Consider the following 57,671-nt stretch of genomic DNA (forward strand, 5'->3'; position numbering starts at 1 on the left):
CGCCGCGAACTGCCTGGCGTGCTACACGCTATCGCGGCGTTATCGACCGAGTACGAGCTGCGCGTGGCCAATGTCTTTCACGCCGGCGACGGCAACATGCACCCGCTGATCCTGTTCGATGCCAATCAACCGGGCGAACTCGACCGCGCCGAAGCCCTGGGCGGCAAGATCCTCGAATTGTGCGTGAAGGTCGGCGGCAGCATCACCGGAGAACATGGTGTGGGCCGCGAGAAGATCAATCAGATGTGCGCGCAGTTCAATAGTGATGAGCTGAGCGTGTTCCACGCCGTCAAAGCCGCATTCGACCCAGGCGGATTGCTCAACCCAGGCAAGAACATCCCGACGTTGCACCGCTGCGCCGAGTTTGGCGCCATGCATGTTCATCTGGGTCAGATGCCCTTCCCCGAGCTGGAGCGATTCTGATGCACAGCGAACACGCTATCGACGCCAGCGCAGCGCTGCTGGAGCAGGTCAACCAGGCGCTGGCCAACGCCACGCCGCTGCGGATCCAGGGTGCCAACAGCAAGGCGTTCCTTGGACGCGCAGTCACCGGTGAAGTCCTCGACACCCGCGCCCACCGAGGCATCGTCAGCTACGACCCGACTGAACTGGTGATCACCGCCCGTTGCGGCACGCCATTGGCGGAGTTGGCAGAAGTGCTGGACGCCTCGCAACAGATGCTGCCGTGCGAACCGCCCGCCTTCGGTGAACACGCCACCGTCGGCGGCATGATTGCCTGCGGACTCTCGGGGCCACGGCGTCCCTGGTCAGGGTCGGTCCGCGATTTCATCCTCGGAACACGGCTGATCACCGGCCAGGGCAAGCATTTGCGCTTCGGCGGCGAGGTCATGAAGAACGTCGCCGGCTACGATCTGTCGCGCTTGATGGCCGGCAGTTACGGCGCGCTTGGGGTGGTGACCGAAGTGTCTCTCAAGGTCCTGCCCAAACCACGGCAAACCTTGAGTATCAGCCTGGCGATGGACGCCGACCGTGCCTTGCTGCGCCTGGCGGAATGGGGGCAGCAACCGCTGCCGATCAGCGCTGCGTGTCACGATGGCCAGCGCCTGCACCTGCGACTCGAAGGGGGCGAAGGCTCGGTGGCGGCGGCCCATGACCGCTTGGGCGGCGAGTGGCTGGACGCTGCCTACTGGCAAGACCTGAACGAACATCGGTTGAGTTTCTTCGCTGAGGATCAGCCTCTTTGGCGCCTGTCCCTGCCGCATAACACGCCCCGATTGTCGCTGCCAGGTACGCAATTGATCGACTGGGGTGGCGCCCAGCGCTGGCTCAAATCCGATGCCGACGCGAGCGTCATTCGCTCGGTGGTCGAAAAAGCCGGCGGGCATGCGACCTGCTACCACCCGGGCCTGATCGACAGTCCCTTCCAACCGCTGCCCGACACGTTGATGCGCTACCACCGGAATCTGAAGCAGCAACTCGATCCACGGGGCATCTTCAACCCCGGTCGCCTGTACGCGGAGCTTTGAACCATGCAGACCACCTTGAGCGAAGACGCCCGCCGACTGCCTCGCGCCGAAGAGGCCGAACGCATCCTGCGCAGTTGCGTGCACTGCGGTTTTTGCAATGCCACCTGCCCGACCTATCAACTGCTGGGCGATGAGTTGGATGGCCCGAGGGGACGCATCTACCTGATCAAGCAGGTGCTCGAAGGCAATGAAGTCACGCGCAAGACCCAGGAACACCTGGACCGTTGCCTGTCTTGCCGTAACTGCGAAAGCACCTGCCCCTCCGGCGTCGACTATCACACCTTGCTCGACATCGGCCGGGCGGTGGTCGACGCGGCAGTGCCGCGCCCCCTCGGCCAGCGTTTGCTGCGCGAGGGGTTGCGTAGCGTCGTCCCCAATCCCGCGCTGTTCAACGTGCTGATCGGCAGCGGCCAGCTATTGCGGGCGTTGTTGCCCAATACCTTGCAGGCCAAGTTGCCGCGCCGCGTCTACCCGGTCAAACCGCGCCCGACCATGCGCCACGCCCGTCAGGTCTTGATGCTTGAGGGCTGTGTGCAGCCGAGCCTGTCACCCAATACCAATGCAGCCACGGCGCGGGTGCTGGATCGACTGGGGATCAGCGTCATACCGACCCGCGAGGCAGGCTGCTGCGGTGCGGTGGATTATCACCTCGACGCTCAGGCGGCCGGCCTTGAGCGTGCCCGCCGCAACATCGATGCATGGTGGCCGAGCATTGAAAGCGGTGCCGAGGCCATTGTGCAAACCGCCAGCGGCTGCGGGGCCTTTATCAAGGATTATGGCCACCTGCTCAGCACCGACCCGGCGTATGCCGACAAGGCGAAAAGGGTCAGTGCCCTGGCCAGGGACCTGGTTGAAGTGCTGCGCGGCGAACCGCTGGATAAGCTCGGCGTACACGGCGATCAGCGCCTGGCATTCCACTGCCCGTGCACGTTGCAGCACGCGCAAAAACTCGGCGGTGCCGTTGAAGCCATGCTGACGAGCCTGGGATTCAACCTGACCACTGTTCCCGACAGCCACCTGTGCTGCGGCTCGGCGGGCACGTATTCGCTGACCCAGCCCGAATTGTCGCGACAACTGCGCGATAACAAACTCACTGCGTTGGAAAGCGCACACCCCGACGTCATCGTCACCGCCAATATTGGCTGCCAGTCCCACCTCGACGGAGCGGGACGCACCCCTGTCAGGCACTGGATCGAACTGGTCGAGGCCGCACTGCCCTCACCCAGTACTGGAGAATCCCCATGAAAACCAAAGCCGTACTGTGCCAGACCGAAGTCAGCCAAATCCTCGCGGCTGCACGCACCGAAGCGCACAGCAATCAATGGGCCGTGACCATCGTGATTGTCGATGACGGCGGCCATCCCCTGGCCCTTGAACGCCTTGACGGCTGCGCCCCGGTCAGTGCCTACATCGCCATCGAAAAGGCCCGCACCGCGGCGCTGGGTCGGCGTGAGTCCAAAGGGTATGAGGAGATGGTCAATGGCGGGCGCTACGCGTTTTTGTCAGCGCCCTTGCTGACCTCCCTCGAAGGCGGCGTGCCGATCATCGTCGACGGCCAGGTAATCGGTGCCGTCGGTGTGTCCGGGGTCAAGTCCGGCCAGGATGCACAGGTGGCCAAAGCCGGGGCGCAATGCCTGAATTGAATCGGGCGTTATCGGCACGCTCCCACACTGCTGCCTGATGCCGTTCCGTTAAGGGAGAACACCGTACCTGTGGCGAGCGGGCTTGCCCCGCGTTGGGGTGCGTAGCAGCCCCTGATGAAGACGAATGCGGTGTATCAGGCACGCCTCTGCGCCTGGTTTTGGGGCTGCTACGCACCCCAACGCGGGACAAGCCCGCTCGCCACAACAAGCCCGCTCGCCACAGGTTTCTTTGCGCTCTCCCGGACAGGGTTCAGCCACGGCGGCCTTAAGCAAGCGTCAGGAACAGCGCCGAGGTCCAGACCCGAGACTGGTCGCGTTGGCGTGCGCAGATGAACAACGGATGCTCGCGCCCCGGTTGCAGATTGAGTGGTGCCAGCTCGATCTTGCCCTGCAACTCGCGAGGCAGCGGTTCGGCGGTGGTCCTTTCCAGGGAGACTTTCAGCTCAGCCCCTGGCAACTCTTCGATCACCTGGGACTGCGCCAGCAGTTCCTCGCCGGACAGTTCCATCAGCACCGTCGGCGCATGCACGTAGGGCTGCGGTTCGGACGGATCGCCGACCTTGATGTAGTTGTCGATGCGGCTGCGGACCTGCAACGTCGCGCCGGCCAATTGCGACAGGTCGATTTCGATACTGTCGGTGTCACCGTTGGTGTCGGTGCGAAAGGCCAGGGTCGTGGCGTCCTTGCGCCATACGGTTTGCTCCGGGTGATCGAGGCCCAAGGCGCGAAAGCCGTTGATGACCGCTCCCGTCACGCGAACCTCGCCGGTCCAGTAGGCGCCGCGATAGCGGTCCTTGATGCGCGCGCCCCCGAGGCGCAGCCGGATGCGTTGGGCGGAAAAACCCAGCTCCTGGTGCAGATTGCGCGACCAGATCAGCTTATCGCCATCGAACAGGTCCACCTGCTCCCAGCCCGCCTCGCCCAGCAATCGATAGTCCAGCGTCGCATTAGAATCGGCGGTGAAGACCTCACCCATGAAGTGCTGGCCTTGGCGCAGGCTGGCAAATGCACGCTCGCCCGTCGTGGCAAAGGTGCGACGCGCGCGAAGAGCCTTGCCCACACTCGCTCGGTCGAAAGCGTCGGCAACCACACCGGTCAACCCACCGCGAGAGCCAAACACGGCCGTGGCCGGTACACCGCCGCCGCAACGGCCCTGATGCTCATCGCTGTTCGCCGCGGCGCCGACCCGATAGCCACGCTGAAGGGCTTCGGCGTAGACCCAATGGAACTGGCCCCAGGCCGAGCCGACTTCGATCAAGCGTTCCAGCTCCGGGTGGTGCCAGTCGAGGTTGCACCGGCGCCCGCCAACATGGGGCATCATCAGGTGGCCTTCCGGGTCTTTCGCATAGGCCGCGTACAACTCGTCCACCGGCCAGGCGCCCGGTTTGATGGTGCCGGCAGTGAACTCGTTCCACTCAAAGGAGCGCACCAAGCGCCCTTGGTTGTCGAACGGAAACTCGGGCTTGCGATCATGCAGGAACACCACGTTGCGGTCGCCGCCCGCGCAGGAGTTGCCGCACCACTCGGTGCCGGGGTAGCAGACGAAGCGGCCGGGCTCGTTGAGTTCGTGAATCAGCTTCACCGCCTGATCCCAGCGTTGCTCGGTGATATTGAAGTCGTTGGCGGTGTAGCCGAGCACATCGAGGCCGGCGACATCGCGGCCGTAGCTCAGGTTGTAGAGCGTGTCGTTGGTGCCCACGGTGTCATCGGAGTGCACATGCAGGTCGGCGTACAGCGGGCGCAATGCGCTGCCGGCCGGGTCGACCGTGACAAAAACCTGGGCGCCACGCACGCCAGGCGCGTGCACCTCGGCGGACAAACGCCACTCGCCCACCGCCCCGAGGTCAAACCCCTCGAGCCGCACCGTCGCCCACCCTTCACTCGCCAGGGTAAACGCTTGTTGGCGCGCACCGCCTTCAGGGTCAACCAGGGTCAGCACACCGTTGAGCGGCAGGTTGCGGCACGTGTTGCCCCAGGCATCGTCCACCCGCAGCAGCACGTCGAACGCCTCACCGGCGCTGACCAGGCGCGGCACAATCAACTGCACACTCTGCGCCGGTCCCGGCACGATGTTCAGCAACGGATCGCCTGGCACCTCGGCAAATTTCGAGCTGCCCAGGGGGTCGATAAACAGCCGGAAACGGAAGTCTTTCTCGACGAAACTCTGCACCCGCGTGCCCGCGCCGCCCTGGCGACGGTCGCCCAAACGGATGGTGATTGTGTCGCCGGGATTCAGGTAGCCATCGATGATGTCGATGATGATCGCTTTCTGGAACGGCCGTTCGTGGCCCTTCTGGTCGAAGCGCACTTTCAAGTGCTGCACGGTGGCCTGGCTCTGCCCGGGGACCAGCTCGCCCGCCTGATACTCGGCGCTGACGTAGTTGGGACCGGCCGGATTCGAGGTCTGGAACAGTGCCCAATCGGAGTAGAACTTGAACGCCAGTTTCAACCAGGCGCCATCCGCCAGGCCGCTGCCGCCGACCTCGTAGACCAGGGTGATTTCATCCCATTGCCCGGCAATCAGCGTGTCTCGGTCACAGTCGATGCTACCGAGGAACGGGCGTTTCTTGTTGCGTTCGTAGAGGCCTTGGGGGGCGATGTAATGCCCGGCTTCGCGGGGATCGAAAACGTTACTCACATGACACCTCGTGCAGTGGTCCACTGAAGGTTTGAAGGCAACAGGCGGTGCTTATTGCACGCGCCATTTTTGGTAGTGGCGCTCGATGCGCCGGAACACAAAACTCTCCATCAGCCAGGCAATCAGGCCGATCAGCACGATGCCCAGCAGCACCTGGCTGCTGTTGCCGATCTGCCCGCCGGTAGAGACCATCCAGCCGATGCCCTGGGAGGCGCCGATCATTTCTGCGGCGACCAGTGCCCGCCAGCCCTGGCTGAACCCGATGCGCAAGGCCGCCGTCACGAAGGGCAATGAGGCTGGCAGGTAAACGTGGGCCAGCAATTGCCAGGGATTGGCGCCCAAGGTGCGTGCCGCACGGACTTCGCCGCCGCGAATGCCCTGCACACCCTCCTGGATGGTCACCGCCATGGGGAACATCGCGGCAATGAAAATCACCAGCACAATCGAGACATAACCCAGGCCGAAAATGATCATGATCAGCGGCGCCCAGGCAATCGGTGGGATCGCCATGAACAGGCTGTTGAGCGGCGAGATGAAATCGCGAAAGCGAGAAGACAAGCCACCGGCGGTGCCCAGCACAATCGCGACAACCACCGCCGCGCAGAAACCGCCGACCTCCTCCAGGACGCTCGCCCTGAGGTGCTGCCACAGCGAACTGTCGCTGAGCCAACGCACGGCTTCGCGCGCCACATCCCAGGGCTGCGGCAGGATGTAGGTGGGAAAGCGGCTGGCCAGGGCCATCCAGATCAACAGCAGGAATGGCAGCGAAGCCCATCCCCAATTCGGTTTTGGCAAGGACATGACAGGCTCAGACTCAGCGCGAGGCTTTTTCCAGGTAGGCGGTATCCACGATCTGCTCGGTCTTGAGCGTGGTGTCGATAAAGCCCAGGTCGTGGGAATAATTCATCAGGCGCTGGATGAATTGGATGTCCGCAGGCTGCAAGTCCGCCGACCAGCCCAACCGCGTGCGCGCCTGGGCGACGATGGCCTCCGGGGCAATGGTCTTGCCGTCGGGCCCTTGTACCGCTTCAAGCTTAAACGCCTCGGCGATGATGCGATTCGACTCGTCGGGATGCTCGTTGAGGAACGCGATGGCCTTGCGGTGCGCACGCAGCAACTTGACCACGTCGTCCGGGCGTTCCTGCAAGGTTTTGGGCAGCGCGATCACCACGTACCACGGGTAGTTCGGCAGCGCCTGGTTGACGTCAAGCAGAATCCGGCTCGACCCGCGCAGCAACGATTGGCTGACAAAGGGTTCCCAGGAAAACGCCGCGTCGACGATGCCGCGCTCCAGCGCCGCGTTCATGTTGCCGGGTGGCATGTCGATGATGTCCAGGTCCTTGTCCGGGTTGAGCCCGGCGTTTTCTTTCAGCACATAGCCGCGCAACAGCACGTCCATGCCACTGCCCTTCTTGACCCCGGCGAGCTTTTTGCCCTTGAGCTGCTCCAGGTGGTTGATCGGACTCTTGGCATCGACAATCACCGCCGCCTGACCGTAATTGACCTTGGCCAGAATCCGGCTTTGCAAGCCGCGGGAGAACCATTGGTACACCGGCGGCGTGCCGACATAGGCCACGTCCAGCTCATTGGCGGCCAGCGCCTGCTGGATCACCGGGCCATCGCCCAAAGCCTTGAGGTCGACATTCAAGCCTTCCTCGCGGTAGTAACCCTGTTTGTCGGCGATCAGCGCCGGGGCGTTGGCCATGGCGAACACATACCCCACGCGCAGGGGTTTCTCTTCGGTGGCCACGGCACCTGTGCTGCTTGCCAAGGCGGCAACAGACAAGGAAAGAGCAAGCAGCGAACGTTTGATCATGCGGTTAACTCGGGTTGACGGGTGGGGTTAGCGATGGCTTCGGCCGCGCCCATGACGTGGGAAATGCGCTCCATCAGCTCATTGCGGTAATCGAGAAACGCCGGCAGGCGCCGGGTTTTCAGGTTGGAGCGCGGGCGCGGCAAATCAATATCCAGTTCGCTATGGATACCGCCGGGGGCGATGTTGAGCACGATGACCCGATCGGCCAGGAACACCGCTTCGTCGATGTCGTGGGTGATGAACAGCACGGTCTGCCCCAGCTCGGCCCAGATCCGCAGCGTCTCTTCATTCATGCTGTTGCGGCTGATCGCATCCAGCGCGGCGAAGGGTTCGTCCATCAGCAATACGCTGGGCTCCAACGCCAAGGTCCTAGCCAGGGAGACGCGCTGCTGCATGCCACCCGACAGTTGATGGGGCAAGCGTTGCGCCGCGCTCTCCAGACCGACCAGACGCAAGTACTGCAACGCCTGCGCGCGCTGTTGATCCTCGCTGAGCTGCGCCGTCATCCGCAGGCCGAAACGCACGTTCTCCAGCGCGCTCAACCAGGGAAACAGCTGCGGCGCCTGAAACACATACCCCAACTCCGAGCGCTCCGGGCGCACCGCGCTCTGGTTGATGCTGATCTGGCCGCTCTGGGGTTGCTGAAATCCCGACAACAGATTCAGCAGCGTGGTTTTTCCGCAGCCTGACGGCCCGAGGATCGCGACGAATTCGCCCGGCTTGGCGTTCAGGCTGAAAGCGTTGAACACCGGATGCCCGTTGGGGTAGCTGAAACTGATGGCATCGACCGTCAGGGCGTCGGCTTGCGGCGGTGCGTAAGGCAAGGAGTCGGGCATGGCAAGTATCGTCAGGTCGTTTACAATGGGAATGCCTGACATAATACGTATTAATACAAGTTGTCCCAATAACCTATTTTTATAACCTTAGAAGTGAAGGCGCACCGCCCCACTCCAAGGCCCCTGGAAACCGACCGTGCCCACGTCCATTCTTCGCGACAGCACCACCTCGCTCTATGAACAGATCGCCCATCGTTTGCTGGAAGAGATACAGCGCGGCGATTTCGAACCCACCGGCAAACTGCCGTCAGAAGCCGAACTGGGTGAGCGCTTTGGCGTGAGTCGCGTCACCGTGCGCCTGGCAGTGGGCAAGCTCAGCGACGACGGCGTGGTGGAGCGCAAGCAAGGCAAAGGCACGTTCGTCGCCGCGAAACAGGTGCGGCATGGCCTGGATGCGTTGCGCAGTTTCCATGAAGCGTTGTTATTGCAAGGGCTCAAACCGAGCATGCAGGTGATCAACCACACGCTGCAGCCCGTTCCGGAAGCCTTGAGGGGATTGTTTGAAGCAGCCCACGATTGCCTGCTGCTGGAGCGCCTGCATTTCGTGGATGACGAACCCATCGCCCTGGGCCGCAGCCATCTACCGGCCGAATTGGCCGGCGTGGTCTGGACGGACGTCGAGCATCAACCGATCTACTCGATCCTGGAATCGATCACCGGCCTGGCCGTCACCCGTGCCGACCTGGCCATTCGTGCGCAAACGGCCGATACCAGCCTGGCCAGCACCCTGCACGTCAAACGCGGCACCGCGCTGCTGGTGATGGAACGCACCTCTTACTTTGCCGACGGTCGCTGCTGCGACCGCACCACCTTCTTTATCCGCCCGGAACGCTATGCGTTTGTGCTCAGCGGCGTGTTCAAATCCGGCCCCGCCAAATAGAGAGAAGGTACGCGGCGCTGGGTTTCCTAGCGATAGCCCCGCGCCTGAACGTCGAACAGCTCGGCATAACGTCCCCCCGCAGCCATCAGTTGGGTATGGCTGCCCTCCTCCAGCATCTGCCCGCGTTCCAACACAATAATGTGATCGGCACTGCGCACACTGGAAAAACGGTGGGAAATCAGCAGGGTCATGCGGCCCCTGGCATGCTCACGGAAGTGCTCGAACACTGCCGCTTCAGCCCCGGCATCCAGCGCGGCAGTGGGTTCATCGAGGATCAGCAGATCGGCATCCTGACGCATATACGCCCGCGACAAGGCCACTTTCTGCCACTGCCCACCGGACAGTTCCTGGCCTGCAAACCAGCGTCCCAACTGGGTTGAATAGGTATGGCTCAAGCGCTCGATAAATTCGGCCGCCACACCTTGAGTGGCAGCGCTGCGCCAGCGTGCCTGGTCGTCCAGGGCGTCGACATCACCGACTCCCAGGTTCTCGCCGACGGTCATCTGGTAGCGGATGTAGTCCTGGAAAATAACGCCGATGCGCTGGCGCAGAGTGTGCTCGTCCCACTCCTGCAGGTCGCTGCCATCCAGCAGGATGCGGCCCTCATCCGGGGTATACAGGCGGGTCAGCAGTTTGATCAGGCTGGTCTTGCCGGAGCCGTTTTCACCCACCAGTGCCAGGCTTTTCCCCGGTGCCAGGTGCAGGCTGATATTGCGCAGCGCGGCAGATTCAGCGCCTGGGTAGGTGAACCCGACCTGCTCGCAGCGCAGGCCATCGCCAGGGCGCGCCCCCTGGGTGAGCCGGCCGTGCGGCGTGATCACGGGGGTTTCAAGGTATTCATACAGGTCCGAGAGGAACAAGCTGTCGTCGTACAGCCCGGCAATTGCGCTGAGGCTGGCGGTGATTGCAGCTTGCCCCTGCTTGAACAGCACGATGTACATGGTCATCTGGCCGAGGCTCGTCTGGCCACGCACGGTGTCGAGTACCACCCAGGCGTAGGCCAGGTAAAACGCTGCGGTGCCCAGCAGGCCCAATGCAAAGCCCCAGGCGTCGCGGCGCAGCGTCAATTCGCGGTCCTCCGTATACAAGCGCTGAGCGTTGTCGCGATAGCGCTGGAGGAACAGCGGTGCCAGGCCAAACAGCTTGACCTCCTTGGCATGGGACTCGTGGGAGAGCAAGGATTCCAGGTAGTTCTGCTGGCGCGTCTCCGGTGCGCGCCGGTGGAACAGGCGGAACGCGTTGCCAGAAAAATGCGTCTCGGCGAAGAACACCGGCAACGCACCGACCACCAGAATCAACAGGGCCCACGGCGAAAAGTGCACCAACAGGACAGCAAAGCTGACCAGCGAAATGAGGTTCTGCACCAATCCCAGTCCTTTCGTCACCAGGCTCAGCGGGCGCGTCGAAGCACCCTGGCGCACGCGCACCAGCTTGTCGTAGAACTCAGCGTCTTCAAATTGCAGCAGCGAAAGGGTCTGGGCTTTCTCCAGGACCATCAGATTGACCTTCACGCCCAACTTCACCCGCAACAGCGACTGCTGCATCGACAGCGCCCGTTGCGCAGCCGCCAACAACGCCAGCACGCCGGCCTCGGCCAACACGTAGCGCATCACTGGCCACACGGGTGCCTGGCTGCCGGCCGCATGAACCTGCATGGCGTGGACCACGGCATCCACAATGCGCTGACCAATCCAGGCGGCCAGGGCGGGCAGAAGCCCGGCGACAATCGTCGCCAGCAACAGCCCCATGAACAGTGGCCGTGAGGTTTCCCACACCAGTCCCAGTGCCCTGCGCGCCTGGATGGAAAACGCGCTCAATCGATTGAACAGCACCATGAATGGCACGGGCTCCTTGAGGTGGGTATGACGGCCAAGTCTCTCACATCTCCAGGTACTCCATGGCGCCCCTAAGCGCCATAGGTATCTAAACAACTTTGGCGTGGCCCTGAACCTGTGGCGAGGGAGCTTGCTCCCGTGACGGCTCGGGAGCCGACGACTCTCTAACTGATGCACCGCCCGCGTTGGGCTGCGAAGCAGCCCCAAAACCAGCCTCTACAGAGTGTCTGATACACCGCGTTCTTCTTTACTGGGGCTGCTACGCAGCCCAACGCGGGATAAGCCCGCTCGCCACAACAGCCCTATCTGCCGGGCGTTCAGCGTTGAGCCAAAGTTGTGTAGATACCTATGCCCTAAGCGCTGACAACCCGGTTGCGCCCATTCTGTTTGGCGCTATAGCTGGCCAGGTCGGCACGGCGCAGCAACTCTTCGGTGCTGAGGCCTGCCGCCCAAGTGGCGACACCGAAACTGGCGGTAACGCGGCCGGCGATGGCGATCTCGTGATTGGCCAAGGACTGGCACAATGCGTTGGCCAATTGTTCGGCGTTTTCCTGTGAGGTGAACGGACACAGGATGGCCAGCTCTTCACCGCCGACCCGGCAAAACACATCGCTGGCACGCAAGCGTTGGCGGATCACGGTGCAGGTTTGCTTGAGTACCGTATCACCCACCTCGTGGCCGAATCGGTCGTTGATGGATTTGAAGTGATCGAGGTCAAGCATGATCAATGAGAAACCGGCGGCGTAACGCTTGCCGGTGTCCACCAACTGCTCCAGCGAACTCATAAAGTGACGACGGTTATAGATACCGGTCAACTCGTCGGTGATGGCCTGCGTTCGCAGTTTTTCTTCGCGATCCTTGAGCTCGGTGATGTCACTGAACGAACCATACCAAACGCATGTCTCGTCCGCCTGGCGCTCGGCGTAGGCCTCTCCGCGCAACCAGCGCAGCCCTTTGACGGGCAGCAACACGCGAAAATCGCAGGTCCAGCCGCCGCCGGTTTCCACCGACGTGTCCGTGACCGCCCTGATCAATGGCAAGTCATCGGGGTGCAAGCGCTGGAACAGCGGGCTGCCCTTGAATTCGACACCGACGACCGCTTCAGGCTTGAGCTCGAACACATGTTCAAGGCTAGGGCTGCAAAACGAAAAGTAACCCTCACCCTTTGCGCTCATGTGGTACTGGTACAGCACGTTGGGGATGCGCTGGGTCAACAGCGCCAACAGGGCTTTGCTTTGCTGGATCCGCTCAAGTAACTCGAGACGCTCACTGACGTCGATGATCACGCTGACGTGTTCGACCTCGCCACTGCTCGCGTCGCTGAATCGGGCGTGGCGCAGCTCACCGGTGAACTGGCTACCGTCCTTGCGCTGATAACGCCACTCCACGGCTTTGCTGGAGCCCATGTCATCAAGGGCGAGCTGGCCGATCAGTTGTTTGTCGGTGAGGGTTTGAAACGCCGGGTCGGCGCAGGCGCGACGTTTATTGATGTATTCCTGAACATGGAGCACTTCGACGTTATTTCGCCCCTGCATCTCTGCGCGGCTGAAGCCGAACAAGGCCTGGGCACCGTCGCTGAACAGCTTTATCCGACCCTGGGGGTCAGTGGTGACGACCGCCACCTGGGTCGCGACATTGATCAGGTTGGTGATGCGGGCGTTCAAGAAACTGATCTGCTCGTTCTGTGCAATCAATTCGTCGAACTGCGCTTGCGACTGTTTCTGGAAGTAGCACGTGGAGGCACAGAGCACGCCCAGAAAAAGCGTTTGAGCAATCAGGATCAGTTCCACATAACCGTTGGCCGGGGTCTGGTCGGGAAGCCAGACCAGCATCAGCGTGGCACTCAGACTCAGCACCAGGCAGAACGACAACCCAAGCAAAAAACCACTGCTTTTGAGAGGTTTGATCGGGGGATTCATACGCACCTGTAAAATGACCTGGAGGCTGTTAGCGCAAGGCCTTGCTGGCGCTTCGGGAGCAAGTATCTCTGAGGCCACAGACGGATAGCCAGCAACTTAACCGTTTCAGCTCATCTATTTTATCGAGTAGGACGCCAATGAAACCCGCCGTTTTGCGGGCCCCGTCAGTTGCGCGGCAAGAGCGTATGAGGCGCAACACCAAACGCCTTGCGAAAAGCGTGGCTGAAGTGGGAGAAATCGGAAAACCCGAAGTCCAGTGCGGCTTGGGAAACGCTGCGCACCTGGCCGCACTCGATGGCCGCCCGGCTGGCGTTCAGCCGTTCTTTCCAGATCTCTGCGACCGGGCTTTTCTGGTGACGGGCGAATGCACGGGTCACTGTTCGGGTGGAGACGTGGTGGGCTTGGGCGATCAGTTCGATCGACAGTTCTCGTTCGCTCAAGTGGTGCTGGATGTAGGTCATTATCCGCGCGTAAAGATCCAGCTCCTGGTGAGTCGTCTGCAGGTCCTGGAGTTCCAGGCTGATCACGAGCAGGTCGATTATCGTGTTGGAGTAACGACTGCAAATGCCTTCGTCTTGCAGAAGCATCGGCGTGTTCGCCATCTGGCGCAGCATCTCGCGCAACGGGACCACACCTGGGCGGCGGTCATCCAGCACCATTGCGGTGCAATCCGCCACACGCGGCAGGCGTTGAGTCAACAACTGCCGAGGGATGCGCATCAAGTGGTTTTCGCTCCCCCCCAGGCTGAACCGGAACGGCCGGGTTGCGTCATAAAGGAACAAATTACCGGCCCCCAGTGTGGCCTTGCGCCCCTCTTGTTCAAGTTCGCCATACCCATTGAGCGTGAAGCCCAGCCACAGGTCTTCTGCGGGGCCACTGCGTAAATGCCGCTCGGAACGGACCCAATGGTGCAGTGGGGATGACAGCCTGGAGACATCCAGCGCGCCCATGGCGGTGACCTGCAGCGTTCCGTTGAAATCGCTCTGGGTCGAGGGTTTGCTGTCGGCCACAAGACAATGGCGACACACCACTTCTTTCCAGTAATCGAAGCGACGCGGTTGCGAAACGGCAAGGGTGGAATAGTGATTGTTCTGAGCCATGGCACTCACCTTGATGCAACGACTTGAAGCAGCGACACGCTGCCAGTCGAGCTTGGCAAGCAAAATTCAGACCACGCCCAATCAAGCCCATCGCCCCCTTCAGCGCTCCTGAGTCCTGGCGTCCGGCGCCTGTCTTTTCCAACCAAACGGTTGTCCTTGCGAACAAAGCGAGGCGGTTCGCACCTGCCTGACTATGACCTCACAGCCTGTCCAGCCTGCTTAGCCTGAACCTGAAAAAAACAAGGAGCCTCCCATGGAATCTGCGATCGACAAACACCTTAGATGCCCACGGACGTTGTCCCGCCGTGTGCCCGAAGACTACCAGCCGCCCTTCCCTATGTGGGTCGGCCGCGCCGACGAACAATTGAAGCAGGTGGCGATGGCCTACCTGGGCGTGCAGTTTCGCGGTGAGGCGCAGCGTGAGCGTGCCCTTAAGGCCATGCGCGACATCGTCAGCAGCTTCAGCCTGCCCGACGGCCCGCAGACCCATGATCTGACCCATCACACGGACAACAGTGGCTACGACAACCTGATGATCGTCGGCTACTGGAAGGACGCGGCGGCCTATTGCCGCTGGTTGCGATCAGCCCCCGTCAATGACTGGTGGGCGTCACCGGACCGCCTGCAAGACGGCCTGGGTTATTTCCGCGAAATCACCGCGCCGCGCGCCGAGCAATTCGAAACCCTGTATGCGTTCCAGGAGCAGTTGCCGGGTGTCGGCGCGATCATGGACAAGACCAGCGGCGAGATCGAAGAGCACGGTTACTGGGGCTCGATGCGCGATCGTTTCCCGACGTCCCAGACGGACTGGATGAGCCCCACCGGCGAACTGAATGTGGTGCTGGGAGACCCGGCCAAAGGTGGCCGCGTCGTCGTCATGGGCCATGACAACATCGCGCTGATTCGCTCCGGCCAGGATTGGGCTGACGCCGAGGCTGACGAGCGCTCACTGTACCTCGACGAAATCCTGCCGACGTTGCAGGACGGGATGGATTTTCTGCGCGACAACGGTGCGCCCCTGGGCTGCTACAGCAATCGATTCGTACGCAACATCGACCTCGACGGCAACTTCCTCGACATGAGCTACAACATCGGCCACTGGCGTTCGGTCGAGAAACTGGAACGCTGGGCGGAATCCCATCCCACCCACCTGCGCATCTTCGTCACCTTCTTCCGTGTGGCGGCCGGCCTGGTGAAGTTGCGGCTGTACCACGAAGTGTCGGTCTCGGACGCCAAGAGCCAGCTGTTTGAGTACATCAACTGCCATCCGCAGACCGGCATGTTGCGTGATGCAGGTGTCGCGCAAAGCTGACACTGCGTACCGCCCATTCGTCCCGATTATTTTTTGGCCCTCATCTCTAGCGCATGAGGTCGGGGCCACTTTTTGACAGGAATTTGATCATGAAGTTGAGTCGAGTCGTGCTCGTGCTGGGAATGCTGCCGTTTGTCAAAAGCCAAGCCATTGAGGTGGCACCGGGAGACTTCGAACCCCTGCCGGCGGGTGCCAATGCCCTGCTGTTTTACTACCAGCACGCTGAGCGCTCGCAGCTGTATCAGAACGGGCATAGAACCGCCGACAACGCCAAGCTCAGCTCGGACGTGGGCATCCTCCGTTACATCCACGCCATCGGCCTCTCGGACACTCTTGTCTGGGAACCGCAGGTACTGCTGCCGTTCGGCTACATGAACGCCTCGGGTGATGCGGGGGCGCTGGGCGACACCCACGGTGTGGGCGACCCCATCCTCACCGCCCCGCTTAAATGGACATTACCGACGGCAAACAAAGACGTTTTCGCCCTGGCTCCGTATCTGTACATCCCAGTCGGCAGCTACGACAAAAATGCCCCCCTGAACCTGGGTGAGAACCGCTGGCGCGCGACGTTACAAGCGGCCTACATCCACCACTTCTCAGCCCAATGGGCATTGGACACCGTTGCGGATGTGTCCTGGGTGTCGACCAACAACGACTACGGCAGGACCAGTGCGAAGCTTGAAGAAAACACCCGCTACGAATATCAGGCCGCCGTGCGCTACAACTGGACGCCAAGCACCACGTTCGCGGTCGGCGCCGGCTATGTAACGGGCGCTGCGACGCGCGTCGACGGCGTTGACCAGCACGACGGCCTTTCCACCTCCTACGGGCGCTTTACGCTCACTCACTTCATCGATCCGACGCTGCAGCTACAGGCGCAGCTGGGTCGGGACATCCAGGTTGAGCAAGGTTTCAAGGAAGGGGCACGCCTGAACCTGCGGGTGTTGAAAGTGTTCTGAGCGCGCCACCGGGCTGCGCTGTCCTGTTCAGCCAAACGAGTGTCCTGCTCAACCAAGCCGCAGTGGCAAAAGGGGCCTAATTTGTTCTGCATTGCTACCCGGAATGATCCGATCCCGAAGGTGCTGGAAGTGCCGGAACACCCTTACGCCTTGCTGCCGATCATCGATGAAATTAAGGAAAGTCATGGCCATTATTCGCCCCACGCTTGATCAACTGCAGGACCTCGCCAGCCAGTTGCACATGCAGCTGACGCCTGAGCAGGCAACGCAATACCTGGACCTGATGCAACCGAGTTTCGACGCCTACGACCTGGTCGACGAGCTGCCTGATTTCGTTCCGCCCATACGCTACGAGCGCAGTTCGGGCTATCGGCCCTCGGCCAAGGAAAACCCGCTGAACGCCTGGTACTACAGGGCTGAAGTGAACGGTGCCCGCGCGGGCCTGCTGGCCGGCAAAACCGTCGCACTGAAAGACAACATCTCCCTGGCAGGCGTGCCGATGATGAACGGCGCCGCGCCATTGGCAGGTTTCGTACCGTCATTCGATGCCACCGTCGTCACGCGTCTGCTGGATGCCGGGGTGACGATCCTGGGCAAGGCCACCTGCGAGCATTACTGCTTGTCAGGCGGCAGTCACACCTCTGATCCAGCCCCCGTACACAACCCCCATCGTCATGGTTATGCCGCCGGTGGGTCTTCCTCGGGCAGTGCGGCGCTGGTCGCCGCCGGTGAGGTGGACATGGCCGTGGGCGGCGATCAGGGCGGGTCGATCCGGATCCCGTCGTCGTTCTGCGGCACCTACGGTATGAAGCCGACCCACGGCCTGGTGCCCTACTCCGGGGTCATGGCGATTGAAGCCACGATCGACCATGTCGGCCCCATTACCGCCAACGTGCGCGACAACGCATTGATGCTGCAGGCCATGGCCGGCGCGGATGGGCTTGACCCGCGCCAAGCGGCGCCGCAGGTCGATGACTATCACAGCTACCTGGCGAAAGGCGTGCGCGGGCTCAGGATCGGCGTGCTGCAAGAGGGGTTTGCGCTTGCCAACCAAGATCCTCGCGTGGCCGAGAAAGTGCGTGACGCCATCGCCCGTCTCGAGGCGTTGGGCGCGCACGTCGAGCCGGTGTCCGTTCCCGAGCACAACCTGGCGGGGTCGTTGTGGCACCCCATCGGCTGCGAAGGCTTGACCGCGCAGATGATGCATGGCAACGGCGCGGGCTTTAACTGGAAAGGCCTTTACGATGTCGGCCTGCTGGACAAACAGGCCGGCTGGCGCGAACAGGCCGACCAATTATCCGCGTCGCTCAAGCTGTGCATGTTCGTCGGCCAATACGGAATTACCCACTACAACGGACGTTATTACGCCAAGGCGCAAAACCTCGCGCGCTTTGCCCGGCAGGGCTATGACAAGGCGCTGCACGCCTTCGACCTGCTGGTGATGCCGACCACGCCGATCATCGCCCAGCCACACCCACCGGCCGATTGCTCGATCACTGAGTACGTGGCGCGCGCGCTGGAAATGATCGGCAACACCGCACCACAAGACATCACCGGGCATCCCGCCATGTCGATTCCATGCGGGCGGGTAGACGGCCTGCCCGTCGGGCTGATGCTGGTCGCCAAACACTATGCCGAAGGCACTATTTACCAGGCCGCGGCGGCGTTTGAAGCCTCGGTGAACTGGCGCACGCTCTGAGCCTTTTACAGGCGTCGCCAGCACCCGACGAACAATAAGAAATTCAATGACTTTACAACCGCGTTGACTGATAGGAGTGACCCCATGAGTACATCTACTTCAACGCCCGGCGAAAGAGCCTGGGCATTGTTTCAAGTCCTCAAGAGCAAGGAACTCATCCCGCAGGGCTATGTCGAGCAGCTCACGCAATTGATGGAGCACGGCTGGAGCCCGGAGAACGGCGCCCGTGTGGTTGCCAAGGCATGGGTCGATCCGCAGTTCCGGGCGCTGTTGCTCAAGGACGGCACCGCTGCGTGCGCACAGTTCGGCTATACCGGCCCGCAAGGCGAATATATCGTCGCCCTGGAGGATACGCCGACGGTGAAGAACGTCATTGTCTGCAGCCTGTGCTCGTGCACCAACTGGCCGGTCCTCGGCCTGCCACCGGAGTGGTACAAGGGTTTTGAGTTCCGCGCACGCTTGGTCCGGGAGGGACGCACGGTCCTGCGCGAGCTGGGGACGGAGTTGCCCCGCGACATGGTCGTCAAGGTCTGGGATACCAGCGCCGAAAGCCGTTACCTGGTGCTGCCGGTCAGGCCTGAAGGCTCAGAACACATGACCGAAGAGCAGCTGCAAACGCTGGTGACCAAAGACGTGTTGATTGGCGTCGCCCTGCCCCGCGTTGGCTGAAAACAACACCTCATCATCGTTCACTCCCGGAGTTTTGATTATGGATGGCTTTCACGATCTCGGCGGTTTCCAAGGCTTTGGAAAAGTCCCCCACACCATCAATAGCCTGAGCTACAAACAGGTGTTCAAGCAGGACTGGGAGCATCTGGCCTACAGCTTGATGTTTATCGGTGCCGACCACTTGAAAAAATTCAGCGTGGACGAAGTGCGTCACGCCGTCGAACGCCTGGATGTTCGCCAACATGTCGGCACCCAGTACTACGAACGCTACGTCATCGCGACCGCCACCCTGCTGGTCGAAACCGGCGTGATCACCCAGGCGGAGCTGGACCAGGCCCTGGGCGCTCACTTCAAACTGGCGAACCCCGCGCATGCCGAAGGTCGCGCAGCGATCACCGGCCGGCCGCCCTTCGAGGTGGGTGACCGGGTTGTGGTGCGGGACGAGTATGTGGCCGGGCACATCCGCATGCCGGCCTACGTGCGCGGCAAGGAAGGCGTGGTCCTGCACCGCACCTCGGAAAAATGGCCGTTCCCGGACGCGATTGGCCATGGCGATGTGAGCGCCGCCCATCAACCCACCTACCATGTCGAGTTTCGCGTGAAAGACCTGTGGGGGGATGCGGCCGATGACGGTTTCGTGGTGGTCGACCTGTTCGAAAGCTACCTGGACAAGGCCGCCGGCCCGCGCGCGGTGAACCCGTGATGGACGGCGCCCAGGCAAGCCGACTGCCGGTGACGGTCCTTTCGGGCTTCCTCGGCGCCGGCAAAACCACCCTGCTCAACCATATCCTGCGCAATCGCGAAGGCCTGCGCGTGGCCGTCATCGTCAATGACATGAGCGAAGTCAACATCGATGCCGCAGAGGTGCAGCGCGATGTAGCGTTGCACCGTGGCCGCGATGAGTTGATCGAGATGAGCAACGGGTGTATCTGCTGCACGCTGCGCGCCGATTTGCTCGAGCAGATCAGTGCGCTGGCACGCCAGCAGCGTTTCGATTACCTGCTGATTGAATCCACGGGGATCTCCGAGCCGATGCCGGTCGCGGAGACGTTCGCCTTCCTTGATGCCGAGGGTTTCAGCCTCAGCGAACTGGCGCGGCTGGATACCTTGGTGACGGTGGTCGATGGCAGTCGTTTTCAGGAACTGCTCGAATCGCCGGACACCGTTGACCGCGACGACACAACGCAGGACGCGCCCAAGCGCCATTTGGCCGATCTGCTGATCGAACAGGTGGAGTACGCCAACGTCATTCTCGTCAACAAGCTGGACCTGATCGATGCGGCGCAGTACCAGGTCGTGCAAGCGATCCTCACGGGCCTCAACCCGACTGCGCGGATCATGCCGATGGCCCACGGTAACGTCGCGTTAGCCAGCCTCCTTGACACCCATCTGTTTGATTTACCCAGCCTTGCGGCGTCGCCGGGCTGGATGCAGAAAATGGACGCGGCAGACGCGCCGGCCTCCGAGTCGGACACCTATGGCGTGACGTCCTGGGTGTACCGTGAGCGCGCCCCTTTCCACCCGCAACGTTTGCTCGACTTTCTCGAGCGGCCCTGGCGCAACGGGCGCTTGCTGCGCAGCAAAGGTTACTTCTGGCTTGCCAGCCGCCACCTGGAAACCGGCCTGCTGGTGCAAAGCGGCCAGCGGTTCCAGTGGGACTATGTCGGGCGCTGGTGGAACTTCATCGAGCCGTCGCAATGGCCCCGGGATGAATATCGGCTGCAGAGCCTCATGGCCAAATGGGACAGCGTGGTCGGCGACTGCCGGCAGGAGTTGGTGTTTATCGGCCAGGGACTCGACACCGAAGCGTTACAGCGTGAACTCGACCACTGCCTGCTGAGTGCACAGGAAATCGCCGCCGGCCCAGTGGCCTGGCGGGCACTGCCGGGGGCGACAGCCTTGGACAACGGGGCCCTCTCAGTACAAACCCAACAATAAGAACCAGGTGTCGTTATGCGTGATTATCAATCTATGGCCACATCCTTCAATTACCAGCAGAGCGCCGAGCAGGCGTTGTATGGAAACCTCGCAGCCCTGAACGCCTGCGTCGAATGCTGTGACCGACACGCCCACGACGACGCCGTGGCGTTGTATTGCGAAGCGCAGGATGGCAGCGCCGCCCAATACACATTCAGCCAATTGCAGGCCCACGCTGCACGCTTCGGCAATTTTTTGCGCGAACAGGGTGTAAAACCGGGTGATCGGGTTGCCGGCCTGATGCCACGCACGGTTGAACTGCTGATTGCCATCTTGGGCACCTGGCGGGTGGGCGCGGTCTATCAACCGCTCTTCACCGCGTTTGGCCCCAAGGCGGTCGAGCAACGCTTGGGCTGCTCCAACGCGCGCTGGATCGTGACGGATGCGCAAAACCGTCCCAAGCTGGATGAGATTGCCAACTGCCCGAACGTCGTCGTCACCGGCGGCTGCCCGCAGAACCCGAGCGACTACGCGTTCTGGAGCACCCTCGATTGCCAGAGTGCCGAGTGCGAGCCGGTGCTGCTGGACGCCAGCGCGCCGTTCCTGCTGATGTGCACATCGGGCACCACGGGGCCGGCCAAACCGCTGGAAGTGCCGTTGCGCGCCATGCTGGCCTTCAAGGGTTATATGCGCGATTCGATTGGCCTGCGTGAGGACGACCGTTTCTGGAACCTGGCCGATCCCGGCTGGGCCTATGGCCTGTATTACGCGGTGACCGGCCCGCTGGCGTGTGGTCATGCCACGCTGTTCTACAACGGCCCGTTCACGGTGGAGAGTACTTGCCGAGTCATTGCCAAGTACGCAATCAGCAACCTGGCCGGCTCACCGACGGCTTATCGCTTGCTGATTGCCGAGGGCGCGGCGTTCGCCGGCGCCGTGCGCGGCTGCCTGCGTGCCGTCAGCAGTGCCGGCGAGCCGCTCAACCCACACGTCATCCGTTGGTTTGCCGAGCAACTCGGCGTGACCATTCACGATCATTACGGCCAGACGGAAATCGGCATGGTGCTGTGCAATCACCACGGTTTGCGTCACCCGGTCCGGGAGGGCTCGGCGGGTTATGCGGTGCCCGGCTACCGCATCGTCGTGCTGGACGAGGCGCATCGGGAATTGCCGGCGGGCCAGCCGGGCGTCCTGGCCGTGGATCGCGAGCGCTCGCCCCTGTGCTGGTTCGAAGGCTACTTGGGTATGCCCACTCGAGCCTTTGTAGGCCGCTATTACCTCAGCGGCGACAGTGTGGAGCTGAATGACGACGGCAGTATCAGCTTCGTCGGCCGTAACGACGATGTGATCACCACGTCCGGCTACCGCGTCGGGCCGTTCGACGTCGAGAGCGCGCTGATCGAACACCCGGCGGTGATCGAAGCGGCGGTGATCGGCAAGCCCGATCCACAGCGCACTGAGCTGATCAAAGCCTTTGTCGTACTGGGCAGCCAGTACCAGCCGAGTGCCGAGCTGGCCGAAGTACTGCGCCTGCATGTGCGGCAACGCCTGGCTGCGCATGCGTATCCCCGGGAAGTGGAGTTCGTCGACCAACTGCCCAAGACCCCCAGTGGCAAGTTGCAGCGCTTCATTCTGCGCAACCAGGAAATTGCCCGGCAGCAGGCGCTCGAGACATGACTCTACGCCGGACCCGGAACCGTCAGCGGCGCTGCTGCATGGATTGCAGAATCGCTGCCGAGATGTGTTCAAGGGGCAACTCGCGCTCCACCGCACCGAGCTTGAATGCCTCCTTGGGCATGCCGTACACCACGCAAGTCTCCTCGTCCTGGCCCAGGGTCCGGGCACCGTTGTCGTGCATTTCCTTCAGGCCCCGGGCGCCATCGTCGCCCATCCCCGTCATGATGATCCCCAGCGCGTTGCTGCCGGCGCTGCGGGCCACCGAGCGAAACAGCACATCAACCGAAGGTCGATGCCGGCTGACCGGAGGCCCGTCGACAATTTCCACCTGGTATTGGGCGCCGCTGCGCTTGAGCACCATGTGCCGGCCGCCGGGGGCGATCAGCGCGCAACCGGGGATAACCCGGTCACCGTTTTTCGCCTCCCTGACCTCGATCTCGCACAGTCGATTGAGGCGCTCGGCGAATGCAGCGGTGAAGTGTTCGGGCATGTGCTGCACGATCACAATTCCCGGACAGACCCTGGGCAAGGCGGTCAACACCAACTCCAGGGCTTGGGTGCCGCCCGTGGACGTACCGATGGCGACAATGTTCTCGGTGGTGCGCGCCATTGCCTGAGTGCCCGCCGGCAATATGACGTCGGCCGTCAGCCTTGCGGGAGCGCGCTCGCTGGATGGCACCATGCGCTTCATGTTGGCACGGGCGGCGGCCTTGACGGCCCCCGCCAATTCATCGGCACTGTCGGTCAGAAACTGGCGCAGGTTGAGTTGTGGTTTGGTCACAATGCTGACCGCGCCGGCCGCCAGTGCCTGCATGGTCGTGGCCGCGCCCTTCTCGGTCAGCGTGGAGCAGATGACCACGGGCGTGGGGCGTTCGGCCATCAACTTCTTGAGGAACGTAATGCCATCCATCCGTGGCATCTCGACGTCCAACACAATCACATCCGGCCATTGCTTGTTCATTTTGTCCATGGCAAACACCGGGTCTGCCGCCGCGCCGATAACCTCAATAGCGGGGTCTTGCCCCAGGGTCGCCGTCAGTACCTGACGTACCACGGCGGAATCATCAATGATCAGCACTTTAATAAGGCTCATGTCGCACGCTCTCCATGAGGGCTGCTGGGGGTTCACTTCAAGGCCAGGTAGTTGAGTTCAATTTCGCCGTTGGCCAGATCGAACACAATCGTTCGATAACCCACGCCTTCCACATGGAAGTGTTGACACCGCAACTGATGCAGATCGAGCAGGCGCATGGCCTGCTCGACGTTGCGCTGGCCGACGTAATCATTGTCCGAGCGCACAAGCCCCGGAAACATGTTCCCGCCGCCAAATACGCTGATCCTGAACTCCGTAGGCAGTGCCTTGATCGACTGTATTCGACCGAGCAGCAATTCCAGCGCCTCATTGCCGTAGCGGCCATCCAGGACACCCGGTTTGGCCACGCCGCGCTGCGGCACCAGGTAGTGACACATGCCCCCCAACAAGCGCCGGGGATGCCAGAACACCAATGCAACACACGACCCCAGCACCGTACGTAGCCGAATCGCACCCGAGCCGAAAAACCACTCGCCAGGGTTCAGGAACACCTCAGTGGACGTTCGGGTTTCAGGCATGTGGCCTCCGGTAGATGGAAGGCGTGACCAGTCGCAGCTGATCGGTGATGCCGTTGAGACTCTCCGAATGGCTGACCAGAAAGTACCCGCCCGGCTTCAGGTGGCTGATCAGTCGCTTGACCACTTGGACTTTGGTGTCGTTGTCAAAATAGATCATCACGTTGCGCAGGAAGATCACATCAAACATCCCCAGTTTCGGCAGCGGATTATTCAGGTTGATCGACTGGAAATCGATCTTGGCCGCCAGCGCCGGGTCGACCATGAAGCAACCGTGGTTGGCGCCGACGCCCTTGAGGCAATACTTGTTCAGCAGCGCCTCGGGGATGCCGCGCGTGCCTTCGAGGGGATAGCGCCCAAGGCGGGCCTTGTCCAACACCCGGCTGCTGATGTCCGACGCGACAATCTCCCAGGGCCGGCCGCCGAGATTGTCAGCCAGGACCATCGCCAGGGTGTACGGCTCTTCGCCGGTCGAACAGGCGCCGCTCCATATGCGCAACGGCCCGCTGCCGCGCAGTTCGGGCAACGCTACATCGCGCAGGAAATCAAAATGCTTGGGCTCGCGAAAAAAGTAGGTTTCGTTGGTCGTCAGCATGTCCACCGCCACCTGCAACTCCACGCTGTCCTTCATCAGTACCTTGTAGTAAGCGCCGTAGGTATTGAGCTTGAACACTTGCAGTCGCTTGGCCAGCCGCGCGCTCACCAACTGTTTTTTGGCATCGGACAGGCTGATGCCCGCGATTTGATAAATCAGGTCACGAAACTGCACGAACTCGGCGTCAGAGAGGATCACGTTCATAAGGACATTCCCACAGCACACTCAGGCGATCGAAGGTAGCGAAGACTCAAGGTTAGCCAGCGCATCGACCTGCTCCAGGGACAACACGCGACCGATGTCCAGCAACAGCACAAAACCGCTCTCCAGTTTGCCGATGCCCAGTAAAAAGTCGGCCCTTACATCGGTGCCGAAATTCAACGAGGGCTCGATGTCCTGATCGGCAATTTCCAGTACCTCGCTGACCGCATCGACAATGATGCCCACCGGTTTGCGCTGGGCATTGGCCTGTACCTCGATGATCACAAAGCAGGTCCTTGGGGTCTGCACCGTACGTTCGCCGCGAAAGCGCACCCCCAGGTCGAGCACGGGCACCGCCGCGCCACGCAGATTAATCACCCCGCGTATGCTGGGCGGCAGCAAGGGCACGCTGGTGATCGGTCCGTACTCAATGATTTCCCGGACGTTGAGCGTGCCCACGGCGAACATCTCCTCCCCCAGCACAAAGGTGAGGTACTGGCTCGGGCTCGAGACCGTCGCATTGCCTGGATTGTCGGTGGGTAGGGCCATGATTCACCTCGGGTCAAATACGTTTTCGTCTTCATCAGGGGCGCTTCGCACCCCAACGCGGGACAAGCCCGCTCGCCACAAAAGCCCTATCTGCCGGGGGTTCAGCGTTGAGCCAGTGTTGTGTAGATACCTATACAGACATCAGGCCGGCCATCTCATCGACACACAACACATGCTCGATCTGCAGGAGCGTGACGAACTCGCCTCGCACCTTGGTCATCCCCCGGATGAAGTCGGTGCGAATATGGTTGCCGAACGCCGGTGGGGGCTTGATATCGATGTCGAGTATCTCGATCACTTCGCTGACCGAGTCCACCACCACCCCCAGGACCTGGGATTCGCCCTCCTTCGCGGCCTCAAGGATGACGATGCAGGTACGACTGCCCAATACCGTCGTGCCCTTGCCAAAGCGTGCCTTGAGGTCCACGACCGGCACCACCGAACCGCGCAGATTGATGACCCCCCGCAGGAACGCCGGCATCATCGGTACGGTGGTCACCTGGTTGTATTCGATGATTTCACGAACACTCAGGGTATTGACCGCGTACATCTCCTGAGCCGCCAGGAAGGTCAGGTACTGCAGGGGTTCATCCACTGGCGGCGCAGGTTCGACAGCGCCCTGCCTGACCGCTGAAGTGCTCATCGGTCAGCTCCCGAAGCGGACGAAACCGCCGTCTGCCGAGCGACTGTCCTGGTCCTGCGTGGACATCGCACGGCTGATCTGGGGCATCGAGACATTGCGCCCGGCACGCTTGGTTTGCACGGTGAAAAACCCCATGAGTTCCTGCAACTGCTCGGCCTGGCCACTCATTTCCTCGGCCGTCGCCGCCAGTTCCTCGGAAGCCGACGCGTTTTGCTGAGTCAGCTGGCTCATCTGCGACATCGCACTGTTGATTTGCTCGGAACCGATGGATTGTTCTTCCGAGGCGGCGGCAATTTCCTGCACCAGGTCGGAGGTCTTGGCAATCGAGGGCACAATCTCGTCCAGCAAGTTGCCAGCGCGTTCAGCCAAGGCCACGCTGTTCTTGGCCACTTCACTGATTTCCTGTGCGGCAATCTGGCTGCGCTCCGCCAGTTTGCGCACTTCGGCCGCGACCACCGCAAAGCCTTTGCCGTGCTCACCGGCGCGCGCCGCTTCGATCGCCGCGTTGAGCGCGAGCAAATTGGTTTGGTAGGCGATGGAGTCGACGATGCCGATTTTTTCGGCGATGGTTTTCATGGCCGCCACGGTGTCCTTCACGGCACGACCGCCTTCCGACGCTTCCTTGTTGGCTTTGCCCGCCATGCCGTCGGTCACCTTGGCATTTTCGGTGTTCTGGGCAATGGACGCCGACATTTGCTCCATCGACGCCGACGTCTGTTCAACCGATGCTGCTTGCTCGGAAGCCGACTGGGCCATGCTTTGGGCGGTGGCCGAGATCTCTTCCGAGGCACTCGACAGCGAGTCCGCCGAGCCGCGCACTTCGCCGATGATTTCCGAGAGTTTTTCCACGGTGCCATTGACCGAGTGCTTCAGCTCCAGGAACTTGCCTTGGTAGTCGCCGGTAATGCTGCGGGTCAGGTCGCCGGCAGACATTGCCGACAGCACGTCCATGGCCTCGGTAATCGGCACGATGATCGCATCCAGGGAACCGTTGATCCCGACGATGATGCGGCGGAAATCGCCCTGATGCCGGGCCGCGTCAGGTCGGGTGTCCAGCTTGCCGATCAGCGCACTGTCACTGATCTGGCTGGTGTCCTCGACAAGGGCCAGGATATTGGCGCGCAGTTGTTCGATGTTTTCGTTGATAAAGGCTTTTTTGCCGGGGAACCGCTCCAAGGGCGCGGACAAATCGCCCTCGCCGAACGCGCGAATACAGGCCATGGCTTTTTTCTTCACGCTGATATGGCCGCTGACCATCTCATTGATACCCTGGCCGATATCACGGTAGGAACCTGCGAAGCGCTCGACGTCAATCATGACATCAATGTCACCTTTTTCGTGCTCGCTGGACATGTGCTGCATTTCGTTGATCAGCGCCAGGACGTTGGCGCGCAACAGCTCGATGTTTTCGTTGATAAAGGCTTTTTTGCCGGGGAATTGCTCCAGGGGCGCAGACAGATCACCGTTACCAAAGGAGCGTATGCAGGCCATGGCTTTTTTCTTCACGGCGATGTGGCCGTTGACCATATCGTTGATGCCCTGGGCCATGGAGCGGTAACTGCCATGAAAGCGGCCGGCATCGATCTGGGCGTCGATCTCGCCCTTGTCGTGTTCAGTGGACATACGGTTCATGTCCACCATCAGCTCATTCAGGCTCGTGCCCAACTGCTGCATGCTCGCCATCAGGCTGGTGGTGTCACCCGCTTTGAGCGTGACCTTTGCATTCAGCTCGCCCGCCGACAGACGTGCGGCATAGGCTTGCACCACGCCAGGTTCGGCACCGAGCCGGCGCATCAGGTTTCGCCCGAGCAAGGTGCCGACCAGGATGGTTGCGAACAGCGTCAGGCCGCTCACCAACAGGATGATGTAGCGCGCATTATTCTCGATGGCGGTGGCTTGCAATTGGCCTTTACGCCCCAGTTCCAGGTTGTATTCGCGCAAGTCACTGATGGCTGAAAGCACCGTGGTCTGCAACGCTTGGCTCGTCTCAATCAATGTGCGGGCCGAGGCAAGATCACCATCGTCGATAAGCTTGTCGAAACGCGCCTGCAAGGCAGTGAACTCAGCCAGGTGACCACGCAGTTTTTTCAACAGCGACGCGTCATGCTCGTCGGAGGTCAACTCGCCCTGATAGCGATCCAGGGTTTTGCCGATTGTGCTGAAGTTCTGTGCCACGCTGTCTGCGTAACTCGGCAGGCTATTTTTTTCCGGTTCATTCAAGCGTTGCCATTGCAAGGCGTGAAGGTCGGTGAAAGCCGCGGCGGCACGGTCGATTTCCAGCAGGCTGGGTACCGTGTTGACGTTGGCATAACTGGCGCTCGTATTGATTTCACCAGCCAGGTACAGGCTGGTGCCACCCAACACGAAGACGCCCAGCACAGCGGTGAAAACCAGCAGCATGATATTTCTGATAACAGTCATGGCGAGGAACTCCTGATGACGCTTCATTAAGTCGATAAAGGGCTCGGGATCGACCGGTGTGGGGCTTCCTTGGCTACTTGTCCTAACAAATTGGGAATATCCAGAATCAGGGCAACGGCCCCACTCCCGAGGATCGTGAATCCGCCCAGTCCATGGGCATCACCAAACACTTTGCCGAGTGGTTTGATCACGGTTTGAAACTCCCCCTGCAAGCGATCAACCACCAGGCCGGCACGCAGGCCTGCGTATTGCACAACGACAACGTTTTCGCGGTTACCTCCAGGCTCTTGCACATCAAACATGTCGCGTAGCCGCAGGATCGGCAGCACATCCCCCCTGAGGTCCAGGTAGCCGGTTCCGGCGCCCGCCTGAGGGGCCAGCTCGATGCACTCCTCGACCATGTTCAGCGGAATGACATAGGACGCCTTGCCCACGCCGATCAGGAAGCCGTCAATGATCGCCAGCGTCAGCGGCAGGCGGATGCGCACCGTCGTGCCCTGCCCCTCTTCGCTCTCGAGGCTGACGCTGCCGCGCAACGCCGTGATATTGCGCTTCACGACGTCCATGCCGACGCCACGACCGGACAGGTTGCTGACCTGGTCAGCGGTGGAGAACCCCGGCTCGAAAATCAAATTCAGAATGTCTTTGTCCGCCGGCTGTTGGCCCTCTCCCACCAAACCACGCTCACGGGCCTTGGCCAGGATCTTGTCCTTGGCCAGGCCGCCGCCGTCGTCGGACACCTCAATCACGATGCTGCCGGATTCGTGATAGGCGTTCAGGCGTACCGTGCCCTGGGCAGGCTTGCCGCGCTGGATGCGCGTCGACGCAGGCTCGATGCCGTGGTCCATGGCATTGCGCACCAAATGGGTCAGCGGGTCGCCGATGCGTTCGACGACGGTCTTGTCCAGCTCGGTCTCACCGCCGCCTATTTGCAGCACGATGTCCTTGCCCAACTCTTTGGAGACGTCCCGCACCACACGCTGGAAACGCGTAAAGGTCGCGCCGATCTGCACCATGCGCAGGGTCAGTGCCGAGTCGCGTACTTCCTCGACCAAGCGCGATAACAGGCTGGTGGCTTCGATCATCTCGCCGATGCCGCTGCGCACCGCCACCAGGTTGGCGCCGGCACCGGCGATGATCAGTTCACCGACCAGGTTGATCAGTTGGTCCAGCTTGGCGGCATCGACCCGAATCAGACTGCCTTCGTTGCTCGCTGCGGCCTTGCCGGCCTTGATCGATGGCGTCGTCGATTCCTGGGCTTCAGGCTCACTGTGCGTCTCGGCGGGCACTTGCTCAGCGTCCTGGGTGACGAGCAAGGCCTGGGCCTCGGTCAGTGTGCCGCAACGCACCAGCAGCTCAAGCAGCCCGGCATTGTCTTCGGGCAGCGCGTCGAGATGGGCGCGACACGCTTGCACCGTGGCGTGCGGTGCGAGGATCTGCACAAGCGCGTCATCGCGAACAAAATCAAAGGCACCGTCGATGACCTCCAGGGTGGCGTCGCTGGCCAGTGCGAGTTCAAACCCCAGGTAGTTGGTTTCCGCGTCCATGGCCGCCAGGGGCGGCAAGCCCTCAAACAGGGTGACGGTATGCAGCAAGCGCCCCAGCGTGCTCAGGTAACGCAGGAACGCCAAGGGGTCCATGCCATTGCGCAACACGTCGGGACCAAAGCGCAGCGACAAATGCCAATGGCCCGGACTGCCGGCGGGCTCATCCGCCGCAGACGTCGCTTGAAGGGCCGGCGCTGGGGTCGAGACCGCCGCCTCCAGATACAGCGACAGCCGCTCAATGAGTGCTTGACCCTGAGCCCGCACCGGTTCATCCAGGCGATCCAGGTTGCCATCCTCGGCCAGCAGGTCGATCAATTGGCCGATATGGTCACGCGCGTCGAGAAACAACGCACTCAGTGCCTCGTCGACACGCACTTCCAGGCTGCGTACTCGATCCAGGACGCTTTCGGCGACGTGGGTGAACTCAACAATCGGCATCAAGCCGAACAAACCGGCCGAGCCTTTGATGGTGTGGGCCACGCGGAACAGGCCGTTGATGGTGTCCAGGTCCTGCGGCGATTTCTCGATCTGCAGCAGCGCATCTTCCATTTGCAACAGAAGCTCGCGACTTTCGGCAATGAAAGTCTGCAGCACGTCATCCATGTTCATGGGCTGGGCCATACGATCACGCTCCGACCGATTGGGTGAAACACGCATTGGCGAAGTAGTCGTCAAGGCCGCTGAGGCGCAATGCTTCGCTCACCGTCGAACTCGGGTTGCTCAGCAACAGCTGGGTGCCCTCCTTGAGCGACTCGCGCTTGATGAGGATCAACAACTGCAAACCGGCACTGTCCAGCTCATCGACATTGGACAAATCCAACTCCAGTTCATGGGCCAGGGGAAACAACGACAACAGCACGTCCTTTTGCTCGGCAGCCGTGTAAATCGTCAGGGGCCCTTCCATGACCTGGATTCGACGTAGCATCGGGACGGAGCTTTTCATGCAAACCTCCTGGCCAGCGGTTGCTGGTCATCGCTATGGCAGGATTAACTTGGAGACGGCAGTCAGCATTTGTGCAGGCTGAAAGGGCTTGACCATCCAGGCCTTGGCGCCGGAGGCCTGGCCTTGCTGTTTCATCGCATCACTGGCTTCCGTGGTCAGCATGATGACCGGCGTAAACTTGTAGGCCGGCAACAGCTTGGCGGCCTTGACGAAGCTGAAACCGTCCATGTTGGGCATGTTCACGTCACTGACAATCAGGTGGATTTTGCGTCCGTCCAGTTTGCTCAGGGCGTCTTTACCATCACAGCCTTCGATCACGTCGTAACCGGCGCCTTTGAGCGTGATGCTCACCACCTGGCGGATGGAGGCCGAATCGTCGACGATCAGAATGGTTTTGCTCATCGGAACAGCTCCTCTAGAAAAAGGTGATTTCGTTGGCATCGGCCTGGGCATGTGCTTTACCACCATGAATGGCGTGTTGCTCGGGCATGGTGTAAGCCGTTGACAGCTCGTGCAGCCAACGGTCGCTGGTCATCGGCGCCAGGGTTTGTCCGCTGAGGCTCAACTCATGGCGTTCGTCCAGCTGCTGCTGCAACTTGTCCAGGTCGCGGGTAATCAAGGTCAACATCTGGCTGACGCGGTCCTGGAACTGCAGGGCAACCAGCACCTGGGCAATCTCGTCGGCGACATTGGCGCTCTGCTGCTGCACGTCATGGCTGCTGCGCACGATGGTCTGGGCGGTCGTACGAAAATGCTCGATGACCTGCGAGACCACACGCTCCGAATCGGCGAGGGTCAGGGTGTCTTGTTCGGCGTGGTGGCGGGACATTTGCACCGTACGGGCGATGGCCGCGTTGACGGTGATCACGGTTTCGCTGATCTTGCGCCCGGTCTCGCCGGACATGCTCGACAACTTGCGCACCTCATCGGCGACCACCGCAAACCCGCGACCCGCCTCGCCGGCGCGCGCAGCTTCGATAGCCGCGTTGAGGGCCAGCAGGTTGGTTTGACTGGCGATGTCACCGACAAACTTGGCCATCTGCTGAAGTTGCTCGGTGAACCCCGAGAGTTGCATGACTTCTTTGAGTTCACTCTCCTTGTTGGTGAGCGCGGCGCGCAGGGCCAGGACGATGGAGTTGAGGTCATGCTGGCCGACTTCCAGCAAGTCGACCAATTGTTGCGAGGCATCTTGACCGCCATTGCTGGACACGCTGTGGCTGATGTTTGAGGACAGCGTGCCAAAACGTTCGCTGAGCTTGAGGATGGAGGTTTCGCTGAGCGACCGGGCCGCTTCTATCTGCCGCGACCAGACCGGCAACACACTGACGCACACTTGGGCTAGACCGTTATCGACGGCCAACGTCGGCGGGATTGCCGGTGCTTGATCGAGTTGCTGTTGCAGGCGGTTCCAGTGCGCCTGGCACCTGCTGTTTGCCCACAGGCCCATGCCGATACACGTCGCAAACAACGCGGCCCCCTCGAGCTGCGACACCATGCTGAAGTTCGCGCTGTAAGCCAGCGCAAGCCCGCCAAGCAGGCCCGCAACGGCAACGGGAAACAACGTCAAAGCAGCGGAAGGGGAAGGTGTCTGTTGGCTCACGGTCTGTCTCCCTGTCAAGGCATGTCGTCACTGCCTGATCGGCAATTCGGCTGCTTGAGAGAGATACTGGCCCAATAATGGCACTGCCACCATCGGAGCATCCCTATTCTGGGGTAGGGATACCGGAAAATCGGGTAGGAAAATTCCTACCTGCGTGCGCTCATTACGAAATACCCAGGGTCATGGCAAAGCGCACGATGTCGGCGGTGGAGGCGAACCCCATCTTTTCCATCAGCCGAGTCTTGTGGGTACTGACCGTCTTGTTGCTGATGACCAACTGCTCGGCGATCTGGTTGACGCTCATGCCGTGCGCCAGCAAACGCAGGATCTGGAACTCGCGATCGGACAAGCTTTCGACAAAGGTCTGCTGCTTCAAACCGCTGCTTTGCAACGCGATCTGTTCTGCCAGCCCAGGGTCCAGGTAACGTTGACCGCTGACCACTCGACGGATCGCGACCAACAGGGTTTCGGGATCGCGGTCCTTGGTGAGGTAGCCGAGCGCACCGGCACGTAATGCCCGTTGCGCGATATGGATTTCGTTATGCATGCTCAACACCAGAATCGGCAGGTTCGGGTACTGGGCATGCAGCCGGGCAATCAGAATCTCGCCGCTGATACCCGGCATATTCATGTCGAGCAGCAACAGGTCGATTTCGACCTGACGCAACAGTTCGATCAGTTGCGTTCCACTCTCGGCTTCGGCCACGACCTGCACGTCGGCGACCAGGGTGAACAACTGCTTGAGTCCTTCGCGCATGATGGTGTGGTCATCGGCGATCAGCATGCGAATCATCAATACATATCCTTGTGCATCGGAATGAACGCCTGGACAGTCGTGCCCTGTCCGGGATGGCTGAAAATGATCACTTTGCCGCCCAGCATCAGGCCGCGCTCACGCATGCCCGCCAAGCCCAAGGTCTTGCGGCCGACGGCGTCGGGGTCAAACCCCTTGCCGTTATCCTGGACCTCCAGCAACCAGTGCGTTTCCTGCGGGGTCAGGGTCACGCTGACCTGTGTCGCCTCGGCATAGCGAGCGATATTGGTCAACGACTCCTGCACGATGCGAAATGCGGCGGTAACGTGGGTATCCGGAAGGATCAAGGGAATTAAAGGCAAGTGCAACACGCAGGGAACCCGGGTCACGGTGACGAATTCGGCGGTCAGCCATTCAAGACCGGACACCAGCCCCAGGTTCAACGCGGACGGGCGCAGGCTGGTGGAGACATCACGCACCACCTGGATCGTCTTATCGGTCAGCGCCATCAACCGCTCGACCTGAGGGGTAAGTTCAGGCGTATCGGCACCGAACTGAAACCTCAACAGCGAGATGCCCATGCGCAGTGCCGTCAGATGCTGGCCCAGTTCGTCATGGATCTCCCTGGCGATCAGCTTGCGTTCCTCTTCCCGCGCCGTTTCCCGGCGGGTCGACAGGTCGCGTAACTGGGCATTGGAATTGGCCAGGCGCCGTTCCGCAGCGCGCAGCTTGGAAATGTCGCGCCCCACGGCCAGTACACTGACGACGCGCTGGCCGTCGAGCTCTGGGACAAAATGGATCAACACCACCTTGGGCGCGTTTTTCAAACCTGACAATAAAAACTCTTGCTCCGTGGCTTTATTCTGCTGAATCACCTGGGCCACCAACTCTCGAAAAAGCTGGGCCTGGGCGTTCAGGGGGGCGACCTTATCCATGGGCATGCCTATCAGCTCCGGCCAGGCCCCGCCGACCCACTTTCTCAACTGCGCATTGACGTAGAGCACCTCCCCGCGAGCACTCAAGCGCGCGACGGCGTCCGGGCTGTTTTCTACCAGTGCGTTGATGTCGTGCTGGCGCTCCAGTTCTTTCTGCCGAGCCCTGGTCAACAGGGTCACATCGCGACAGATCACCAAGACTCGCTGGCCCGCACGCCCCGAATCGGCCACCGGCACCAAGGTAAAGTGCAGGTTGCGCACTTCACTGCGAAGCACCATCCCTTCCTCTGACTCAACCACCCGCCCAACGGCCATGCATTGTTCGTAAAGCGCCTGAATTTTCCCCGCATTCAACCGACCAAATATCGACTCCAGAGCCTCTCCGATGACATCCACATGAGGTTTTCCGAGCGCCTGTGATAACGCCGGATTGACCTCGACACACCGCAGGCCGCCAAGTGGCGTAACCTCCAGCAGGCAGAGCATATCCAAGGTATGGTCGGAAATATCCCGGTAACGGCGCTCGCGTTCCCGAAGTAACGATTCGGACCGCCAGCGTTCAATGGCAATGGCCGCAATGTGACAGGTCTGGCGCACACGCAGCAGGTCGCTCTCGTCCGGCAGAGAATCGGGCGACTGAGACAACTCGAAAGCCCCCAGGATGTGCCCCTGGTTATCCACGATGGGCTCGGACCAGAATGAAGGAAGGCCTTCTGCAAGCGTCACTGGCGAAGACTTGCGTGCCGACGACCCGAAACTTTTTGGCTCTGCAAGCGCGACGCCACAAGAACGGTGGGGCAAGGCCAGTTGAAGATAGCCCACCAGCAACGCCAGCGTTTCATCTAAAGAAGCCCCCGTGGCCATGCTTTCGAATATGCGCAGACGCGCATCTTCAAGCACTTGCTGCTTACGCAACTCAGTGATGTCGTGGGCCAGCGCCAGCACCCCCGCCACCTCACCTGAAGGGCTGCGCTCGGCCATCAGGCTGACCACACAACTCACATAATCACCACTGGGCGCGACCACCCAGCTATTCAGGAATTGAGCCGTCTCGCCTGTGGAGGCCACGTGACGCAGTTGACTCAGGTAATGGCCGGACTCCTGCGTGGGGCTGGCGCCTATCGCCTCGTCATAAGACATGCCAGTCAAGTGCAGAAACGTCGGGTTGACGTACGTACGCAACAGGTTGCGATCGTAACGAACAATGATGTTGGGTGAATTTTCCGCAAGGGTGAGGAATTTGAGCTCGCTGCCCAGCAAGGTTTCGCGAAGCTGCCAGTTCTCGGTGATGTCTTCCAGTTGGGAGACAAAACAAATCGGTTGCCCCTGGTCGTCCCGCACCAGCCCTACGGTCAAACGTACCCAGACAACCTGACCGTCGTGGTGAATGTAGCGTTTATGCAACGTGGCGCCCTGCCGTGCACCGCCCTTCAACTCTTCGATCAACTGCTTGCCCACCTCGCGGTCCTCGGGGTGGGTCAATGCCATGAATGTTGTATTTTTCAGCTGCGCTTCGCTGTAGCCCAGCAGCGTGCAAATCACGTTATTGGCCCGCAGCCAGCGACCGTCAAGCGCGACCAGCGCCAAGCCGGTACCGGACGAATCGAAAATCGATTTAAGGGGGATCTCGGAAAAGCGCTCGGCATTGGCATGAGAAGCCGGGAGTTCCACACCAGGGGTAATCTCAGCAATAAAATAGTCGTCGCGCCACGGCGTTATCGATACACCCAACCGGCCCGCTTGCCTCGTCGTCGCCTCGAAAGACACTCGGGATTTTCCATCGGCCTTTTCAAGCGCCGCATAAAAAAGCCCGTAGTCTTCAGGACGCAGCAGGGAGAGAAACTCGGCTGCGGCATCAGCAGGTACCCCATGCTGACGCTGCAACACCAAGAACGCAGGGCTCTGCACGACGACCCGGGCAGATCGATCCAGGACAACAACCGCACCCGAAAGGCAGGCAAGCACGCCCTCAAGGGTTTGCAGCACTTCCTTGTCCGCCATTACTACTCCTGCATCGGTCGACGCTTACGATCAGGCCATAAGCCGGCGTAAACACTTCAAAAGGCTTTTAGGTTCGATGACTAAAAATTGAATTACCCGACGAATACTTTCCCTGAACCGGTCATTTGAATGCATCCCCAAGCAAGGCTCACAAAAACACCTCCATACAGATAGCCCAACCAGCACCTCTGTAGCCTATCGTAGCCTCATTTACGACCTGCGCCAGCCATACCAAAGTTTATGAGCCCAATGAACGCCACGCCTCATTCTTTCGAAGGCAAGATTGCCTTGCAGCCTCTATTTCGGGCTACACGGCGCAACAACTAGTTGGCAAGAAGCATCGAATACTGAACGCCGGATTATTCATCCTTGAGTTATCTAAAAATGCTGCACACACACGATTAATATCGACCGGTCTTTTATACGAAACATGCTCAATAACGATAGATGCACTTAGGGTGTGACATGGCCCATGGGTTATGGCATCGCAACCCCTTGGGCCGCAATCACAATGCCGGTCAGGCAGCCACCCCGCCAACGCCCTGCTGTCCGACTCGTCACCAGCGGACAGCGCAATAGCCGACGCCTTGAAATCAAGCGTAAAACCGAGCATGAAGCGCACAACATAATAAAAATATATGATCTTAAAAAATCACATAATGACAATGTTTAATAATTAGCTTATTCCAAAAAAGACTTTCCCTCGGTTTTTTTATAGGAATATCTTCACTTCACAGACCGACCCCATGCCTGGCGGAGGACGTACCCCCGACCACCAGGAGCCTGCATCAGGCTAAATGGACCGATCTCGACATGCCAGACCTCGCCGCCCCGCTCCCCCTCAACAAGTTTCACCTGTCCCTGCTGACCAGCTCCCTGCTGCTCGCCACCGCGCCCTCCTTCACCGAGGCCGCCAGCGGTGATGCCCAGCTCGGCACCGTCATCGTGATCTCCACCGGCCTGCGTGGCCAGGAGCGCACCGTGGCCGACAGCCCGGCGCCGATTGATGTGATCAACAGCGAGCAGTTACTCAAGACCGGGCGCGCCGAGTTGTCCGAGGCGATTGCCAAGCTGCTGCCATCCTTCAACTTCGGCACCAATATCGCCGGCTACAACTCGGTGACGCGGCCGTTGAGCAACCGCAGCCTCGGCCCGGCCTATACCCTGGTGCTGGTCAACGGCAAACGCCGGCACAACGGCGCCACCGGCCAGCGCGGGTCGATCGACAACAGCGGCGCCAATGCGGTGGACATCGACCTGATCCCGGTCAGTTCGGTGGACCACATCGAGGTGCTTAAAGACAGCGCGGCGGCCCAGTACGGTTCCGATGCCGTGGCCGGGGTGATCAATATCATCCTCAAGACCGGCAACAGCGGCGGGCACCTGGAAACCAGTTACGGCCAGTTGTTTTCCGGCCAGGGTGAAACGATCAAGGTGGCCGGCGACCAGGGTTTCACGCTCGGCGACGGCGGCTTTTTCCACCTCTCCGCAGACGCGCGCAAACGCGGCGAAGCCGCGTGGAACGACAAGGCCGACAGCAGCGTGCGCGCCTTCAACGACCCCGCCAAGGAAGCGGCCTGGGACCGTGTGGCCATCAAGAACGGCGACCCCGACCTGAAGGCCTTCAACCTCGCCTACAACGCCGAACTGCCCCTGGAAGACCTGACGCTCTACTCGTTCTCCACCTACGGCGAGCGCGATGCCGAGGCCGCCAACTACTTCCGCCTGCCGACCGGCCGAGCCGCCGTGCCCGAGGTGTTCCCCGACGGCTACTACCCGCTCAACAACATCAAGGACCGCGACTACCAGCTGCTGTTCGGCGGCAAGGGCCAAGCGGCCGAGTGGAACTGGGACCTGAGCACCACCTACGGACGCAACAACGTCCACCATTCCAGCGACCTGAATATCAACCCGTCCCTGGGCACCGCCTCGCCGACCAGGTTCGACAACCTGGCCACCTTCCGCTTCGAACAGTGGGTGAATAACCTGGACGTCACCCGCCGCTACGACAGCCTGTTCAACCTGACCTCGCCGGTGCAGGTGTCGGCCGGCCTGGAGCATCGCTGGGAACATTTCAGCACCTTCGCCGCAGACCCCGAGGCCTATATCACCGGCACCTACCCGGCGGCATCGGGCGCGCAGGCGGCGGTGACGATTCGCCCGGAGGATGAGGTCAGCCTGATCCGCAACAACTACGCCGGCTACCTGGACCTGGGCTTTGACCTGACCGAGCGCTGGTTTCTCGACGTTGCCGGGCGGATCGAACATTACGATGACGACTCGGGCAACACCTTCGGCCTCAAAGTGAATTCGCGCTACGAACTGACCGACAGCGTGGCCGTGCGCGGCACCGTCGGCACCGGCTTCCGTGCGCCGTCCCTGACCCAGATCGGCTACACCGTGGCCGACAACCGAGTGGCTACCGATGTGAACGGCAACGTGGTGCCTGCCGTCACCCGCCTGACCCCGTCGGGCAGCAACCTGGCCAAGGCCTTGGGCGGCGATGACCTCAAACCGGAGAAGTCGCGCAACCTCGGGCTGGGCCTGACCTGGCAGCCGGCACCGCGCACCAGCATCACCGCCGACGCTTATCTCATCGACATCGACGACCGCATCGCCCTGACCAGCAATATCTACGACCAGGGCAACGGCGTGATCAACGGCATCCTCACTGCCCAAGGCGTGCCCTCGGGCACCTGGGTCAACTACTACACCAACGCGTTCGATACCCGCACCCGTGGCCTGGACGTGGTCGCCGACCACACCACACCGCTGGATGCCTGGGGCGATGTGCGCTGGAGCCTGGGTTTCAACTGGAACAAGACCACCATCGAAGGCACCCGGGACACCCCGAGTGCGCTGGCCAACTCCGGCGTCACCCTGGTGGGCCGCGACCGCGAAGGCGATCTCACGCAAGCCTCGCCCAAGACCAAATGGATCCTGGGCGCCAACTGGAAGGTCGAGGACCTGGCAGTGAACCTGCAAACCAGCCGCTACGGTGCGGTCAAGACCCTGGCGGTCAACCCCACCGGCGACCGCAGTTTCGGTGCGAAATGGATCACCGACCTGGACGTCAGCTACACCTTCGTCGACCAGATCACCGTCAGCATCGGCGGTACCAACATCTTCGACGTGCGCCCCGACCGGCACGCCGTCTACAGCAACCTGGGCCTGGCGCCCTACGGTAACCCGCCGTTCTACCCCGGCGGCGGCTACTGGTACACCAAGCTGGCCTACGACTTCTAAGCCAATCGCCATACGAGGGCATCCCATTGAACACCTCCAACTTGATGAGCCGTCTATTGGCCCCTTGCGTCCTGGCATTCAGCCTGGCCGCCTGCTCGCCTTCGGGCAGTGACAGCCAGGCCGGCAAGACCCTGAACATCGCCTTCTTTGGCGACAACACCATCCTGGTCAGCGTCGACCCGTTCCAGGTCTATTGGCTCGAACACCGGGTGCTGCTGCGCAATATCGCCGAGTCCCTCACCGACCAGGACCCGGAAACCGGCAAGATCATTCCCTGGCTGGCGAAAAGCTGGGAAATCAGCGACGACGCATTGACCTACACCTTCCACCTGCGCGACAACGTCACCTTCAGCAACGGCGAGCGCTTCGATGCCAAGGCCGTCAAAACCGCCTTCGACAGCAACAAGGCGCTGGCTACCGAGTTGCCGGCCACCTTCGGCGCGACGTACCTGGCGGGCTTTGATCACGCCGAAGTGCTCGATGAATTTACCGTCAAGCTGGTACTCGCCCAGCCCAACGCGGGCTTCCTGCAGGCGACTTCCACCACCAACCTGGCCATCCTCGCGCCGGCCTCCTACTTGCTGAGCGTCAAGGAGCGCTCGCTCGGCAAGATCATCGGTACCGGCCCGTTCGTATTGGCCAGCTACACCCCGGAAGTCGGCGCGCACCTGACCAAGCGCAAGGGTTACGCCTGGGCGTCGGCGAATATGAAAAACCAGGGCGAAGCACACCTGGATGCGGTGGACGTCACCTACATCCCCGAGGAAAGCGTGCGCAACGGCCTGTTCCTGCAAGGCAAGGCCGACATCCTGTGGCCACGCAACCCGTTCTCGGAAGTCGACCTGAAACTGCTGCAATCCAAGGGCGCGACGATCCAGAGCCGCTCGCTGCCGGGGCCTTCCCTGAACCTGTTTCCCAACACCCGTGGCGGTCGCGTACTGGCCGATAAACAGGTGCGCCTCGCCGTGCAGAAAGCCATCGACCGCAAGAGCTACGCGAGCACCGTCTACAACGCCGAGTTCGCGGTGGTAGACGGCATCTTTGATGTGACCACGCCTTACTTCAAGAGCCAGGGCGCCAAGCTCGCCTATGACCCGGCGGGCGCCGAGCACCTGTTGGACAGTGCCGGCTGGACCAAAGGTGCAGACGGCTACCGACAGAAGGACGGTAAGCGCCTGAGCCTGACCTACAACGTCATGCAGGCCGAGACCGCGGGCGATGTACTGCTTCAGGACCAACTGCGCAAGGTCGGCATTGAGGTAAAACTCAGCGTGGTCACGCGTGCCGAATGGGTCGCCAACAACTCCGCCGGCAACTACGACCTGACGATCAGCTACATGACGCGCGCCGATCCGATCATCCTGCAAACCATCCTTGATCCACGGACTGCCAACAGCTCGACCGTAGCGACGAACATCTTTGAGCCGCACGTGCTTGAACGCGCCAAGGGCCTGTTTGACGCGGGCATCACCGCCACGCAAAGCGCACAACGCGCGACAGCCTACGGCGACCTGCAAGACCTGCTGATCGACGAAGGCTCGGCGTTCCCGGTGTATGAGCGCGTCTGGCAGGCCGCGACATCGCCCAAGGTAAAAAACTTCCGCTGGACCGCCGAGGGCTTTGCCCTGCTGGGTGACATCGAGGTCGGCACGCCATGAGCCGCTACCTGATCGGCCGGGTCGGCCAGGCGCTGCTGGTGCTATGGGGTGCCTATAGCATCACCTACTTCATCCTCTATCTGCTGCCGGGCGATACCTTGTCGATCATGCTCAGTGCGTCGGGCATGGAAGCCGATGCCCTCTCGGTGGAAGACCTGGCCAAGGCGCGCGCCTACTACGGGCTGGATAAAGGCCTGTTCGAGCAATATATCGACCTGCTGCTGGGTGCGCTGCACGGTGATTTCGGGCAGTCGCTGTCGCTCAATCGCCCGGTAGCCGAATTGCTCGCCGAACGCCTTCCCCAGACGCTGTCCCTGGCCGGCCTGGCGATTGTGCTCTCGCTGCTCGGCGGTATCGGCCTGGCTTACCTCACCGCGTATATTCGCTGGCAACCGTTGAAAAAGGCGCTGGCGCGCTTGCCGTCCCTGGGCTTTTCGGTGCCGGTGTTCTGGATGGGCTTGCTGCTGATCCAGGTGTTTGCGTTTGGCCTGGGCTGGTTTCCCGCCACCGGCAGCCGCGGTGTTGAAAGCCTGGTACTGCCGGCGATCACCCTGGCAATTCCCAGTGCAGCGGTGTACGCCCAGGTGCTGCAACGCAGTTTCCAGGGCGTGTGGAAAGAGTCCTATATCGTCACCGCCTACGCCAAGGGCCTGAGCCGAGGCCAGGTGCAAGCCCGTCATGGGTTCAGGAATGCTGCGCTGCCGATCCTCACCCTGATCGGCCTGCAGGTGGGTAACACCGTGTCCGGCGCGGTGCTGGTGGAAACCATCTTTGCCCGCGCCGGCATCGGCCGCCTGGCCCAGGAAGCGGTGTTGCGCCAGGACATTCCGGTGGTGCTGGCCATCGTCGCGGTTTCGGCGGCGGCATTTGTCCTGGTGAACCTGCTGGTGGACCTGCTTTACCCCTGGCTCGACCCGCGCATCTCCCACACGCCCAAGGTGTCCTAGACCATGACGACGCTTACCCGGAAACTGATCCGCAGCGAACCCCTCTGGCGCCGCCGCAGCCCCTTGCAACGCACAACGGCGATACTCCTGCCATTGTTGCGCCGGCCGGGGTTCAGCCTAGCGGTGCTGGTGGTGCTGTTCTCGCTGGTCGCCGCCGTGACGCCGCAGTTGCTGAGCAGTTTCGACCCTTACGCCACCGCGCCCGCCGCCAAACTCAGCGCCCCCAACCTGACCCACTGGTTCGGCACCGACGAGCTGGGCCGCGACCTGTTTACCCGCGTGGTCTACGGCGCCAGCCTGTCGGTTCTGGCCGCCTCCCTGGCCGTCGGCATTGCCTTGGTGGGCGGGCTGGGGCTGGGCATTTTGTCCGGGTTTGCCGGTGGCCGTCTCGATGCGGTGATCATGCGTTTTGTCGATGTGCTGCTCGCCCTGCCCGGCCTGTTGCTGGCCCTGGCGATTGTCACGGCCATCGGCTTCGGTACGGTGCCGGTGGCCATTGCCGTGGGCATCGGCATCATTCCAGGCTTTGCCCGCACCACCCGCGCCGAAGTGCTGCGGGTGAAAACCCTGCCCTATGTCGAAGCCGCACGCCTGGGCGGTGCCAGTTGGGGCCGCACGTTGTTGCGGCACATTCTGCCCAACGCCTGGGGCCCGGTAGCCGTGCTGGCAACCCTGGATTTCGGCGCGGCGATCCTCGCCACCGCAGGCTTGAGTTTTCTCGGTTTCGGCGCTGCACCACCGGCGGCGGAATGGGGCACCTTGATCGCCAACGGCCGCCACTTCCTGATCACTGCACCGTGGGTGTCCTTGCTGCCCGGTCTGTTCCTGGTGGCCGTGGTGTTCAGCCTTAACCATATTGCCCGCACGTTCGAGGAGATCCAGCGATGAGCACCCAACCGCTTTTAATCGATGTGCGCCAACTGAGCGTCGACTACCGCTCCAGCGGCCAGCTCAATCCGGCGGTGCGCAGACTGTCATTTTCACTTACCCAGGGCGAGACCGTGGCGATTGTCGGCGAGTCCGGCTCGGGCAAATCGACGCTGGCTAACGCGATCCTCGGCCTGCTGCCCGAGAATGCGCAGATCAGCGCCGGCGAGCTGTGGGTAGATGGGAACAACCTGACCCACGCCAGCGAACGCCAGAAACGCGCCTTGCGCGGCCGCACCATCGGCCTGGTGCCCCAGGACCCGATGGTCAGCCTCAACCCCACGTTGCGCATTGGCCAGCAAATTGCCGAGGCGCTGGTACTCGCCAGGGGCAAACGCTACCCCGCTGTCGACGCCGACATTGTCGAGCTGCTGCAACAGGTGGGCATCGACAAGCCGGTTCTGCGCGCACGCCAGTACCCCCATGAACTCTCCGGCGGCATGCGCCAGCGCGTGCTGATCGCCATCGCCCTGGCCGGCAACCCACGCCTGATCATCGCCGACGAGCCCACCAGCGCCCTCGACGTGACCGTGCAGCGCAAGATCCTCGACCACTTGCAGCGCCTGGTCAGGGAGCGCGGCATTTCGCTGCTGATCATTACCCACGACCTGGGCGTGGCCCTCGACCGTGCCGACCGCATCCTGGTGATGCAACAGGGTGAAGTGGTAGAGCAAGGTCCGCCACGGCAGATCCTCGCGCACCCCAGCCACGACTACACACGCGCGCTGATCGCCGCCGCCCCGGCCTTCGCCAAGCGGCGTGAACCGTTGCTCCAGCTCGAGCTGGGGCATGAGCCGATCCTGAGCCTGCACAACGTCGGCAAGACGTTTGCCCTGCCCAAGGTCAAGGGCGAGGCGTCGACCTTCGTGGCCTTGGAAGATCTGAGCCTGGAGGTGTACCCCGGCCAGACCCTGGCCATCGTCGGCGAGTCCGGCTCGGGCAAGAGCACTGCGCTGCGTATCGCCCTCGGCCTGGAAAAGCCGACACAGGGCCGGGTCTGGTTCGAGCAGCAAGACGTCACCGACCTGAGCTGGCGCGACTTCCGCCCGCTGCGCCAACGCCTGCAACTGGTGCAACAAAACCCCTTCGCCGCGCTGGACCCGCGCTTCACGGTGTTCGACAGCATTGTTGAGCCGCTGGTGTCGTTTGGCTTGCTCAAGGGCGCCGCCCTGGAACAGGCGGCGCGCGAATTGATCAGCCGCGTGCACCTGCCGGTGAGCTTTCTGGATCGTCTGCCCCGTGAGCTGTCGGGCGGCCAGTGCCAACGGGTCGCCATCGCCAGGGCCTTGGCGTTGAAACCCGACCTGTTGTTGCTGGATGAACCGGTCAGCGCCCTGGATGTGTCGGTGCAAGCACGCATCCTTGACCTGCTGCAAGAGCTGCAACGGGAGATGGGCATCGCCTATGTGCTGGTGTCGCACGATCTGTCAGTGGTGGCCAACTTCGCCCATGCGGTGCTGGTGCTGCGCAAGGGTCGCGTGGTTGAACAAGGCTCGGTGGCGCACATCTTCAACCAGCCGGCCAGCGACTACACCCGCGAACTGATTGCGGCCATCCCTGGCCGGCAAGTCACGGCAAGCGCCGCCTGAGGTTTACTGCACCGAGCAATCCCGCGCCACAATACCCTTCTCCTGGGCATACGCGGCGGACTTGGCTTCGATCAACGGACGCAAGGTGGCGCGGTCGGCTTGCAGCCAGTCGGTCACCAGCACCCACTTTTGCCCATCCCACTGCTGCACCCGGGCGGAACCGCCGCCTTCGTGGTCGGCGCAGGACAATGTCAACGGCGCCAACAGCCCTTCGAAGCCCATGGCCTTGAGGCGTGCAGCGTCGATATTCAGGTGTTCGAACGCCCAGCGGGTTTCCTCGCCGTTCAGCGCGCGATTGCCGAACTTGGCCTGGCCGGTGCGCAGCGCTTCGACGGCAATCGCGGCGTTGATCAGGCCAATGTTGTAGTAGACCTTGCCAAAGTAGCTGGGGTCCTTGAGGTTGCTCTTGCCGGGATCGAGGATGAACTGCTTGAGCTTTTTATGGATCTCGAAGCTGTCGCCACCGGGGAACGGCGCCAGTGCCTGGTAGCCTTTAGCGGCGGTGCCGGCGGGAATCACGTCGGCTTCGGAGCCGGCCCAGACATCACCGATCAGGCGGTCCACGGGGATGCCAAAGCGCACGGCGGTCTTGATGCCGACGGGAGTGGACACGCCCCAGGTGCGCAGGAATACCCAGTCCGGGTTGATCTGCCGCACCTGGCGCCATTGGGTGGACTGCTCGTTGCCGGGGTCGGCCACGGGGATCTGGATGTTATCGAACCCGTATTTTTGCGCCAGCAACTGCATGGCCGCCTGGGTTTCGCGGCCATAGGCGGAGTCGTGGTAGACGGTGACGATCTTCTTGCCCTTGAGCTTGTCCAGGCCGCCTTCGCGCTGGGCGATGTAGTTGATGCCCACCGAGGCCTGGCCGTAGTAGTTGAGCAACAACGGGAACGCGTAAGGGAATACGCGGCCATCGGTGGACTCGGTACGCCCGCCGGCGCCGTCGATCAGCGGGATGTGGTCAACGGCGGCGCGGTCCATCAGCGCATAGGAGGCCGGGGTGCTGTGGGTGAAGAAGAACCCGGTGGGCGCGCCGTCCAGGCCACCTTTGTAGCGCTCGTAGCATTCGATGATGCGGTCGGTCTTCCACTCGGTCTCGCATTCCTGCCAGACCAGCTTGACGCCATTCACCCCGCCTTCGACCTCGTTGATGTAGCGAAAGTAATCAATCTCCCCCGCCCACCACGGAATGCCGCTGGAAGCATAGGCGCCGACCCGGTAGGTGGCGAGCGGGATGAACTGTTGATCGTTGGCGGCCTGGGCAACAGGCCCGCCCAAGGCGCCGAGTGCCAGCAGGGTGGCGATGATTGTGCGTTGCAAGACGTTGTGCATGGGTGTGGGTTCTTATGAAAAGTGAGGTTTCCCCTCCCGTTGTCGGGTCAGCGCCAATCGGGTCACAACACAATTCATGCCAAGCGCATAAGCCTTCCTATTCAAGGGATTGCGCTGTACCGGTCACCCTGCACGGCTCGGATAATCGAACACTTTATTGAACCGTTGTTGCGCCACCAACACCGCGCTCGATCGCCAGGCCTGCGGCAAAATAGCGCGTTTTACTTCATGCCTGAACTGCGGCTAAATACCCGCCCTTTTGCGTCGATTGCTTCGATGGCTATGTTCAAACGCGTCAGCCCCTGGATCGCCTGCCTGGCCCTGTTGCTCAACATGCTGGCCATGCCGCTGAGCCGTGCCCTGCAAACGCCGGACATCGGCCTGATGCTCTGGGGTGGATTCTGCTCCGGGGGCGCGTCGCAAGCCCTGCCGCCAGGCTTTGCCAAGCTGATCGACCCATCGCAGTCGGCCCCGGCACCCAGCACCATGAAGCACAGCGATTGCTGCTGTGGTCATGCCGGATTGGCCGCCCTGCCTTCCAGCCATTACCGGCATCTGCTGCCGCGCTATACACCCGATATCGCCCTCGACAACCCGTTGCTGCCAACGTTGCAACCCAAGGTCCGCTGGCCGGACCTCAACCCGCGCGCCTCTCCTCTCGCCTGATCGCCCCGAACCCTGCGTTATCAGCCTTCCACTGCGGAGGCTGGAACATCCTTGAAGTGTTTGGCTATCAGGAAGTATGTCCATGCCTGTTCACTTGACTGCGCCGCGTGCGCAGCGTCACTCCGTGTCCCGTTGCCTGTGGCCGCTGATTTCAGCCGGTCTGTTCGCCCTCAACCCGTTATCTTTGGCCCTTGCCCAAGCCAGCCAAAGCGAAGACTCGGCCCTGACCCTCGGCACCGTCACGGTCCAGGGTGCAAGTGGCGCCAGCGGCCCGTTGAGTACCGCCAGCGTGCTCAGCTCGGTGGATATCCTCGGTGCCGACATCCTCGAAAAAATGCCGGTCAACTACAGCTGGGAACTGTTCAGCCGCGCGCCGGGGGTGATGCTCACCGAATTCAACCAGGGCACCACCTCCGGCAAGATCTCGTTTCGCGGCTTCAACGGCGAAGGTGAAGTGAATGCGGTGAAGCTGCTGATCGATGGTATTCCGAGCAACAGCAACGACGGCAACATGCCGTTTATGGACATGATTTTCCCGTTGGAGCTGGACAGTATCGAAGTGGTGCGCGGCACCAGCGATGCACGCTACGGCCTGAACAACATCGCCGGCAACGTCAATATGCTCACCCGCACGGGCGGCGACTACACCAGGGCACGCCTGCGTTATGGCAGCTTCAACACCCAGGAAACGCAGTTCGCCAAAGGCATCCAGGGCAGCAATTGGACGCAGAACTACTTCTTCGCCTACCAGAAGGCTGACGGCTACCGCGACCATGCCGAGGCGGACAAATTCTCGCTGTCGGGCAAATGGTTCTACACCCCGGACGACAACAGCTACCGCATCGGCCTGATCGCCCGTCACTACGAAACCGAGGCTCAGGAGCCCGGTTACTTGAGCGAGGACGATGCGCGCCGACATCCGACCATGACCAACAACTACAACGCCAGCGATAAAGGCACGCGGCGCATGAACCAGCTCAGTCTGCATCTCGACACTGAGCTGACCGACACCCTTGCCTGGTCGGCGAAAACCTACGTCAACACGTTCGATGACCGGCGCTGGACCCAGTACTGGCGCACCAGTGCCCAGCAGGAGCGCGACGCCTACGAAACCCAATACGGTGCCCTCACCTCGCTGACCTGGCGCCCGCACGTCAGTTGGTTGTATGACTTCGCCCTGGAGGGCGGCGCCGATACGCAACAGCAACAGAACCAGAGCGAGCGCTACCGCACCCAAAACCGCACGCGCCTGGCGCAAACCCGCGACCAGCAGTTCGACTTCGACACCTACGGCGCCTACGTGCAGGCCGAGATCAAGCCGTTCGAGTCGTTGAAGATCATCCCGGCGTATCGCGTCGACAAGATCCAGGGCAACTTCACCAACGAAATGACCGGCCTGGATTACGACATCAACGACTACGGGCTGATCAGGCAACCCAAGCTCAGCGTGGTGTACTCACCCTGGGACGTGGCCAGCGTGTACGCCAACTGGGGGCGCACGTTCCAGGTCGGCACCGGCGCGGCGGCCTACAAGATTCCGCCCAGGGACACCGACCTGGCGCCGTCCATCAATGACGGCTGGGAAACCGGGATCAAATTCACCCCCGCCGACTGGATCGACGGCCGTGTGGCGTATTGGCAACAGCAAGCCAGTGGCGAAGTCAGCCGCCGGCTCAATGACCCCAGCGGCGAGTCGGACAACGTCGGCGAAACCCGCCGCTGGGGTTACGACGCGCAGTTGAACCTGCACCCGAATGAACGCACCGAGATCTGGCTGGCCTATGCCTGGCAGTACTCGAAAATCCTCCAGCCCAGCGCGACACTGCCTAACAGCAAGGGCCAGGAAATCGACCACATCCCCCATCACCTGTACAACGCCGGCGTCAGCTTCAAGGCCACGCCGGCCCTGCAACTCACCGCCTGGATGAACGGCCAGACGAACTACTACCTGGAACGCGAGAACACCCAGGGCACTTACGGGGGCTACGTATTGATGAACCTGGGCGCGACGTACCAGGTGACCAAGTCGCTCAGCGTCGACCTGCAACTGAAAAACCTCACCAACCGTTACTACGAGTACGCCTGGTATGACCCGGACGGTGCCAAAGCGTCGCTGCACTCCCCCGGCGACGGACGTGCGTTGTATAGCGGGGTGACGCTGGACTTCTGAATGGGTGAGAGCACACAAGCCCCAACAATCAGACCGACAATAAAGTCGCGCTAACCACGATGCGAAGCGAGCCGCCCTTGATCTTGACCTTGATCTCAGGCGCCCCGTTAAACCACGCTGGCCGGAATTCGATAGTGATTTGGGGGGTAAACCGGCAGGGATGCCGGTTTAGCCGCCCCGCGCCATGGATGGCGCGTGGCGGCGGCCCCCCAAATCACTGTCGGATTACGGGCACACCGAGCCTAGGCGAGGTGCCGAGTGGTGGGGCAAGAGCCCTTTTGGTTACTTTTGGGGCTCTTTTCCAAAAGTGACCCGCTGTAAGAGCGGAATCCTAAGTGGCCGTTACCGCAGCAACGGATATGTACTCGGCCTGACATCCTGGTCGACTGTCAGGCCGCCATCGGGGGCAAGTCGAATCGTCGCACCGCCCCTCCCACATTTGGATCGGGGACAATCAGTCAAATGTCGCCAGGCCATAGACCCGTCACAGGAGCAATCTCCCAGCCACAACAAAAAAATGCCCACCCCCGCCAAGGGATAGGCATTTTTCCTCCAACCATTACTGCTTGGCGTGCTTGGCCTGTACCTCAGGCATCGCCGAAGAGTGATGATTAAGAATTTTCCACTGGCCACCCACCTGCTCATAGACGAAGGTGTAGCGTGCCTGCACATGGCGCACCTTGCCGTCCGACTCGGTCAGGGTGAAGGTGTAGACGCCACTGTCCATGGCCACGTTGCTGCCCAGTTGGCGGATCTCGCGGTAGTTGATCTGGCCCACCGGCTTGAGCGCCAGGAAGTGGTCGAAGTAATCCTTGATCTGCTCCGGCGTCGTGCGCACCTGGTTGGACACGGTCGGCTGCAACACAGCGCCCGGCGCGTACAGGTCCACCACCGATTTCACGTTGCCGGTCTGCAAGGCGTTGTTCCAGCGGTCGAATAAACCGGCAATCTCGCGGTCTTTGACATTGGCCGGCGCCTGGGCCACCTCACGGTAGACATACGGGGCCGTCTCGGCGGCGTGAACAAACGGTACGCTCAGGGCAAACATCAGGGCGATTGGGGCGATCTTGAATTTCATGGCGTTACTCCAGTGGTCGTCGTTGAGACCACTTTGCCAACCTGCCCGCTGCCCGCCATCGGCCAACCGGAGGTATTTACCTATGCCATTTGGCAGATAGCGCCCAAGGTGTCCGAGCATGTTTAATAGCTACCCCTTGAATAGCTACCCCTCACGCCCGCAGCAATGGAGTATCACCCATGCATGACACGCCCCATGACCCCGGCAGTGCCTTGGCCATGCGCGCGCATTTCCGTCAATCGGAAAGTCGTACGGCGCGCCTGCGCCTGTTGGTGGATACCGGCCAGCAACTGCGCCAGCTGAGCCCTGACGCCATGCGCGAACACGTGCTCGCGCGGGCCTGCGCGTTTCTGGCGATGGACCACGGGCTGCTGCTGGAGTGGGACGCCGAGGGCGTCGCCTACACCGGCGCCCGCCATGGCAACCCGGCGCGATTGGGCAGCCTGGCCGCCCTCGCCGACCGCAGCCTGCGCACACCGTGTTGGCAGGAACGGCCATCGGAGGACTTGCCCAGCGTCTTGCAAGTACCGTTGCGCGCCGGTGACGGCCAGGCCTTTGGCGTACTGGTGCTGGGCAATAGCATCAGCCTGCGGGCGCCGGAGCACGAAGACAGCGAATCCCTGCAACTGCTCGCCACATTGCTGGCGGCCCACCTGGAAAACGATCGGCTGCTGACCACCCTCAAACTGCGCGATAAAACCCTGTCCGACCTGGTCAACCGCTTGCTTCGCGCCCAGGAGGACGAACGCAAGCGCGTGGCCTACGACCTGCACGATGGCCTGGCGCAAACCCTCGCGGGCCTGCACCAACGGCTGCAAGGTTTTGCCGGACGCTGCCCGCCGCTGCCAGAGGCATTGGCTGCCGACCTGCAGGCGATTCTTACCCTGGCCCAACACTCGGTTGGCGAGGGCCGGCAACTGATCGCGGGCCTGCGTCCCACGGTGCTGGATGATTTCGGCTTGTTCAAAGCCCTCGATAAAGAAGCCGACCGCCTGCGCGACGCCGGAATCAATGTGGTGTGGCAGGCGCACTGTGAAACGCGCTTACCCAGCCAGGTGGAAATCGCCTTGTTCCGGATCGGCCAGGAAGCCATCAACAACGTGCTCAAACATGCGCGCGCAAGTCGGGTGCAACTGACCCTGGCACTGCACGACGGCCACGCGTCCCTGCGGCTGGACGACAATGGCAAAGGCTTCACTTCGGCGCCATCCCTTGATGACGCCCAGCACCTGGGCCTCGCCACCATGCAGGAGCGCGCCAGCCTGCTGGGCGGCAGCTTCACCTGCGTCAGCGCAGTCGACGGCGGTACCCAGCTGCACGCCCGCGTGCCAGCCCACTTGATTGGAGTACCTCAATGACCCACGTCTTGCGCCTGGTGCTGGCGGACGATCATGAAGTCACGCGCACCGGCTTCGTTTCCCTGCTGGCCGGCCATCCGCAGTTCGAGGTGGTCGGTCAAGCCAGCGATGGCCTGCAAGCGGTGGAGCTGTGTGAGCAATTGCTGCCGGATATCGTCATCCTCGACATCCGCATGCCCGGGCTCAACGGTTTGGGCGCCGCACGCTTGCTGCAACAACGCCTGCCGGCGGTGAAGGTGGTGATGTTCACCATGGACGACAGCCCCGAGTACCTGGAAGCAGCCATGAATGCCGGTGCGGTGGGCTACTTGCTCAAAGACGCCAGCCGTGCCGAGGTGATCCAGGCGCTGCAACAAGTGGCCGCCGGCGGCGAGGCGCTCAACACGGCGGTCAGCGCCCGGCTGTTGCGGCGCATGACCGAACGCCAGGCCAGCGGTGCCGTCGCCAACGAACAGCTCACCCCACGGGAGCGCCAGGTCCTCGGTTTGGTCGCCAATGGTATGAGCAACCGGGCCATCGGCGAGCATCTGGGCATTACCACCGGCACGGCCAAGGCCCATGTCGAGCGGGTGATCGGCAAGCTCGGCGCGGCCGACCGCACCCAGGCCGCCGTGCGGGGCATTGCCTTGGGCCTGGTGACGCCACTATGAGGCGACGTTGGACCGACCTGCCGTTGCGCGGCAAGGCGCTGGTCGTGATTTCGCTGCCACTGGTGGTGCTGTTGCTGTCGCTGGTGCTGATCTACACCACGGAGCGCCAGACCGCCCGCGCCGAAGAGGATGTGCGCCGCGTTTTGCGCGTGCAAAGCGATATTCAGGCCGTGCATACCCTACTCGCGGAAGCCGCCGCCAGTGTGCGCGGTTACCTGCTCACCCGCCGCGAAGACTTCCTGCCCAGCTACCTGAACGCCAAGCCCCAGATCGAGTCAGCCTTGCTTCGACTGGACCGCAACGTACGCGATCAACGCGTGCGCGAGCAGCTCAGCGCGATCAAGCCGCTGATCGACGGCAAGATCGATGGGCTGGAGGACATGCTCAAGGACAGCCAGGCCACACCGGAGTCCATCAGTGCCATCCTGATCAGCAACAAGCACATCCTCGATGCCCTGCGCCAACACATCAGCACCATGCTGACCCTTGAAGAGTCGTTGCTGGCTGAACGCAGCGCCGCCGCGTCCGAAACCCGCCGACGCTTGTTGCTGTCCACCTGGCTGGCAGCGATCTGCGGACTGTTCGGGGCGATTGTCGCGGTGCTGTTTCTGTCCAAGGGCATTGTGGCCCGGGTGCAGAATGTGCAGCGCAATGCCCAGCGCCTGGCCCTGGGCTCGCCGCTGCTGCCACAGCCGCCGGAAAAAGACGAAATCGGCCAGTTGGGCACCAGCCTGGTGGAGGCCGGGTTATTGCTGGCCGAGCGCGAACGCGCCTTGCGCGACAACGAAGAACGCTTGCGGCTGATCATCGATGGGGTCAAGGACTACGGGATCTTCGCCCTCGACACGGCGGGCCATGTCACCAGTTGGAACAATGGCGCCGAGCGGATCAAGGGCTATACCGAACAGGAGATCATCGGCCAGCATTTCTCGGTGTTCTACCTGCCCCAGGAATGCCCGCAGCACCCGGACATGGCGTTGCGCGAGGCCACCCACAACGGCGATTACACCGAAGAAGGCTGGCGCTGCCGCAAGGACGGCACGCGGTTCTGGGCCAGCGTGGTGATCACCGCGCAGTACGACGGCACCGGCGCCCTGCGCGGTTTTTCGAAGATCACCCGCGACATCACCGACCGCCGCGCGGCGGAGATCGCCCTGCGCACCGCCCGCGAGGAAGCCGAACGCGCCAGCCGCGCCAAAAGCGAGTTCCTGTCGCGCATGAGCCATGAACTGCGGACCCCACTCAACTCGATCCTGGGTTTTGCGCAGTTGTTGGACATGGACGCGCCGAAGGCGCAAAAGGCCGATGTCGGTCACATTCTGCGCGCCGGCCAGCACCTGCTCACGCTGATCAACGAAGTGTTGGACATCGCCAAGATCGAGGCCGGAAGCCTGGCGTTGAATATCGTGCCGATCCCGCTGGCGGGCACCTTGCAAGAGGCGCTGACGCTGGTGTCGCCCATGGCCGCCGACGCGGGCGTGCAGTTGCAGCCACTGCCGGCGCTGGCGGCGGATACGGGCATCGTTGCCGACCGCCAACGCCTGACCCAGGTGCTGCTGAACCTGCTGTCCAACGCAATCAAATACAACCGGCGCGATGGCCAGGTGAGCATTGAGGTGGGCGTCCATGAGCAGCGTATCCGCGTGTCGGTGTGCGATACCGGCAATGGCATCGCCGCCGATCATATCGGCCAGCTGTTCAAGCCTTTCGAACGCCTGGGGGCCGACCCGAATGTGGAAGGCAGCGGCCTGGGCCTGGCACTGAGTAAAAGCCTGCTGGAAAACATGGACGGCCAACTCACGGTGCAGAGCCAACCCGGCATCGGCTCGCGCTTCAGCCTGGAACTGCCCTTCGTGCGCGTGGCGCAATCCCAGCCGATTGCCCTCCCCATCATCGACACCGAATTGAAGCGCCCTGCCCCCGTCATCAGCACCTTCGAGGGCAAGGTGTTGTGCATCGAAGACAACCTCTCCAGCCTGGCGCTGATCGAAACCCTGCTGCAACGGCGGCCGGGTATACGACTGCTGTCGAGCATGCAAGGCCAACTGGGCCTGGACCTCGCCGCGCAGCATGCGCCACAGCTGATTCTGCTGGATGTGTCCCTGCCGGACATGAATGGCTTGAAGGTGCTGCAACGCTTGCGCCAGTCACCGATCACCCGCGACACACCGGTACTGATGATCACCGCCGACGCCAGCGACCTTACCCGCCAGGCTTTGCAGGAAGCAGGCGCCACCGCGGTATTGAACAAACCGATCAACGTGCCGGCGTTTCTCGCCCACCTCGACCAAGCTTTTCCGGAGCCCGCGTGAACCTCGACCTGCGTATCCTGATCATCGATGACCAACGCCCGAACCTCGACCTGGTGGAGCAACTGCTGGCGCGCGAAGGGCTCACCAACGTGCTGAGCAGCACCCAGCCGCTGCGCACCCTGGAGTTGTTCAACAGCTTCGAACCGGACCTGGTGATCCTCGACCTGCACATGCCGGAGTTCGACGGCTTTGCGGTGCTGGAACAACTCAACCGGCGCATCCCCCAGGGTGAATACCTGCCGATCCTGGTGCTCACCGCCGACGCGACCCGCGACACGCGCCTGCGCGCCCTGGCCCTGGGCGCCCGGGACTTCATCAGCAAACCCCTGGACGCGCTGGAAACCATGCTGCGGGTGTGGAACCTGCTGGAAACCCGGGTGCTGTACAAGACCTTGCGCACGCTGGTGCCGGCGGATCAGATTGAGTTGTTGCAGCGCGGCGGTTCAACGGCTATTCAGCGTCGCTAGTATTCGAGCGGAGCGCGCCAGATGCGCTACGTCAGCGAGAAATGGCTGGCGGGGGTGTTCGCTGCAACAACGACCGGGCATCGCACCGCTTCTGGCCTGAAGCACCAAGTGTTGCGAGCGCCGCAACAGTCTTTTGTCATCAAGCCCATTGATAGCACCCTAACGAAACCCGCATGCTAGAGGGCTAATCCCGCGCTTATATCATTCCGAATGATAGTTACCTTTGCTTCATTCGATTCGTGACATACCGCCTCGCCGCGCATGATCCGCCCATCTCAAATACATTGGCGGATGCACCTCATGGAACAGTCACTCAAACATTTGCGCTTCCCCCTGGCGATCCTGGCCGTGGTGGTGATGAGCGCGTGCGGCAAGACCCCGGAACAAGCGGCCGCCATGCCAGCTGCGAAAGTCAGCGTAGCCAAGGTGCTTGAGCAGCCGGTCAACGAGTGGGATGAGTTCACCGGTCGCCTGGAAGCGCCCGAAACCGTACAGATTCGTCCACGGGTCTCTGGCCAGATTGACCAAGTCGCTTTCACCGAAGGCGCTTTGGTCAAGAAAGGCGACCTGCTGTTCCAGATCGACCCGCGTCCGTTCCAGGCCGAAGTGCGCCGCCTGGAAGCCCAACTGGCTCAAACCAAAGCCGCCGCCACCCGCAGCGACAACGAAGCCCAGCGCGGCGAACGCCTGCGCCAGAGCAATGCGATCTCCGCCGAACTGGCCGATTCGCGCACCACCGCCGCCCAGGAAGCCCGCGCCGCCGTCGCCGGGATCCAGGCGCAGTTGGACCTGGCCAAGCTGAACCTGAGCTTCACCCGCGTGACCTCGCCGATCAGCGGCCGCGTCAGCCGCGCCGAAATCACCGCCGGCAACCTGGTGACCGCCGACGTCACCGCGCTGACCAGCGTGGTCTCCACCGACAAGGTCTACGCCTACTTCGACGCCGATGAACGTGTGTACCTCAAGTACACCGAACTCGCGCGCCAAGGCCGCCGTGGCGCCACCACCCCGGTGTACCTGGGCCTGTCGAATGAAACCGGCAACCCGCATCTGGGCCAGATGAACTTCGTCGACAACCAGGTCAACCCGGCCACCGGCACCATCCGTGGGCGCGCCGTGTTCGACAACAGCAAGGGCGAATACACCCCTGGCCTGTATGCGCGCCTGAAACTGGTCGGCAGCGGCACCTACTCCGCCGTGCTGATCAACGACGAGGCCGTCGGCACCGACCTGGGCAAGAAGTTCGTGCTGGTGATGGAAGGCGACAAGCCGGCGTATCGCGCGGTGGAACTGGGGCCGAAGATTGAAGGCTTGCGCATCGTGCGCAGCGGCCTGAACAAGGACGACACCATTATCGTCAAGGGCCTGCAACGTGCGCGTCCCGGCTCGCCGGTCGCCCCGGAAACCATCCCGATGGCCAGCAAGGAAACCCTCGCCGCCTTGGCCCAACAACGACAAGCGCTTGAAGCCAGCAACCTGGAGCAAGTGGCGCCGGAAAAAACCGCGCCCAAGCTCGCAGCCGTTGCGACTCCACGCGGTTAAGGGATACGACTCAAGATGAATTTTTCCAAGTTCTTCATTTCGCGGCCGATCTTCGCAGCAGTGCTGTCGCTGCTGATCCTGATCGCCGGTGCGATCTCGCTGTTCCAATTGCCGATCAGCGAATACCCGGAAGTGGTGCCGCCGACCGTGGTGGTACGCGCCAACTTCCCGGGCGCCAACCCCAAGGTCATCGGTGAAACCGTGGCCGCGCCGTTGGAGCAAGCCATCACCGGCGTGGAGGGCATGCTGTACATGTCCTCGCAGTCGACCGCCGACGGCAAGCTGACCCTGACCATCACCTTCGCCCTGGGCACCGACCTGGACAACGCGCAGGTGCAGGTGCAAAACCGCGTGACGCGAACTCAGCCAAAACTGCCTGAAGAAGTGACGCGCATCGGTATTACCGTGGACAAGGCCTCCCCCGACCTGACCATGGTGGTGCACTTGACCTCCCCGGATCAGCGCTACGACATGCTGTACCTGTCCAACTACGCGATCCTCAATATCAAGGATGAGCTGGCCCGCTTGGGCGGCGTCGGCGACGTGCAGTTGTTCGGCATGGGCGATTACTCCCTGCGTGTATGGCTGGATCCGAACAAGACCGCCTCGCGCAACCTGACCGCGACCGATGTGGTCACCGCGATCCGCGAGCAGAACCGCCAGGTGGCAGCCGGTGCCCTGGGCGCGCAGCCTGCGCCGAGTGATACCAGCTTCCAGCTGTCGGTGAATACCCAGGGCCGCCTGGTCACCGAGGAAGAGTTCGAGAACATTGTGATCCGCGCCGGCGCCAACGGTGAAATCACGCGCCTCAAGGACATCGCCCGGGTCGAACTGGGCTCCAGCCAATACGCACTGCGCTCGCTGATCGATAACCAGCCGGCCGTCGCGATTCCGATTTTCCAGCGTCCCGGCTCCAATGCCATCGACATCTCCAACGATGTACGCAGCAAGATGGCCGAGCTGAAAAAGAGCTTCCCGGCGGGCATGGATTACCGCATCGCCTATGACCCGACGATCTTTGTGCGCGGCTCCATCGAAGCGGTGGTGCACACCCTGTTCGAAGCACTGATCCTCGTGGTGCTGGTGGTGATCCTGTTCCTGCAGACCTGGCGCGCCTCGATCATTCCGTTGGTGGCGGTGCCGGTATCGTTGATCGGTACGTTCGCGGTGATGCACCTGTTCGGGTTCTCGCTCAACGCGCTGTCGCTGTTCGGATTGGTACTGGCCATCGGTATCGTGGTGGACGACGCCATCGTGGTGGTGGAGAACGTCGAACGTAATATCGAGCTGGGCCTGGAGCCGTTCCCGGCGACTGAAAAAGCCATGAGTGAAGTGACCGGCCCGATCATCGCCACGGCGCTGGTGCTGTGTGCGGTGTTCATTCCAGCCGCGTTTATCAGTGGCTTGACCGGGCAGTTCTACAAACAGTTCGCCTTGACCATTGCGATCTCTACGGTGATCTCGGCGTTCAACTCGCTGACCCTGTCCCCTGCCCTGGCCGCCGTGTTGCTGCGCGGTCACGACGCACCGAAGGATCGTTTC

Annotated in this window: 45 protein-coding genes and 2 pseudogenes (2 of these 47 only partly in view); 25 read left to right on the forward strand and 22 right to left on the reverse strand. The window is 61.8% G+C overall.

The window, feature by feature from the left end; genetic code table 11:
• The 4 genes in view from glcD to FIV39_RS20455 are tightly spaced (at most 3 nt apart) and all read left to right on the forward strand, a layout consistent with a single transcriptional unit that may run on beyond the window.
• Positions 1-423, forward strand: partial view of a glycolate oxidase subunit GlcD gene (gene glcD / locus FIV39_RS20440; protein ID WP_090404633.1) — the 3' portion only. It extends 1,077 nt beyond the left edge of the window; 423 of the gene's 1,500 nt are visible here — the last part of the coding sequence; its start codon lies off the left edge, out of view; its stop codon occupies positions 421-423.
• A complete protein-coding gene (glcE, locus tag FIV39_RS20445; protein WP_090404636.1) occupies positions 423-1,487 on the forward strand; it encodes a glycolate oxidase subunit GlcE in 1,065 nt (354 codons plus the stop codon). Before glcD ends, glcE begins: the two co-directional genes overlap by 1 nt.
• A 3-nt stretch (positions 1,488-1,490) precedes the next feature.
• The gene (gene glcF, locus FIV39_RS20450) at positions 1,491-2,732 is read left to right on the forward strand and encodes a glycolate oxidase subunit GlcF (protein WP_090404639.1); all 1,242 of its coding nucleotides are present in this window, start codon (positions 1,491-1,493) and stop codon (positions 2,730-2,732) included.
• Complete coding sequence (locus FIV39_RS20455) at positions 2,729-3,130, forward strand: heme-binding protein (protein ID WP_090404645.1); 402 nt, start codon at positions 2,729-2,731, stop codon at positions 3,128-3,130. Before glcF ends, FIV39_RS20455 begins: the two co-directional genes overlap by 4 nt.
• A gap of 265 nt (positions 3,131-3,395) precedes the next feature.
• On the opposite strand, the gene FIV39_RS20460 is transcribed toward FIV39_RS20455, so the two are convergent.
• Genes FIV39_RS20460 through FIV39_RS20475 form a run of 4 tightly spaced genes read right to left on the reverse strand, consistent with a single transcriptional unit; the run spans position 3,396 to position 8,420 of the window.
• Positions 3,396-5,768 carry a CehA/McbA family metallohydrolase domain-containing protein gene (locus FIV39_RS20460; protein ID WP_090404647.1) on the reverse strand — a complete coding sequence of 791 codons (2,373 nt, stop codon included), beginning with the start codon at positions 5,766-5,768 and terminating at the stop codon, positions 3,396-3,398.
• 51 nt (positions 5,769-5,819) lie between these two features.
• Positions 5,820-6,569, reverse strand: a complete 750-nt coding sequence (locus FIV39_RS20465; protein ID WP_090404650.1) for an ABC transporter permease — start codon at positions 6,567-6,569, stop codon at positions 5,820-5,822.
• Positions 6,570-6,582: 13 nt separating this feature from the next.
• A complete protein-coding gene (locus FIV39_RS20470) occupies positions 6,583-7,584 on the reverse strand; it encodes an ABC transporter substrate-binding protein (RefSeq protein ID WP_090404653.1) in 1,002 nt (333 codons plus the stop codon).
• Positions 7,581-8,420 (reverse strand): ABC transporter ATP-binding protein, encoded by an 840-nt coding sequence (locus tag FIV39_RS20475; protein ID WP_090404656.1) that lies wholly within the window; start codon positions 8,418-8,420, stop codon positions 7,581-7,583. The genes FIV39_RS20470 and FIV39_RS20475 overlap by 4 nt, the downstream gene beginning before the upstream one ends.
• Positions 8,421-8,556: 136 nt before the next feature.
• On the opposite strand from FIV39_RS20475, the gene FIV39_RS20480 reads away from it, so the two are divergent.
• Entirely contained in the window at positions 8,557-9,300 is a 744-nt protein-coding gene (locus tag FIV39_RS20480; protein ID WP_090404659.1) for a GntR family transcriptional regulator, read from the forward strand.
• Between the two features lie 26 nt (positions 9,301-9,326).
• Here FIV39_RS20480 and FIV39_RS20485 read toward each other — a convergent pair whose 3' ends face one another.
• From FIV39_RS20485 to FIV39_RS20495, 3 genes are all read right to left on the reverse strand, one after another.
• The gene (locus FIV39_RS20485) at positions 9,327-11,135 is read right to left on the reverse strand and encodes an ABC transporter ATP-binding protein (RefSeq protein ID WP_090404662.1); all 1,809 of its coding nucleotides are present in this window, start codon (positions 11,133-11,135) and stop codon (positions 9,327-9,329) included.
• A 353-nt stretch (positions 11,136-11,488) separates the two neighbouring features.
• Positions 11,489-13,054 carry a sensor domain-containing diguanylate cyclase gene (locus tag FIV39_RS20490; RefSeq protein ID WP_090404665.1) on the reverse strand — a complete coding sequence of 522 codons (1,566 nt, stop codon included), beginning with the start codon at positions 13,052-13,054 and terminating at the stop codon, positions 11,489-11,491.
• Positions 13,055-13,218: 164 nt separating this feature from the next.
• Positions 13,219-14,154: an AraC-like ligand-binding domain-containing protein gene (locus FIV39_RS20495; protein ID WP_090404668.1), complete on the reverse strand. Its 936-nt coding sequence runs from the start codon at positions 14,152-14,154 to the stop codon at positions 13,219-13,221.
• 253 nt (positions 14,155-14,407) lie between these two features.
• Here FIV39_RS20495 and oxdA point away from each other — a divergent pair, with 253 nt between their 5' ends.
• The 7 genes from oxdA to FIV39_RS20530 all read left to right on the forward strand — a co-directional run bounded on the left by oxdA (position 14,408) and on the right by FIV39_RS20530 (position 22,387).
• Entirely contained in the window at positions 14,408-15,466 is a 1,059-nt protein-coding gene (gene oxdA, locus FIV39_RS20500) for an aliphatic aldoxime dehydratase (RefSeq protein ID WP_090404671.1), read from the forward strand.
• Positions 15,467-15,555: 89 nt separating this feature from the next.
• Entirely contained in the window at positions 15,556-16,425 is an 870-nt protein-coding gene (locus FIV39_RS20505; protein WP_090404673.1) for a transporter, read from the forward strand.
• 184 nt (positions 16,426-16,609) lie between these two features.
• Positions 16,610-18,124, forward strand: a complete 1,515-nt coding sequence (locus tag FIV39_RS20510; RefSeq protein ID WP_090404676.1) for an amidase — start codon at positions 16,610-16,612, stop codon at positions 18,122-18,124.
• 84 nt (positions 18,125-18,208) lie between these two features.
• Positions 18,209-18,793, forward strand: a complete 585-nt coding sequence (nthA, locus tag FIV39_RS20515) for a nitrile hydratase subunit alpha (RefSeq protein WP_090404679.1) — start codon at positions 18,209-18,211, stop codon at positions 18,791-18,793.
• A gap of 40 nt (positions 18,794-18,833) precedes the next feature.
• Positions 18,834-19,496 carry a nitrile hydratase subunit beta gene (gene nthB, locus FIV39_RS20520; RefSeq protein WP_090404682.1) on the forward strand — a complete coding sequence of 221 codons (663 nt, stop codon included), beginning with the start codon at positions 18,834-18,836 and terminating at the stop codon, positions 19,494-19,496.
• On the forward strand, positions 19,493-20,731 hold the full coding sequence (locus FIV39_RS20525; RefSeq protein WP_090404684.1) for a GTP-binding protein: 1,239 nt from the start codon (positions 19,493-19,495) through the stop codon (positions 20,729-20,731). Before nthB ends, FIV39_RS20525 begins: the two co-directional genes overlap by 4 nt.
• 15 nt (positions 20,732-20,746) lie before the next feature.
• A complete protein-coding gene (locus tag FIV39_RS20530; protein ID WP_090404687.1) occupies positions 20,747-22,387 on the forward strand; it encodes an AMP-binding protein in 1,641 nt (546 codons plus the stop codon).
• 22 nt (positions 22,388-22,409) lie between these two features.
• On the opposite strand, the gene FIV39_RS20535 is transcribed toward FIV39_RS20530, so the two are convergent.
• From FIV39_RS20535 to FIV39_RS20590, 13 genes and pseudogenes are all read right to left on the reverse strand, one after another.
• Positions 22,410-23,480, reverse strand: coding sequence for a protein-glutamate methylesterase/protein-glutamine glutaminase (locus FIV39_RS20535; RefSeq protein WP_090404690.1), 1,071 nt, complete (start codon positions 23,478-23,480; stop codon positions 22,410-22,412).
• Between the two features lie 32 nt (positions 23,481-23,512).
• The gene (locus FIV39_RS20540) at positions 23,513-23,998 is read right to left on the reverse strand and encodes a chemotaxis protein CheD (protein ID WP_090404693.1); all 486 of its coding nucleotides are present in this window, start codon (positions 23,996-23,998) and stop codon (positions 23,513-23,515) included.
• On the reverse strand, positions 23,991-24,794 hold the full coding sequence (locus FIV39_RS20545; RefSeq protein WP_090404696.1) for a CheR family methyltransferase: 804 nt from the start codon (positions 24,792-24,794) through the stop codon (positions 23,991-23,993). Before FIV39_RS20545 ends, FIV39_RS20540 begins: the two co-directional genes overlap by 8 nt.
• Before the next feature lie 21 nt (positions 24,795-24,815).
• Positions 24,816-25,340, reverse strand: a complete 525-nt coding sequence (locus FIV39_RS20550; RefSeq protein WP_090404698.1) for a chemotaxis protein CheW — start codon at positions 25,338-25,340, stop codon at positions 24,816-24,818.
• A 130-nt stretch (positions 25,341-25,470) separates the two neighbouring features.
• Positions 25,471-25,983 carry a chemotaxis protein CheW gene (locus tag FIV39_RS20555; RefSeq protein ID WP_090404701.1) on the reverse strand — a complete coding sequence of 171 codons (513 nt, stop codon included), beginning with the start codon at positions 25,981-25,983 and terminating at the stop codon, positions 25,471-25,473.
• Between the two features lie 120 nt (positions 25,984-26,103).
• A pseudogene (locus tag FIV39_RS33755) lies at positions 26,104-26,826 on the reverse strand (methyl-accepting chemotaxis protein); the annotation flags it as partial.
• Positions 26,827-26,886: 60 nt separating this feature from the next.
• Positions 26,887-28,431: pseudogene (locus FIV39_RS33760) on the reverse strand (MCP four helix bundle domain-containing protein); the annotation flags it as partial.
• Positions 28,431-30,572 (reverse strand): chemotaxis protein CheA, encoded by a 2,142-nt coding sequence (locus FIV39_RS20565; protein ID WP_090404707.1) that lies wholly within the window; start codon positions 30,570-30,572, stop codon positions 28,431-28,433. The gene FIV39_RS20565 and the pseudogene FIV39_RS33760, both read right to left, overlap by 1 nt.
• Before the next feature lie 4 nt (positions 30,573-30,576).
• A complete protein-coding gene (locus tag FIV39_RS20570; protein WP_090404710.1) occupies positions 30,577-30,894 on the reverse strand; it encodes an STAS domain-containing protein in 318 nt (105 codons plus the stop codon).
• Positions 30,895-30,927: 33 nt separating this feature from the next.
• Positions 30,928-31,296 (reverse strand): response regulator, encoded by a 369-nt coding sequence (locus FIV39_RS20575; RefSeq protein WP_017846994.1) that lies wholly within the window; start codon positions 31,294-31,296, stop codon positions 30,928-30,930.
• 13 nt (positions 31,297-31,309) lie between these two features.
• Entirely contained in the window at positions 31,310-32,389 is a 1,080-nt protein-coding gene (locus tag FIV39_RS20580; RefSeq protein ID WP_390620709.1) for a methyl-accepting chemotaxis protein, read from the reverse strand.
• Positions 32,390-32,657: 268 nt separating this feature from the next.
• Complete coding sequence (locus tag FIV39_RS20585; RefSeq protein WP_090404713.1) at positions 32,658-33,287, reverse strand: response regulator; 630 nt, start codon at positions 33,285-33,287, stop codon at positions 32,658-32,660.
• Entirely contained in the window at positions 33,287-36,184 is a 2,898-nt protein-coding gene (locus FIV39_RS20590; protein WP_090404715.1) for a PAS domain-containing sensor histidine kinase, read from the reverse strand. Before FIV39_RS20590 ends, FIV39_RS20585 begins: the two co-directional genes overlap by 1 nt.
• Positions 36,185-36,997: 813 nt before the next feature.
• On the opposite strand from FIV39_RS20590, the gene FIV39_RS20595 reads away from it, so the two are divergent.
• Genes FIV39_RS20595 through FIV39_RS20615 form a run of 5 tightly spaced genes read left to right on the forward strand, consistent with a single transcriptional unit; the run spans position 36,998 to position 44,551 of the window.
• Positions 36,998-39,430 (forward strand): TonB-dependent receptor plug domain-containing protein, encoded by a 2,433-nt coding sequence (locus tag FIV39_RS20595; RefSeq protein WP_090404719.1) that lies wholly within the window; start codon positions 36,998-37,000, stop codon positions 39,428-39,430.
• Positions 39,431-39,474: 44 nt separating this feature from the next.
• Positions 39,475-41,088 carry an ABC transporter substrate-binding protein gene (locus FIV39_RS20600; RefSeq protein ID WP_090410003.1) on the forward strand — a complete coding sequence of 538 codons (1,614 nt, stop codon included), beginning with the start codon at positions 39,475-39,477 and terminating at the stop codon, positions 41,086-41,088.
• Positions 41,085-42,035, forward strand: a complete 951-nt coding sequence (locus FIV39_RS20605) for an ABC transporter permease (RefSeq protein WP_090404723.1) — start codon at positions 41,085-41,087, stop codon at positions 42,033-42,035. The genes FIV39_RS20600 and FIV39_RS20605 overlap by 4 nt, the downstream gene beginning before the upstream one ends.
• 3 nt (positions 42,036-42,038) lie before the next feature.
• Complete coding sequence (locus FIV39_RS20610) at positions 42,039-42,923, forward strand: ABC transporter permease (RefSeq protein WP_090404725.1); 885 nt, start codon at positions 42,039-42,041, stop codon at positions 42,921-42,923.
• Complete coding sequence (locus FIV39_RS20615) at positions 42,920-44,551, forward strand: dipeptide ABC transporter ATP-binding protein (protein ID WP_090404727.1); 1,632 nt, start codon at positions 42,920-42,922, stop codon at positions 44,549-44,551. Before FIV39_RS20610 ends, FIV39_RS20615 begins: the two co-directional genes overlap by 4 nt.
• 3 nt (positions 44,552-44,554) lie before the next feature.
• Here FIV39_RS20615 and FIV39_RS20620 read toward each other — a convergent pair whose 3' ends face one another.
• Complete coding sequence (locus FIV39_RS20620) at positions 44,555-45,886, reverse strand: ABC transporter substrate-binding protein (protein WP_090404730.1); 1,332 nt, start codon at positions 45,884-45,886, stop codon at positions 44,555-44,557.
• Between the two features lie 276 nt (positions 45,887-46,162).
• On the opposite strand from FIV39_RS20620, the gene FIV39_RS20625 reads away from it, so the two are divergent.
• Both FIV39_RS20625 and FIV39_RS20630 read left to right on the forward strand, forming a co-directional pair.
• Positions 46,163-46,552: a DUF2946 family protein gene (locus tag FIV39_RS20625; protein WP_090404734.1), complete on the forward strand. Its 390-nt coding sequence runs from the start codon at positions 46,163-46,165 to the stop codon at positions 46,550-46,552.
• Between the two features lie 82 nt (positions 46,553-46,634).
• Positions 46,635-48,722, forward strand: a complete 2,088-nt coding sequence (locus tag FIV39_RS20630; protein ID WP_090404737.1) for a TonB-dependent receptor — start codon at positions 46,635-46,637, stop codon at positions 48,720-48,722.
• 559 nt (positions 48,723-49,281) lie between these two features.
• Here the strand turns inward: FIV39_RS20630 and FIV39_RS20635 are convergent.
• Positions 49,282-49,800 (reverse strand): SgcJ/EcaC family oxidoreductase, encoded by a 519-nt coding sequence (locus tag FIV39_RS20635; protein WP_090404740.1) that lies wholly within the window; start codon positions 49,798-49,800, stop codon positions 49,282-49,284.
• 179 nt (positions 49,801-49,979) lie between these two features.
• Here FIV39_RS20635 and FIV39_RS20640 point away from each other — a divergent pair, with 179 nt between their 5' ends.
• The 6 genes from FIV39_RS20640 to FIV39_RS20665 all read left to right on the forward strand — a co-directional run.
• Complete coding sequence (locus tag FIV39_RS20640) at positions 49,980-51,158, forward strand: sensor histidine kinase (protein ID WP_090404743.1); 1,179 nt, start codon at positions 49,980-49,982, stop codon at positions 51,156-51,158.
• On the forward strand, positions 51,155-51,808 hold the full coding sequence (locus tag FIV39_RS20645) for a response regulator (protein WP_090404746.1): 654 nt from the start codon (positions 51,155-51,157) through the stop codon (positions 51,806-51,808). The genes FIV39_RS20640 and FIV39_RS20645 overlap by 4 nt, the downstream gene beginning before the upstream one ends.
• Positions 51,805-54,120: an ATP-binding protein gene (locus FIV39_RS20650; RefSeq protein ID WP_090404749.1), complete on the forward strand. Its 2,316-nt coding sequence runs from the start codon at positions 51,805-51,807 to the stop codon at positions 54,118-54,120. Before FIV39_RS20645 ends, FIV39_RS20650 begins: the two co-directional genes overlap by 4 nt.
• Complete coding sequence (locus tag FIV39_RS20655; RefSeq protein ID WP_090404752.1) at positions 54,117-54,587, forward strand: response regulator; 471 nt, start codon at positions 54,117-54,119, stop codon at positions 54,585-54,587. The genes FIV39_RS20650 and FIV39_RS20655 overlap by 4 nt, the downstream gene beginning before the upstream one ends.
• 300 nt (positions 54,588-54,887) lie before the next feature.
• Positions 54,888-56,129, forward strand: coding sequence for a multidrug efflux RND transporter periplasmic adaptor subunit MexE (gene mexE, locus FIV39_RS20660; RefSeq protein WP_090410005.1), 1,242 nt, complete (start codon positions 54,888-54,890; stop codon positions 56,127-56,129).
• A 15-nt stretch (positions 56,130-56,144) separates the two neighbouring features.
• Positions 56,145-57,671: the start of an efflux RND transporter permease subunit gene (locus FIV39_RS20665; RefSeq protein WP_090404755.1), read on the forward strand. It continues 1,653 nt past the right edge of the window; the window shows 1,527 of its 3,180 coding nt (coding positions 1-1,527); it begins with the start codon at positions 56,145-56,147; its stop codon lies beyond the right edge, outside the window.

The sequence above is a fragment of the Pseudomonas grimontii genome (genome assembly GCF_007858185.1).
GTDB classification, from domain to species: domain Bacteria; phylum Pseudomonadota; class Gammaproteobacteria; order Pseudomonadales; family Pseudomonadaceae; genus Aquipseudomonas; species Aquipseudomonas grimontii.

Excerpts from the sequence above, each read along its gene's own strand:
- glcE (WP_090404636.1), top strand. The coding sequence starts at position 423 with ATGCACAGCGAACACGCTATCGACGCCAGCGCAGCGCTGCTGGAGCAG.
- glcF (WP_090404639.1), top strand. The coding sequence starts at position 1,491 with ATGCAGACCACCTTGAGCGAAGACGCCCGCCGACTGCCTCGCGCCGAA.
- FIV39_RS20455 (WP_090404645.1), top strand. The coding sequence starts at position 2,729 with ATGAAAACCAAAGCCGTACTGTGCCAGACCGAAGTCAGCCAAATCCTC.
- FIV39_RS20465 (WP_090404650.1), bottom strand. The coding sequence starts at position 6,569 with ATGTCCTTGCCAAAACCGAATTGGGGATGGGCTTCGCTGCCATTCCTG.
- FIV39_RS20470 (WP_090404653.1), bottom strand. The coding sequence starts at position 7,584 with ATGATCAAACGTTCGCTGCTTGCTCTTTCCTTGTCTGTTGCCGCCTTG.
- FIV39_RS20475 (WP_090404656.1), bottom strand. The coding sequence starts at position 8,420 with ATGCCCGACTCCTTGCCTTACGCACCGCCGCAAGCCGACGCCCTGACG.
- FIV39_RS20485 (WP_090404662.1), bottom strand. The coding sequence starts at position 11,135 with ATGGTGCTGTTCAATCGATTGAGCGCGTTTTCCATCCAGGCGCGCAGG.
- FIV39_RS20490 (WP_090404665.1), bottom strand. The coding sequence starts at position 13,054 with ATGAATCCCCCGATCAAACCTCTCAAAAGCAGTGGTTTTTTGCTTGGG.
- FIV39_RS20495 (WP_090404668.1), bottom strand. The coding sequence starts at position 14,154 with ATGGCTCAGAACAATCACTATTCCACCCTTGCCGTTTCGCAACCGCGT.
- oxdA (WP_090404671.1), top strand. The coding sequence starts at position 14,408 with ATGGAATCTGCGATCGACAAACACCTTAGATGCCCACGGACGTTGTCC.
- FIV39_RS20505 (WP_090404673.1), top strand. The coding sequence starts at position 15,556 with ATGAAGTTGAGTCGAGTCGTGCTCGTGCTGGGAATGCTGCCGTTTGTC.
- FIV39_RS20510 (WP_090404676.1), top strand. The coding sequence starts at position 16,610 with ATGGCCATTATTCGCCCCACGCTTGATCAACTGCAGGACCTCGCCAGC.
- nthA (WP_090404679.1), top strand. The coding sequence starts at position 18,209 with ATGAGTACATCTACTTCAACGCCCGGCGAAAGAGCCTGGGCATTGTTT.
- nthB (WP_090404682.1), top strand. The coding sequence starts at position 18,834 with ATGGATGGCTTTCACGATCTCGGCGGTTTCCAAGGCTTTGGAAAAGTC.
- FIV39_RS20530 (WP_090404687.1), top strand. The coding sequence starts at position 20,747 with ATGCGTGATTATCAATCTATGGCCACATCCTTCAATTACCAGCAGAGC.
- FIV39_RS20535 (WP_090404690.1), bottom strand. The coding sequence starts at position 23,480 with ATGAGCCTTATTAAAGTGCTGATCATTGATGATTCCGCCGTGGTACGT.
- FIV39_RS20540 (WP_090404693.1), bottom strand. The coding sequence starts at position 23,998 with ATGCCTGAAACCCGAACGTCCACTGAGGTGTTCCTGAACCCTGGCGAG.
- FIV39_RS20545 (WP_090404696.1), bottom strand. The coding sequence starts at position 24,794 with ATGAACGTGATCCTCTCTGACGCCGAGTTCGTGCAGTTTCGTGACCTG.
- FIV39_RS20550 (WP_090404698.1), bottom strand. The coding sequence starts at position 25,340 with ATGGCCCTACCCACCGACAATCCAGGCAATGCGACGGTCTCGAGCCCG.
- FIV39_RS20555 (WP_090404701.1), bottom strand. The coding sequence starts at position 25,983 with ATGAGCACTTCAGCGGTCAGGCAGGGCGCTGTCGAACCTGCGCCGCCA.
- FIV39_RS20565 (WP_090404707.1), bottom strand. The coding sequence starts at position 30,572 with ATGGCCCAGCCCATGAACATGGATGACGTGCTGCAGACTTTCATTGCC.
- FIV39_RS20570 (WP_090404710.1), bottom strand. The coding sequence starts at position 30,894 with ATGAAAAGCTCCGTCCCGATGCTACGTCGAATCCAGGTCATGGAAGGG.
- FIV39_RS20575 (WP_017846994.1), bottom strand. The coding sequence starts at position 31,296 with ATGAGCAAAACCATTCTGATCGTCGACGATTCGGCCTCCATCCGCCAG.
- FIV39_RS20580 (WP_390620709.1), bottom strand. The coding sequence starts at position 32,389 with ATGGTGTCGCAGCTCGAGGGGGCCGCGTTGTTTGCGACGTGTATCGGC.
- FIV39_RS20585 (WP_090404713.1), bottom strand. The coding sequence starts at position 33,287 with ATGATTCGCATGCTGATCGCCGATGACCACACCATCATGCGCGAAGGA.
- FIV39_RS20590 (WP_090404715.1), bottom strand. The coding sequence starts at position 36,184 with ATGGCGGACAAGGAAGTGCTGCAAACCCTTGAGGGCGTGCTTGCCTGC.
- FIV39_RS20595 (WP_090404719.1), top strand. The coding sequence starts at position 36,998 with ATGCCAGACCTCGCCGCCCCGCTCCCCCTCAACAAGTTTCACCTGTCC.
- FIV39_RS20600 (WP_090410003.1), top strand. The coding sequence starts at position 39,475 with ATGAGCCGTCTATTGGCCCCTTGCGTCCTGGCATTCAGCCTGGCCGCC.
- FIV39_RS20605 (WP_090404723.1), top strand. The coding sequence starts at position 41,085 with ATGAGCCGCTACCTGATCGGCCGGGTCGGCCAGGCGCTGCTGGTGCTA.
- FIV39_RS20610 (WP_090404725.1), top strand. The coding sequence starts at position 42,039 with ATGACGACGCTTACCCGGAAACTGATCCGCAGCGAACCCCTCTGGCGC.
- FIV39_RS20615 (WP_090404727.1), top strand. The coding sequence starts at position 42,920 with ATGAGCACCCAACCGCTTTTAATCGATGTGCGCCAACTGAGCGTCGAC.
- FIV39_RS20620 (WP_090404730.1), bottom strand. The coding sequence starts at position 45,886 with ATGCACAACGTCTTGCAACGCACAATCATCGCCACCCTGCTGGCACTC.
- FIV39_RS20625 (WP_090404734.1), top strand. The coding sequence starts at position 46,163 with ATGGCTATGTTCAAACGCGTCAGCCCCTGGATCGCCTGCCTGGCCCTG.
- FIV39_RS20630 (WP_090404737.1), top strand. The coding sequence starts at position 46,635 with ATGCCTGTTCACTTGACTGCGCCGCGTGCGCAGCGTCACTCCGTGTCC.
- FIV39_RS20635 (WP_090404740.1), bottom strand. The coding sequence starts at position 49,800 with ATGAAATTCAAGATCGCCCCAATCGCCCTGATGTTTGCCCTGAGCGTA.
- FIV39_RS20640 (WP_090404743.1), top strand. The coding sequence starts at position 49,980 with ATGCATGACACGCCCCATGACCCCGGCAGTGCCTTGGCCATGCGCGCG.
- FIV39_RS20645 (WP_090404746.1), top strand. The coding sequence starts at position 51,155 with ATGACCCACGTCTTGCGCCTGGTGCTGGCGGACGATCATGAAGTCACG.
- FIV39_RS20650 (WP_090404749.1), top strand. The coding sequence starts at position 51,805 with ATGAGGCGACGTTGGACCGACCTGCCGTTGCGCGGCAAGGCGCTGGTC.
- mexE (WP_090410005.1), top strand. The coding sequence starts at position 54,888 with ATGGAACAGTCACTCAAACATTTGCGCTTCCCCCTGGCGATCCTGGCC.